This is a genomic window from Saccharothrix australiensis (genome assembly GCF_003634935.1).
Classification (GTDB): domain Bacteria; phylum Actinomycetota; class Actinomycetes; order Mycobacteriales; family Pseudonocardiaceae; genus Actinosynnema; species Actinosynnema australiense.
Map to the genome: position 1 here is coordinate 4,251,761 of NZ_RBXO01000001.1, position 57,671 is coordinate 4,309,431.

47 protein-coding genes and 1 riboswitch (1 of these 48 cut by a window edge) are annotated in these 57,671 nt (G+C 75.1%); of the genes, 24 read left to right on the forward strand and 23 right to left on the reverse strand.

The window, feature by feature from the left end:
* Both C8E97_RS18325 and C8E97_RS18330 read left to right on the forward strand, forming a co-directional pair.
* Positions 1-131, forward strand: the 3' portion of a protein-coding gene (locus C8E97_RS18325; RefSeq protein WP_147455164.1) for a hypothetical protein. 844 nt of this gene lie to the left of the window's left edge; the window shows 131 of its 975 coding nt (coding positions 845-975); its start codon lies beyond the left edge, outside the window; the stop codon is at positions 129-131.
* Positions 128-850 carry an MBL fold metallo-hydrolase gene (locus tag C8E97_RS18330; protein WP_121006828.1) on the forward strand — a complete coding sequence of 241 codons (723 nt, stop codon included), beginning with the start codon at positions 128-130 and terminating at the stop codon, positions 848-850. Before C8E97_RS18325 ends, C8E97_RS18330 begins: the two co-directional genes overlap by 4 nt.
* 37 nt (positions 851-887) lie before the next feature.
* Here C8E97_RS18330 and C8E97_RS18335 read toward each other — a convergent pair whose 3' ends face one another.
* The 4 genes from C8E97_RS18335 to C8E97_RS18350 form a co-directional block, all read right to left on the reverse strand.
* On the reverse strand, positions 888-1,238 hold the full coding sequence (locus tag C8E97_RS18335; RefSeq protein ID WP_121006829.1) for an ArsR/SmtB family transcription factor: 351 nt from the start codon (positions 1,236-1,238) through the stop codon (positions 888-890).
* 484 nt (positions 1,239-1,722) lie between these two features.
* Positions 1,723-2,418 carry a histidine phosphatase family protein gene (locus C8E97_RS18340; RefSeq protein ID WP_121006830.1) on the reverse strand — a complete coding sequence of 232 codons (696 nt, stop codon included), beginning with the start codon at positions 2,416-2,418 and terminating at the stop codon, positions 1,723-1,725.
* Between the two features lie 10 nt (positions 2,419-2,428).
* Positions 2,429-3,253, reverse strand: a complete 825-nt coding sequence (locus C8E97_RS18345; RefSeq protein WP_121006831.1) for an undecaprenyl-diphosphate phosphatase — start codon at positions 3,251-3,253, stop codon at positions 2,429-2,431.
* The gene (locus tag C8E97_RS18350) at positions 3,250-4,299 is read right to left on the reverse strand and encodes an LLM class F420-dependent oxidoreductase (protein WP_121006832.1); all 1,050 of its coding nucleotides are present in this window, start codon (positions 4,297-4,299) and stop codon (positions 3,250-3,252) included. The genes C8E97_RS18345 and C8E97_RS18350 overlap by 4 nt, the downstream gene beginning before the upstream one ends.
* Positions 4,300-4,491: 192 nt before the next feature.
* Here C8E97_RS18350 and C8E97_RS18355 point away from each other — a divergent pair, with 192 nt between their 5' ends.
* Entirely contained in the window at positions 4,492-5,457 is a 966-nt protein-coding gene (locus tag C8E97_RS18355; protein WP_121006833.1) for an aldo/keto reductase, read from the forward strand.
* Positions 5,458-5,473: 16 nt separating this feature from the next.
* On the opposite strand, the gene C8E97_RS18360 is transcribed toward C8E97_RS18355, so the two are convergent.
* Positions 5,474-6,541 carry a M48 family metalloprotease gene (locus C8E97_RS18360; protein WP_121006834.1) on the reverse strand — a complete coding sequence of 356 codons (1,068 nt, stop codon included), beginning with the start codon at positions 6,539-6,541 and terminating at the stop codon, positions 5,474-5,476.
* A gap of 176 nt (positions 6,542-6,717) precedes the next feature.
* Between C8E97_RS18360 and C8E97_RS18365 the strand changes: the two genes are divergently transcribed.
* Both C8E97_RS18365 and C8E97_RS18370 read left to right on the forward strand, forming a co-directional pair.
* Positions 6,718-7,707, forward strand: a complete 990-nt coding sequence (locus tag C8E97_RS18365; RefSeq protein WP_211347063.1) for a YncE family protein — start codon at positions 6,718-6,720, stop codon at positions 7,705-7,707.
* Positions 7,704-7,916 carry a DUF5703 family protein gene (locus C8E97_RS18370; protein ID WP_121006836.1) on the forward strand — a complete coding sequence of 71 codons (213 nt, stop codon included), beginning with the start codon at positions 7,704-7,706 and terminating at the stop codon, positions 7,914-7,916. The genes C8E97_RS18365 and C8E97_RS18370 overlap by 4 nt, the downstream gene beginning before the upstream one ends.
* Positions 7,917-7,973: 57 nt before the next feature.
* Here the strand turns inward: C8E97_RS18370 and C8E97_RS18375 are convergent, their stop codons facing one another.
* Genes C8E97_RS18375 through C8E97_RS18385 form a run of 3 tightly spaced genes read right to left on the reverse strand, consistent with a single transcriptional unit; the run spans position 7,974 to position 12,386 of the window.
* Positions 7,974-9,071 (reverse strand): SWIM zinc finger family protein, encoded by a 1,098-nt coding sequence (locus C8E97_RS18375; protein ID WP_121006837.1) that lies wholly within the window; start codon positions 9,069-9,071, stop codon positions 7,974-7,976.
* Positions 9,068-11,812, reverse strand: a complete 2,745-nt coding sequence (locus C8E97_RS18380; RefSeq protein ID WP_425470545.1) for a DEAD/DEAH box helicase — start codon at positions 11,810-11,812, stop codon at positions 9,068-9,070. The genes C8E97_RS18375 and C8E97_RS18380 overlap by 4 nt, the downstream gene beginning before the upstream one ends.
* Positions 11,805-12,386 (reverse strand): PadR family transcriptional regulator, encoded by a 582-nt coding sequence (locus tag C8E97_RS18385; RefSeq protein WP_121011800.1) that lies wholly within the window; start codon positions 12,384-12,386, stop codon positions 11,805-11,807. Before C8E97_RS18385 ends, C8E97_RS18380 begins: the two co-directional genes overlap by 8 nt.
* 63 nt (positions 12,387-12,449) lie before the next feature.
* Between C8E97_RS18385 and C8E97_RS18390 the strand changes: the two genes are divergently transcribed.
* A complete protein-coding gene (locus C8E97_RS18390) occupies positions 12,450-13,595 on the forward strand; it encodes a winged helix DNA-binding domain-containing protein (protein WP_121006838.1) in 1,146 nt (381 codons plus the stop codon).
* Entirely contained in the window at positions 13,592-14,515 is a 924-nt protein-coding gene (locus tag C8E97_RS35375; protein WP_211347064.1) for a GNAT family N-acetyltransferase, read from the forward strand. Before C8E97_RS18390 ends, C8E97_RS35375 begins: the two co-directional genes overlap by 4 nt.
* Here C8E97_RS35375 and C8E97_RS18400 read toward each other — a convergent pair.
* Together C8E97_RS18400 and C8E97_RS18405 are read right to left on the reverse strand one after the other, a co-directional pair.
* Positions 14,502-15,290 carry a putative protein N(5)-glutamine methyltransferase gene (locus tag C8E97_RS18400; RefSeq protein ID WP_170211896.1) on the reverse strand — a complete coding sequence of 263 codons (789 nt, stop codon included), beginning with the start codon at positions 15,288-15,290 and terminating at the stop codon, positions 14,502-14,504. The two genes, C8E97_RS35375 and C8E97_RS18400, sit on opposite strands and share 14 nt — an antisense overlap.
* A gap of 129 nt (positions 15,291-15,419) precedes the next feature.
* Complete coding sequence (locus C8E97_RS18405) at positions 15,420-16,214, reverse strand: TetR/AcrR family transcriptional regulator (RefSeq protein ID WP_121006839.1); 795 nt, start codon at positions 16,212-16,214, stop codon at positions 15,420-15,422.
* 74 nt (positions 16,215-16,288) lie between these two features.
* On the opposite strand from C8E97_RS18405, the gene C8E97_RS18410 reads away from it, so the two are divergent.
* From C8E97_RS18410 to C8E97_RS18425, 4 genes are all read left to right on the forward strand, one after another.
* Positions 16,289-18,562 (forward strand): ATP-binding cassette domain-containing protein, encoded by a 2,274-nt coding sequence (locus C8E97_RS18410; protein WP_121006840.1) that lies wholly within the window; start codon positions 16,289-16,291, stop codon positions 18,560-18,562.
* Positions 18,563-18,593: 31 nt separating this feature from the next.
* Positions 18,594-19,421, forward strand: a complete 828-nt coding sequence (locus tag C8E97_RS18415; RefSeq protein ID WP_121006841.1) for a siderophore-interacting protein — start codon at positions 18,594-18,596, stop codon at positions 19,419-19,421.
* A gap of 275 nt (positions 19,422-19,696) precedes the next feature.
* Positions 19,697-20,455 carry an IclR family transcriptional regulator gene (locus C8E97_RS18420; RefSeq protein ID WP_121006842.1) on the forward strand — a complete coding sequence of 253 codons (759 nt, stop codon included), beginning with the start codon at positions 19,697-19,699 and terminating at the stop codon, positions 20,453-20,455.
* 192 nt (positions 20,456-20,647) lie between these two features.
* The gene (locus C8E97_RS18425) at positions 20,648-21,823 is read left to right on the forward strand and encodes a 4-hydroxybenzoate 3-monooxygenase (protein WP_121006843.1); all 1,176 of its coding nucleotides are present in this window, start codon (positions 20,648-20,650) and stop codon (positions 21,821-21,823) included.
* Between the two features lie 164 nt (positions 21,824-21,987).
* Here the strand turns inward: C8E97_RS18425 and C8E97_RS18430 are convergent, their stop codons facing one another.
* From C8E97_RS18430 to C8E97_RS18440, 3 genes are all read right to left on the reverse strand, one after another.
* The gene (locus C8E97_RS18430) at positions 21,988-24,348 is read right to left on the reverse strand and encodes a PEP/pyruvate-binding domain-containing protein (protein WP_121006844.1); all 2,361 of its coding nucleotides are present in this window, start codon (positions 24,346-24,348) and stop codon (positions 21,988-21,990) included.
* Between the two features lie 105 nt (positions 24,349-24,453).
* On the reverse strand, positions 24,454-25,380 hold the full coding sequence (locus tag C8E97_RS18435) for a DMT family transporter (RefSeq protein WP_121006845.1): 927 nt from the start codon (positions 25,378-25,380) through the stop codon (positions 24,454-24,456).
* Positions 25,381-25,626: 246 nt separating this feature from the next.
* Positions 25,627-26,892, reverse strand: a complete 1,266-nt coding sequence (locus tag C8E97_RS18440; protein WP_211347065.1) for a cytochrome P450 — start codon at positions 26,890-26,892, stop codon at positions 25,627-25,629.
* A gap of 77 nt (positions 26,893-26,969) precedes the next feature.
* Positions 26,970-27,108: riboswitch (cobalamin riboswitch) on the forward strand.
* Positions 27,109-27,198: 90 nt separating this feature from the next.
* On the opposite strand from C8E97_RS18440, the gene C8E97_RS18445 reads away from it, so the two are divergent.
* The 6 genes from C8E97_RS18445 (at position 27,199) to C8E97_RS18470 (ending at position 33,433) form a co-directional block, all read left to right on the forward strand.
* A complete protein-coding gene (locus tag C8E97_RS18445) occupies positions 27,199-28,488 on the forward strand; it encodes a prenyltransferase/squalene oxidase repeat-containing protein (RefSeq protein WP_211347066.1) in 1,290 nt (429 codons plus the stop codon).
* Positions 28,485-28,925 carry a hypothetical protein gene (locus tag C8E97_RS18450; protein ID WP_121006846.1) on the forward strand — a complete coding sequence of 147 codons (441 nt, stop codon included), beginning with the start codon at positions 28,485-28,487 and terminating at the stop codon, positions 28,923-28,925. Before C8E97_RS18445 ends, C8E97_RS18450 begins: the two co-directional genes overlap by 4 nt.
* Positions 28,926-28,993: 68 nt before the next feature.
* On the forward strand, positions 28,994-29,926 hold the full coding sequence (locus C8E97_RS35380; RefSeq protein WP_211347067.1) for a hypothetical protein: 933 nt from the start codon (positions 28,994-28,996) through the stop codon (positions 29,924-29,926).
* Positions 29,923-30,987 carry a CbiQ family ECF transporter T component gene (locus C8E97_RS18460; RefSeq protein WP_211347068.1) on the forward strand — a complete coding sequence of 355 codons (1,065 nt, stop codon included), beginning with the start codon at positions 29,923-29,925 and terminating at the stop codon, positions 30,985-30,987. The genes C8E97_RS35380 and C8E97_RS18460 overlap by 4 nt, the downstream gene beginning before the upstream one ends.
* Positions 30,984-32,621, forward strand: coding sequence for an ABC transporter ATP-binding protein (locus tag C8E97_RS18465; protein ID WP_121006847.1), 1,638 nt, complete (start codon positions 30,984-30,986; stop codon positions 32,619-32,621). Before C8E97_RS18460 ends, C8E97_RS18465 begins: the two co-directional genes overlap by 4 nt.
* The gene (locus C8E97_RS18470; protein WP_121006848.1) at positions 32,618-33,433 is read left to right on the forward strand and encodes an ECF transporter S component; all 816 of its coding nucleotides are present in this window, start codon (positions 32,618-32,620) and stop codon (positions 33,431-33,433) included. The genes C8E97_RS18465 and C8E97_RS18470 overlap by 4 nt, the downstream gene beginning before the upstream one ends.
* Positions 33,434-33,571: 138 nt before the next feature.
* Here the strand turns inward: C8E97_RS18470 and C8E97_RS18475 are convergent, their stop codons facing one another.
* From C8E97_RS18475 to C8E97_RS18480, 3 genes are all read right to left on the reverse strand, one after another.
* Complete coding sequence (locus C8E97_RS18475; protein WP_246018974.1) at positions 33,572-33,904, reverse strand: Rieske (2Fe-2S) protein; 333 nt, start codon at positions 33,902-33,904, stop codon at positions 33,572-33,574.
* Positions 33,901-34,041: a hypothetical protein gene (locus tag C8E97_RS34665; protein WP_170211897.1), complete on the reverse strand. Its 141-nt coding sequence runs from the start codon at positions 34,039-34,041 to the stop codon at positions 33,901-33,903. The genes C8E97_RS18475 and C8E97_RS34665 overlap by 4 nt, the downstream gene beginning before the upstream one ends.
* Before the next feature lie 280 nt (positions 34,042-34,321).
* Positions 34,322-35,434 (reverse strand): sugar efflux transporter, encoded by a 1,113-nt coding sequence (locus tag C8E97_RS18480; protein ID WP_246018976.1) that lies wholly within the window; start codon positions 35,432-35,434, stop codon positions 34,322-34,324.
* 189 nt (positions 35,435-35,623) lie between these two features.
* On the opposite strand from C8E97_RS18480, the gene C8E97_RS34670 reads away from it, so the two are divergent.
* Positions 35,624-35,791, forward strand: a complete 168-nt coding sequence (locus tag C8E97_RS34670) for a hypothetical protein (RefSeq protein WP_170211898.1) — start codon at positions 35,624-35,626, stop codon at positions 35,789-35,791.
* Positions 35,792-35,874: 83 nt separating this feature from the next.
* Here C8E97_RS34670 and C8E97_RS18485 read toward each other — a convergent pair whose 3' ends face one another.
* A complete protein-coding gene (locus tag C8E97_RS18485; RefSeq protein WP_121006850.1) occupies positions 35,875-37,470 on the reverse strand; it encodes a methyltransferase in 1,596 nt (531 codons plus the stop codon).
* Between the two features lie 505 nt (positions 37,471-37,975).
* Between C8E97_RS18485 and C8E97_RS18490 the strand changes: the two genes are divergently transcribed.
* Positions 37,976-38,926: an ATP-binding cassette domain-containing protein gene (locus tag C8E97_RS18490; RefSeq protein ID WP_121011818.1), complete on the forward strand. Its 951-nt coding sequence runs from the start codon at positions 37,976-37,978 to the stop codon at positions 38,924-38,926.
* Complete coding sequence (locus C8E97_RS18495) at positions 38,923-39,729, forward strand: ABC transporter permease (protein WP_121006851.1); 807 nt, start codon at positions 38,923-38,925, stop codon at positions 39,727-39,729. Before C8E97_RS18490 ends, C8E97_RS18495 begins: the two co-directional genes overlap by 4 nt.
* A gap of 225 nt (positions 39,730-39,954) precedes the next feature.
* Here C8E97_RS18495 and C8E97_RS18500 read toward each other — a convergent pair whose 3' ends face one another.
* Positions 39,955-43,053 (reverse strand): AfsR/SARP family transcriptional regulator, encoded by a 3,099-nt coding sequence (locus tag C8E97_RS18500; protein WP_121006852.1) that lies wholly within the window; start codon positions 43,051-43,053, stop codon positions 39,955-39,957.
* 504 nt (positions 43,054-43,557) lie between these two features.
* Between C8E97_RS18500 and C8E97_RS36100 the strand changes: the two genes are divergently transcribed.
* Complete coding sequence (locus C8E97_RS36100) at positions 43,558-45,471, forward strand: cyclic nucleotide-binding domain-containing protein (protein WP_246018978.1); 1,914 nt, start codon at positions 43,558-43,560, stop codon at positions 45,469-45,471.
* 76 nt (positions 45,472-45,547) lie between these two features.
* Here the strand turns inward: C8E97_RS36100 and C8E97_RS35385 are convergent, their stop codons facing one another.
* Both C8E97_RS35385 and C8E97_RS18515 read right to left on the reverse strand, forming a co-directional pair.
* On the reverse strand, positions 45,548-47,287 hold the full coding sequence (locus C8E97_RS35385) for a hypothetical protein (RefSeq protein ID WP_211347069.1): 1,740 nt from the start codon (positions 47,285-47,287) through the stop codon (positions 45,548-45,550).
* A 9-nt stretch (positions 47,288-47,296) separates the two neighbouring features.
* The gene (locus C8E97_RS18515) at positions 47,297-48,766 is read right to left on the reverse strand and encodes a cytochrome P450 (protein WP_246018980.1); all 1,470 of its coding nucleotides are present in this window, start codon (positions 48,764-48,766) and stop codon (positions 47,297-47,299) included.
* 284 nt (positions 48,767-49,050) lie between these two features.
* On the opposite strand from C8E97_RS18515, the gene C8E97_RS18520 reads away from it, so the two are divergent.
* A complete protein-coding gene (locus tag C8E97_RS18520) occupies positions 49,051-50,241 on the forward strand; it encodes an MFS transporter (RefSeq protein WP_121006854.1) in 1,191 nt (396 codons plus the stop codon).
* A gap of 124 nt (positions 50,242-50,365) precedes the next feature.
* Positions 50,366-50,791, forward strand: coding sequence for an Hsp20/alpha crystallin family protein (locus C8E97_RS18525; protein WP_121011824.1), 426 nt, complete (start codon positions 50,366-50,368; stop codon positions 50,789-50,791).
* Between the two features lie 554 nt (positions 50,792-51,345).
* Here C8E97_RS18525 and C8E97_RS18530 read toward each other — a convergent pair.
* Both C8E97_RS18530 and C8E97_RS18535 read right to left on the reverse strand, forming a co-directional pair.
* Entirely contained in the window at positions 51,346-52,221 is an 876-nt protein-coding gene (locus C8E97_RS18530) for an LLM class flavin-dependent oxidoreductase (RefSeq protein WP_121006855.1), read from the reverse strand.
* A 32-nt stretch (positions 52,222-52,253) separates the two neighbouring features.
* Positions 52,254-53,273 carry an aldo/keto reductase gene (locus C8E97_RS18535; RefSeq protein WP_121006856.1) on the reverse strand — a complete coding sequence of 340 codons (1,020 nt, stop codon included), beginning with the start codon at positions 53,271-53,273 and terminating at the stop codon, positions 52,254-52,256.
* A gap of 160 nt (positions 53,274-53,433) precedes the next feature.
* Between C8E97_RS18535 and C8E97_RS18540 the strand changes: the two genes are divergently transcribed.
* On the forward strand, positions 53,434-54,024 hold the full coding sequence (locus tag C8E97_RS18540) for a TetR/AcrR family transcriptional regulator (RefSeq protein ID WP_121006857.1): 591 nt from the start codon (positions 53,434-53,436) through the stop codon (positions 54,022-54,024).
* A gap of 193 nt (positions 54,025-54,217) precedes the next feature.
* Here C8E97_RS18540 and C8E97_RS18545 read toward each other — a convergent pair whose 3' ends face one another.
* Entirely contained in the window at positions 54,218-57,484 is a 3,267-nt protein-coding gene (locus tag C8E97_RS18545) for a DUF4082 domain-containing protein (RefSeq protein ID WP_246018981.1), read from the reverse strand.
* Positions 57,485-57,671 lie beyond the last annotated feature (187 nt).

A 57,671-nucleotide genomic window follows, 5' to 3' on the forward strand; every position in this document is an offset into this window, starting at 1 on the left:
CCGTGCCCCTGCCCGACGACGTCGCCCGCGCCTCCGCCTCCCACGTCGGCCTCGCCACCGACGGCCGCACCACCTGGGCCTACCTCAAGACCGCGACCGGCGTGCGCGTCCTGCGCCATACTGCGTCGTGACCTTCCGCCTCACCGTCCTCGGCACCGCCACCCCCTACCCGCGCCCCGACCAGCCCTGCTCCGGCTACCTGCTGCGCACCGCCACCACCACCGTCTGGGTCGACGCGGGCCCCGGCACCCTCGCCGCCCTCCAGCGCCACACCCGCCCCGACCGCCTCGACGCCGTGTGGATCTCCCACACCCACGCCGACCACACCGCCGACCTGACGGCCGCCTACTACGCCCTGCTGTTCGCCGACCAGCACCCGACCCGGCCCCTGCCGCTGCTCGGACCGCCCGGCCTCGCCGACCGCCTGGAGGCGTTCCTCGCGAGTGCCGGGCCCAACCCGGCCTCCGCCGCGTTCGACGTCCGCGAACTCCACGACGGCCACCGCACCGGGATCGGCGACATCACCCTGACCAGCCGGGCCGTCGACCACGGCCTGCCCGCGTTCGGCCTGCGCGCCACCCACGGCGACGCCACCTTCGCTTACTCCGGCGACACCGGGCCCTGCCCGGCGCTGGACGACCTCGCCGCCGACGCCGACCTCTTCCTCTGCGAGGCCGACGGCGCCACGCCCACCCCGCACCACTGCACACCCGAGGACGCCGCCTCGGCGGGCCGCGCCGCCCGCCGGCTCCTGCTGACCCACATCGGCCACACCCTCACCCCGGAACAGGCGGCGGAACGCGCCGGCGCGCCCGCCGCCCACCCGCACGAAACCCACCTCATCGGGTGACACCCGCGCCACGACGCCCCGCCGGATGCGGCGGGGCTCACCGCGCCTCGTGGACCGCTCCCCCGTGGACCCCGCCGGGGTCGGCGACCCCGATGGCCCGCGTGATGGAGCCGAGCACGCCGGGGAACCGGCGCTCCATGTCCTCCACCCGCAGCTCGTGGGTGCGGTAGCTGCCCTGCGGCGTCACGCGCAGCACGCCCGCCTCGCGCAGCACCTTCAGGTGGTGCGACAGCGTCGACATGCTCACCGGCACGTCGAACTGCCCGCACACGATCCCGCCGGACCTGGCCAGCTCGGCCACGATGCGCAGCCGCACCGGGTCGGCGAGCGCGCTCAGCACGCTGGACAGCCGGAGGTCCGCCACGTCCGGGTGGTGTAGGGCCCGCATGTCCGGGATCGTAGCGGCCACCGTCAATCATGGATTCTGGTATTCACTGAAATGATTAATCAGATCGACGGTCGTGACGCGGGCCGCCACTGGCGCGGGACGACGTCGTCGGACTGTGACGCGCAACGCACGACCGGTGGTTAACTGTAAACACACCGCGTCCGCACGGACGCACCCGGACAGCCCTGCGGCGTACGCCGTCCGTCGGGTGGCCGCAGAGTGTTTCCGTGGTGTTTCCACGTGGTTTGAGCTGCGGTTTTGCCCGATTTGCCGCCCTCGTGCAGTCGGCTGACCTGCACTGCTGGCCTAAACCCGAAAACCTCTCGGCCCCAAAGAGGGCATTTACGCGTCCGTTCACGCCCATACGATCGGTTCACCTGGTCGACCGCCCCGGCCGATGGCGTTCCGCCGCCCGACCGGTGGCCCCCGGACTACCCTGCACTGTCCGGGGGCCACACGTGAGCCCCGCGGACGCCGGGCGCCGTCACACCGCCCCGGTGCTGCCCCCGACGACCGCGTCCGACGACGGCTCGTCGGTCTTGTCCGGCGGCGGCACGAGGCCGGACAGGTCGCCGCCGTTGTCGTTGACCCGCAGCACGAACGGCCGCGTGTGCGTGTACTGCACCACCGACAGCGACGCCGGGTCGACCACGATCCGCTGGAACCCGTCCAGGTGCACGCCCAGCGCGTCGGCCAGCACCGCCTTGATCACGTCGCCGTGGCTGCACGCCACCCACACCGCGCGCGGCCCGCGCTCCGCGGTGATCCGCGCGTCGTGCGCCCGGATCGCCGCCACCGCCCGCGCCTGGACGCCCGCCAGGCCCTCGCCGCCGGGGAACACCGCCGCCGACGGGTGCTGCTGCACGACCTGCCACAGCGGCTCGCCCAGCAGGTCCTTGATCGCCTTGCCGGTCCAGTCGCCGTACTCGACCTCGGCCAGCTCCGGTTCGACCGCGGCCGTCAGGCCGCGCTCGGCCAGCAGCGGCGCGAGGGTCTGCCGGCAGCGCTCCAGCGGCGAGGTGACCACGGCGTCCACCGGCACGCCCGCCAGCCGCCGCACCAGCCCGTCCGCCTGCTCGACACCCCGTTCCGACAGCCCGACGCCGGGCCGGCGACCCGCCAGGACGCCGGCGCCGTTGGCGGTGGAACGGGCGTGTCGGAGCAAGATCACGGTAGCCACGGAGCCCAGCCTATGTCGGGTTGATGAGTCCCATCGACAGCAGGCCCATCAGCATGATGCCCAGCAGCAGCCGGTACCACACGAACGCCGAGTAGCTGTGCTTGGACACGTACCGCAGCAGCCAGGCGATCGTGGCGTACCCGACGGCGAACGCCACGACCGTCGCGACGATCATCTGCGGCACCGACGCGGCGTTGGGCTCGGACCGGTCGAGCACGTCCGGGATGGAGAAGATGCCCGCGCCGAACACCGCGGGCAGCGCCAGCAGGAACGAGTAGCGCGCGGCGGCGGCCCGGTCCAGGCCGAGGAACAGGCCGGCGGTGAGCGTGCCGCCCGACCGCGAGACGCCGGGGATCAGCGCCAGCGCCTGCGCCAGGCCCATGCCGACGGCGTCCTTGAGCTGGAGCCGGTCCCGCGCGTGCTTGGCGATCTGGTCGGCCAGGCCCAGCAGCAGGCCGAACAGCACCAGCACCGTCGCGGTGATCCACAGGTTGCGCAGCGAGCTGCGGATCTCGTCCTTGAACGCGTAGCCGAGCACGCTGATCGGGATCGACCCGATGATCACGTACCAGGCCATCCGGTAGTCCTCGGTCTTCCGCGCCGCGGCGCTGAACAGCCCCTTGAACCACGCGGCGATGAAGTTGCCGATGTCGCGCGCGAAGTAGATCAGGACGGCGAGCTCGGTGCCCAGCTGGATCACGGCGGTGAACGACGCGCCCGCGTCGTTGCCGAAGAACAGCGTCGAGACGATCCGCACGTGCGCCGACGAGGATATGGGCAGGAATTCCGTCAAGCCTTGGACGAGTCCGAGGACCAGGGCCTGCAACCAGCTCAACTACCCACTCCTGCCAGATCGAGTGCTTCGGTCGCGGTGCGTAGCGCCGCGATCCCTCGATCCAGATCTTGCAGCATCGGCGAAAGGGTGAGTGTGGTGACCCCTGCTTCGGCGTAGGCGCGCATCCGTTCGGCGATGCGCTCCTTCGGGCCGAGCAGGGACGTCGAGTCCAGGAAGTCGACCGGCAGCGCGGCCATCGCGCCTTCGTAGTCCCTCGCCAGGTACCTGTCCTGCACCTCGGCGGCCTCGGCGGCGAAGCCCATGCGCACCGCCAGGTCGTTGTAGAAGTTCTTCTCCCGGCTGCCCATGCCGCCCACGTACAGCGCGGCGTAGGGGCGCACGTGGTCGGCGCAGGCCCGCCAGTCGTCGCCCACGACCAGCGGGACGGTGGGCACGACGTCGAACCCGTCGAGCGTGCGACCGGCCTTCTCCCGGCCGCGGCGCAGCGCGTCGAGCGAGGCGGCCGAGTGCTCCGGCGAGAAGAACACCCCGAGCCAGCCGTCGGCGATCTCGCCGGTCAGCTCGACGTTGCGCGGCCCGACCGACGCCAGGTAGACCGGGATGTGCTCGCGCACCGGGTGGACGGTGAGGGTCAGCGCCTTGCCGGGGCCGTCGGGCAGCGGCAGCCGGTAGTGCTCGCCGTCGTAGCGCAGCCGTTCGCGGCGCAGCGCCGCCCGCACCACGTCGACGTACTCGCGGGTGCGCGCGAGCGGCTTGTCGAACCGCACGCCGTGCCAGCCCTCGGACACCTGCGGCCCGGACACGCCGAGGCCCAGGCGGAACCGGCCGCCGGACAGCGTGTCGAGGGTCGCGGCGGTCATCGCCGCCATCGCCGGGGTGCGGGCCGGGATCTGCAGGATCGCGCTGCCGACGTCGACGCGCTCGGTCTGCGCGGCCACCCAGGCCAGCACCGTCGGCGCGTCGGAGCCGTACGCCTCGGCGGCCCACACCACCGAGTAGCCCAGCCGGTCGGCTTCCCTGGCCAGTTCGAGGTTCGCGGCGTCGTTGCCCGCGCCCCAGTACCCGAGGTTCAGTCCCAGTCGCACGGAACGCGACCCTACCGGCGGGTAACCCGATGCGCCAGGGCAGGGGCGCGCCCACCGCCGACCGTGCCACCCCGACCGTGCCACCCCGGACGGGCCGCCGTTCTCGGCCGTCCTACCCGTGCGGGTGAACCCCGCCGGGCTGCGGGCGACCGCGCGCCACCGCCGAGTGGATCACCCTTTAGGCTCCACCGCGTGGAACAGCGATACCTCGGCCACAGCGGACTGCGGGTGTCCCGGATGGGCCTGGGCACGATGACCTGGGGCCGGGACACCGACGCGGACGAGGCCGCGGCGCAACTGCTGGCGTTCACCGAGGCGGGCGGCACGTTCGTCGACACCGCCGACGTGTACGTGGAGGGCGAGAGCGAGCGCATCCTGGGCGGCCTGCTGGGCGAGGTGGTGCCGCGCGACCAGGTCGTGGTCGCGACGAAGGCGGTGGCGCGGCGCAACGACGGCCCGTTCGGCGGCGGCGCGTCGCGGGGCGCGCTGCTGTCCGCGCTGGACGGCTCGCTGCGGCGGCTGGGCGTGGAGCACATCGACCTGTGGCAGCTGCACGCGTGGGACGCGGCGGTGCCGCTGGAGGAGACGCTGTCCGCGCTGGACGCCGCCGTGGCGTCGGGCAAGGTCCGCTACGTCGGGGTGTCGAACTACTCGGGCTGGCAGCTCGGCACGGCCGCCGCGCTGCCCGGCCACGTCCGGATCGTGTCGACGCAGGTGGAGTACTCGCTGCTGGAGCGCGGCGTGGAGCGGGAGGTCGCGCCCGCCGCGGCGCACCACGGGATCGGGCTGCTGTCGTGGGCGCCGCTGGGTCGCGGCGTGCTGACCGGCAAGTACCGCAACGGCACGCCGTCGGACTCGCGGGGCGCGTCGGCGCACTTCGCGGGCTACGTGGAGCAGCACCGCACGGAGCGGGCGGCGCGGATCGTGCAGGCCGTGGCGACGGCGGCGGACGGGCTGGGCACGTCGCCGCTGTCGGTGGCGCTGGCGTGGGTGCGCGACCGGCCGGGCGTGGTCGCGCCGATCGTGGGCGCGCGGGACACCGGTCAGCTGCTGGGCTCGCTGGCCGCCGAGGCCCTGACCCTGCCGCCGGCGATCAGGGCCGCGCTGGACGACGTGAGCGCGGTCGAGTTCGGCTACCCCGAGCGCCGGCTGGGCTGACCCGCCCGCGGGTCGCTCAGATCAGCACCTCGTCCACCATGCGGAACCACTCGCGCACGCCGGCGAGCTGGTCCTCCAGCCAGGTCGCGACGTCGGCGGCGAGGTCGAGCGCGCGGGGCGTGCGCAGCCGGTCGGCCAGGTGCTCGACGAGGCTCTGGATGCGCCGCACGGGCGGCGGGTGGCTCCCCGCGAACGGCACGGCGAGGCCCAGCTCGTCGGCGAGCCGGTCGGTGACCTCGTGCAGGAACAGCACCAGCAGCAGCGCGCCGACCAGGCACGGTTCGTGCGCGTCCAGCTCGCGCGGGTTCAGCTCGTCCAGGCTGCGCAGCAGCACCGTGGCCGCGATGCGGTCGGCCTCGTGCTCGCGGGGCCAGCCGACGGACCGGGCGTCCAGCGCGCCGACCGGGGTGCGGGTGTCGGTCCAGCGGCGCGAGCCGACCAGGTGGCCCGCGAGGACGTGCCCGAGCTCGTGGGCGATGACGAACTGGATGGCGCGGCGCAGCATGAGCCCGACCAGGGCGGTGCGCCGGCCGGACAGCTCGGGCAGTCGGGTGGCCCCGACCGCGCCGTTGCCGTAGAGGTAGGCGTTGACGGCCTCGGCCAGCGCGTAGGACGCCTGGTCGGGGTCGAGCAGCGGCGGTGCGCCGTACTGGGGCAGCGCCCCGGTCATGATCTTCAGCACGGCGGCGAGCAGGTCCGGCAGGGCGCTGTTGACCAGCACCAGCACGCCCCGGCCCGGCACGGGCACGCACACCCCGTCCAGCGTGCCGGTGGGGAACACGCCGGCCAGCACGGGCGTGGTGACCGGCAGGCCGGCCACGCGCGCCAGGTGCAGCACCTCCGGTTGCAGGGCGTCCAGGGTGCGCTGGAGGTCGTGCAGGTGCCCGGCGTGGTAGGCGGCGGGCCGCAGCCGGACCTCGGCGAGGCGTTCCAGCCGGGTGCGCAGGGGTTCGGCGGCGACCCTGGTCCACGTGTGGTAGCGCCGGGTGGTGTCGGGTGCGCACGGCGCGGCGGCCAGGTGGTCCACGACGCGCCGGGACCGCAGCAGCTCGACGTGCCGCGCGCGCAACTCCTCGACCGTCATCCGCGTCGCCTCCCCTTCACCTGGGATGGTCGCGAAAAGACCGGACGCGGTACCGGTGGCGGCCGACTACCACCCTCCCAGACCAACGACAACACCCTCCCCCCTGCGTGACGATGGTGGTTTCGTGATGGATGCTGGGAGGACGTCTCGCAATCGGGTTAGCTGGAGGTTCGACGTTGCGCCGACTGGCCGCGGCAGTGCTCACCGGTACCGCGTTGCTCTCGGGGTCGCTCTCGGGCTGCTCGGCCGGGGAGGACTCCGGTGACCCGCTCCAGATAGCCACGACGCTGGAGCCGGCCCGGCCGGCGGTGTCGCCGCCGCAGTCCGGTTCACCCGCCGGCGTGGTCGTGCCGCTGGGCGCGGCCACCGCGGTGGCCGTGGCGGGCGACCGGGTCGCGGTCGCGGTCGCCGAGCCGCCGTCGGTGCTGCTCTACCCGCTGGACGCGCAGGGCCCGCCGCTGGTGGCGCCGCTGCCGGGGGTGGCGGAGCGGCTGACGGCGGTGGGCGACGCGCTGGAGGCCCCGGTGCCGGGCAGCGGGGTCGTGGTGACCGTGCGGCCGGACGGGTCGACCGCCGAGCGGAAGGTCGACGGCGGCCCGGTGGACGTGGCCGTGGCGGCCGGGCGGACGCTGGTGGCGCGCCGCGACGCGCGGCTGGTGGACGTGGGCGACCGGGCCGTGACCGGGGTGTCCAGCCCGGACCGGGTGGTGGTGGCGGACGGGCACGCGGTGGTGCTGGACCGGCCGCGCAGCGCGGTGTTCGACGTGGTGGCGGACGACCCGGAGGGGCCTCGGCTGGGCGCGGGCCTGCGGGCGGGCGACGGCGCGACCTCGATCGTGGCCGACCGGTTCGGGCGCGTGCTGGCGGTGGACACGCGCGGCGGCGAGCTGATGGCGTTCTCGGTGGCCCCGCTGATCATGCGGCAGCGCTACCCGGTGCCGGGCGCGCCCTACGGGCTGGCCTACGACGAGCGGCGCGACCTGGTGTGGGTCACGCTCACGGAGCTGAACCAGGTGGTGGCGTTCGACGTGGCGGGCGGGGAGCCCGTGGAGCGGCACCGGTTCGCCACGGTCGGCCAGCCGGACTCGGTGGCGGTTGATCCAGGCAGCGGGCGCGTGTTCGTCGCGTCCGGGAACGGCCAAGGGATGCAGGTGATCGGGACATGAGCGATGGGGTGGTCGACGGGGATTGGGAGTACCGGCCGCTGCGGCTGCCGGCCGGTGTCTCCCGTCGCACGGCGACGACGCAGCTGACCCTCCACGCCGAGTTCGCGGGCTGGGAGCTGTCGCGGACGCTGCTGTTCGGCGACGGCTCGCGGAAGGTGTGGTTGCGCCGCAGGCGGACGGCCGCTGCGCTGCCCGGTGTGATCACCTAGTTCCGGCTGGTCACACCCCTTGCCACCACGCCTGTGGTACCACAGGCGTGGTGGTGCTCAGGCGAGTTCCGCGAACGCGGCCGCGGGGTCGCGGTCGGCGGTGCCCGCGGGCCGCCACCGCCCCGCGCGGTACCGGTAGGGGTACCAGCGGCCGTCCCGGCCGTAACGCAGCTGCCGGTCGCGCACGGTCCACCGGTTGCGCCAGACCTTCGCGGCGGGCAGTTCGCCGCCCGCCCAGGCGGCGCGGGCGCGGGCGGCGTCGGCGCCCGCCGGTGTCCAGGCGTCGTCGAGCACCGCCAGCCCGGCCGGTCCGCCCTGCCGCCACGCGGCGATCTCGTGGTCGCCCGCGCCGAGCCGGTCGGCGAGCGCGGGGTGCGCGGCGGCCAGCCGGACGCGGTCGGCCCGCTCGTCCAGCGCGGGCAGCTCGCCGGTGCGCAGCAGCTCCCGCGCCTTGTCCGCCGCGTCGGCGACCAGCAGCGCCAGCACGGCCACGTCCAGGCCGGGCGCGGGGTCGAACTCCGGCGGCGGCCCCGGTTCGGCGGGCGGCGGGTCCTCGGGCAGCTCGACGGGCGGCCGGGCGTGGGCGTCGGCGGCGAGGACGCCGGTCCTCGGGCGCGCGCCGGCGACGACCTCGGCCTGCGCCCGCCCGCGCAGCAGGAGCAGCACCCACGGGTCGGCGTCGAGCAGCCAGGACGCCTGGTGGCACAGCGCGGCGGCGTGCCGGCAGGGCAGTTCCCAGCCGGGGCAGGTGCAGTCCGGGTCGAGGTCGCCGATGCCGGGCAGCAGCCGCACGCCCGCGTCGTCGGCGGCCTCGGCCAGCTCGCGCGGCACCTCGCCGTCGAACAGGGCGGCGAGGTGGCCGGTCTTGGCGGCGACCTGGTCGAGCAGCCGCCGCCACTCGGCGTCGGTGAACGGCGTGAGCCGCACGGTCGTCCGGTGGATGTCGTCGGTGTCGTGGACGGCGGCGGACAGCAGCCCCGGGCTGACCGTGATGGTGCCGACCAGCCCGGCGTGGGCGTACTTGCGGCCCTGCCGCAGCGGCGCCTGGTCCAGGGAGGTGTCCTCCACGGCCTGCAACCAGGCGCGGCCCCACCAGCTGCGGGCGTGGCGGACGCCCTTGCCGAAGGCCGGGAAGCCCTTGACGCGCTCGGTCACGTGCCGCTCCTCAGCTCGACCAGGTCGGCCAGTTCGTCGTCGGTCAGCTCGGTGAGCGCGGCCTCGCCGCGGGTGAGGACGGCGTCGGCGAGGTCGCGCTTGGCGCGCAGCATCCGCGCGATGCGGTCCTCGACGGTCCCCTCGGCGATGAGCCGGTGCACCTGCACCGGCCGGGTCTGGCCGATGCGGTGGGCGCGGTCGGTGGCCTGGTCCTCCACGGCCGGGTTCCACCAGCGGTCGTAGTGCACGACGTGGTCGGCGCGGGTGAGGTTGAGGCCGGTGCCGGCGGCCTTGAGGGAGAGCAGGAACACCGGCGCGCCGCCGTCCTGGAAGCGCCGCACCATCTCCTCGCGGGCCGCGACCGGCGTGCCGCCGTGCAGGAGCTGGGTGGCGACGCCGCGGGCGGACAGGTGCCGGGCGATCAGCCGGGCCATCGCGACGTACTGGGTGAACACCAGCACCGCGCCGCCCTCGGCGAGGATCGCGTCGAGCAGCTCGTCGAGCAGCTCCAGCTTGCCGGAGCGGCCGGCGAGGACCGGGCCCGCCGCGGTGCCCGATTCGCGGCCCGCCGCTCCGCCCGATTCGCGGCCCACCGCGGCGAGGTACTGGGCCGGGTGGTTGCACACCTGCTTGAGGGCGGTGAGCAGCTTGACGATCCGGCCGCGACGGGCCATGCCGTCGGCCTCGGCGACCTCGGCCATGAGTTCGCGGACGACCGCCTCGTACAGGGCGGCCTGCTCGTGGGTGAGCGCCACGGGCCGGTCGGTCTCGGTCTTGGGCGGCAGCTCGGGCGCGACGCCGGGGTCGGACTTGCGGCGGCGCAGCAGGAACGGCCTGATCAGCGCGGCGAACCGGGCGGCGGCGGCGTGGTCGCGGTCGACCTCGACGGCCTTGACCCAGCGCGCCTTGAACCGGGGCAGGTCGCCCAGCAGGCCGGGTGTGGTCCAGTCGAGCACGGCCCACAGCTCGGTGAGGGTGTTCTCCACCGGGGTGCCGGTGAGGGCGACGCGGGCGGTGGCGGGGATGCGGCGCAGCGCCTTGGCGGTGTCGGACGCGGGGTTCTTGACGTGCTGGGCCTCGTCGGCGACCACCAGGTCCCAGTCGACCTCGGCGAGCCGGTCGGCGTCCAGCCGCATGGTGCCGTAGGTGGTGAGCACGAAGCCCTCGTGGGCGACCTCGCGGCCGGGGCCGTGGTAGCGGCGGACGGGGACGCCGGGCGCGAACCGCTCGATCTCGCGCTGCCAGTTGCCCAGCAGCGACGCCGGGCACACCACCAGGGTGGGTCCGGCGGCGCGGTGCAGGTGCAGGGCGATCAGGGTGACGGTCTTGCCCAGGCCCATGTCGTCGGCGAGGCAGCCGCCGAGGCCGAGCGAGGTCATCCGGTCGAGCCAGCGCAGGCCGCGCAGCTGGTAGTCGCGCAGGGTGGCGCGCAGGGCGGGCGGCTGCGCGACGGGTTCGGTGTCGAGCAGGGCGAGCCTGGCGCGCAGGTCGTCGAGCCAGCCGGTGGCGGCGACCTCGACCTGTTCGCCGTCGACCTCGGTGACGCCGGTCAGGGCCGCGCCGAGGGCGTCGATGGCGGTGACGGGCTTGAGGTCGCGTTCGCGCGCCTTGCGGGCGAGTTCGGGGTCGACCAGGACCCACCGGTCGCGCAGCCGCACGACCGGGCGGTGCGCCTCGGCGAGCCGGTCCAGCTCCTCGGGGGTGAGCGGGTCACCGCCCAGCGCGAGCTGCCAGTTCACCGCGGTGAGCGAGCCGGGGCCGAAGAACGCGGGCCGGTCGCCGGTGTCGCCGAGGACGGCCTTGGCCGACAGGTCGCGCACCAGGTCCTTGGGCCAGTGGACGTCGACGCCCGCCGCGGCGAGCCGCACCGCGCCGTCGCGCAGCAGGTGCGCCACGTCGGAGTCCAGCAGCGCCACCTCGTCGGGCACGGGCAGGTCGAGCAGCCGCTCCAGCGGCGGGAACGCGCGGGCGGCGCGGCGGATGCCGACCACGGTGTCGGCCCGTGCCCGGCGGTCGGCGCCCGCCCACAGGTCCGCGGCGTCGACGACGGCGGCCGGGTCGGCGAGGCTGTGCACCTGGACGACGGCGCGCAGCGACTCCGCGCCCTCGATCCGCAGCGAGATCCGCACGCCCTGGTCGGCCCAGTCGCGCAGGTGCGGCACCCGCTGCGGCTCGGGCGAGGCGAACGCGGGCGCGCCGGCGGCGTGCACGGCCGCCGCGCCGCGCGGCATGGTGTCGGCGACGGCGTCGAGGAAGGCCCGCAGGTGGGGTTCGGCGTCCACCAGTTCCAGCGGGTCGCGGCCGGGCAGCGGCACGGCGCGGGCGGTGGCGGGCATGGCGTCGGCCAGCGCGCGGACGCGCCGGGCGTCGTCGGCGTCCAGCGGCCCGAGCCGCCAGGCGTCGAAGTCGCCGTCGGTGACGGCGGGCCGCACCCGGCCGCGCGCGACCAGGTGCAGGGCCAGCACGACGGCCGCGCCCCAGAACGCGGCGGCCGGGTCGGCGTGCGCGGCGCGGCGCGCCCTGGACAGCAGCGGCACGGCGTCGCCGATCGGCAGCCGCAGCGCGGCGACCTCGTGCGCCGTGCCGTCGGGCCGGGTGACGACGAGCCGGTGCGGTGACCGCTCCGCCGGCAGTTCCGCGCCGTGGAAGGCCACGGTCGACAGCCGCGGCGGGTCGGCCGGTTCGAAGACGACCGCGCACCGTTCGAGACCTGTGTTCAGCGCTCCCCCTAGGTTACTCAAGTTTGAGTATAACCCAGCTTCCGGGGTCGCCGGGCGAACCGGGCTCGCCCGCCATCGCGTACGCGCCCGCCTCCAACCGGTCCAGCAGCCCGCGCGTCCACGCCACGCCGCTGTCCGCCGAGTGCTCCCACAGCCCGAACAGCTCCCGCACGTGCGACGGGTCGTCCCACTCGGCGGCCTGCTTCCGGGCGGCCTCGCGCCTGCCCTCCAGGGCGGCCAGCCGCTCGCGCAGCAGCGCCACGGCGTCGGCGCGGGCCAGCGACGGCAGCATGGCCAGCCCGGCGGCGAGCGCGTCCGGCCGGGTCTCGGGGCGGCGCAGCGCGTCGCGCAGCAGCCGCTGGAACTCCCGCTCGCCCTTGGCGGTGAGCGCGTAGTCGGTGCGGGCCGGCGGCACGACCTCGTCGACGAGGCAGCCGTCCCTGGTGAGCTGCTTGAGCGCGTGGTAGATCGAGCCCCACTTGACGTTGGCCCACTCCCCCGCGCCCCAGGACATCAGGTCGTTGCCGATCAGGTAGCCGTGCGCCCGGCCGTAGCCGCGCACCATGCCGAGGACCAGCAGCCTCGTCGCCGACATCGTGTTCCTGTCCTGCCGAGAACCGGTTTCCGCGATCAGGGTAGGCCGCGCGAGGATGGGCCGGTGACCCCCGCCGTGATCACCGACGACCAGCGCCGCGCCCGGCTGGGCGCGCGGCACCTCCTCGCCGCGCCCGCCGCGACCCCGGAGGAGGTCGCCGACGCCGTGGTCGCCCTGCACGCCACGGACCCGGCCACGGTGTTCCTCTCCGCGTTCGCCCGCCTGGCCGAGCCGTCGGTGGCGGCGGTCGAGACCGCGCTCTACGAGGACCGGTCGCTGGTGCGGCTGCTGGCCATGCGCCGCACCATGTTCGTCGTCACCGCGAAGTCCGCGCCCGTGGTGGACGCCGCGGCGGCCCGGCCGATCGCCGTGCGGGAACGCGCCAGGCTGCTGGAGCACCTCGCCGACGGCGTGGGCTGGGACGAGGCGCGGCTGGCCGAGGTCGAGCGGGCGGTCCTGGCGGCGGTGCGGGCCCGCGGCGAGGCGACGGCGGTCGAGCTGGGCCGGGAGGTCCCGGCGCTGCTGGAGCGGGTCGCGGTGGCCGGCGGCACCGCGCAGAACGTCGCGAGCCGCGTCCTGCGGGTGCTGGCGGCCGACGGGTGGATCAGCCGGTCCCGGCCGCGCGGCACCTGGACCAGCAGCCAGTACCGGTGGGCGCCGTCGACGCCGTGGCCGGAGCTGGACGCCGCGCGGGCGCGGGCCGAGCTGGTGCGGCGGTGGCTCGCGGCCTGCGGCCCCGGCACGGAGGCCGACCTGAAGTGGTGGACCGGCTGGTCGCTCGGCGCGGTGCGCGCGGCGCTGGCCGCCGTCGACGCCGTCGCCGTCCCGCTGGAGGGCGGCGTCGGCCACGTGCTGCCCGACGACCTGGCCGACGTGCCCGCGCCCGCGCCGTGGGTGGCGCTGCTGCCCGCCCTGGACCCGACGCCGATGGGTTGGCGCGACCGCGACTGGTACCTGCCCGCCGCGCTGCGCCCGGCGCTGTTCGACCGCTCGGGCAACGTCGGCCCCACCGTGTGGGCCGACGGCGCGGTGGTCGGCGGGTGGGCGCAGCGCGCCGACGGCCGCATCGCGTGGCGACCGCTGGTGGACCTCGGCGCGGGGACGAGGGCCGCGGTCGACCGCGCGGCGGAACGGCTGGGCGACCTGCTCGCCGGCGCACGGGTGGTCCCGAGGTTCCGCACCCCGCTGGAGAAGGAGCTGGTGAAGTGATCGCATTGCGCCCGCTGGACGACGCCGGCCTGGAACGGCTGCTGGCGCTGGCGGTGTCCGACGCGGACCCGTCGGACGTGATGCCGCCCGGCTGGACGCCCGACCGGCCCGACGAGTTCCGCGCCTTCTACCGGGGGCTGGCCGGCGACGCCTTCGAGATCGTCGACGGCGACCGCGTGGTCGGCATGACCCGCCTCACCCCGGCCGGCGAGACCGGCCTGTGGGTGGCCCGCTCGGCGCGCGGCGCGGGCGTCGCCACGCAGGCCGTGTCCCGCGTCGTGGAGCAGGCCCTGTGGCGCGGCCTGTCCACCGTGACCGCCGAGACCACCGCGGGCAACGCGCCCGCGCTGGCCGTGCTCCGGCGGCTGGGCGCGGTGTTCGAGACCGACGGCGACCGGGTGCGCGCGCGGATCGAGGTGCCCGCCGAACCGTCGACCGAGCACGCCGACCCGGCCCGGCTGGTGCACGAGTACCTCGACTTCTACCGCGACAAGCTGCTGCGCAAGGTCGCCGGCCTGTCCGACGGTGAGCTGCGCGCCTCCCGCGTGCCGTCCGGCTGGACACCGCTGACCCTGGTCAAGCACCTGGCCTACGTGGAGCTGCGCTGGTTCCGGTACACCTTCGCGGGCGAGGACGTCGAGCACCCGCGCGGCAACCCGGCGGTCGAGCGCGCCGAGTGGACCGTCGAGGAGGGCGACACCATCGAGCGCGTCCGCGCGTTCTACCTGGAGCAGTGCGCGCGGGCGCGGGAGATCGCCGCCGCCGCCGACCTCGCCGACCGCGTGGCGCGGTGGCAGCACGAGACGGTGCCGCCGCCCACCCTGGCGTGGGTGCTGTTCCACATGGTGCAGGAGTACGCCCGGCACGTGGGCCAGCTCGACGTGGTCCGCGAGCTGACCGACGGCGTCACCGGCCCGTAGCGCCGGGCAGGACCCCGACGACCACGGTCCCGTCCACCTCGGCCGAGCGCGCCACCGCCGCGGTGAACCCGACGCGCTCGAACGCGGCGAGGGTGTGCGGCGCCTGGCGCTCGCCGGTCTCCACCAGCAGCGCGCCGCCGGGCGCCAGCCACGCGGGCGCGCCGTCGATCACCCGGCGCTGGACGTCGAGCCCGTCCCGGCCGCCGTCCAGGGCCACCAGCGGCTCGTGGTCGCGCGCCTCGGGCGGCATCGTGGCGATCGCCGCGGTCGGCACGTAGGGCGCGTTGGCCACCACCACGTCCACCCGCCCGCGCAACGACGCGGGCAGCGCGGCGTACAGGTCGCCCTCGAACACCCGAGCCGGGTCCAGGTTGCGCCGCGCGCACCGCACGGCCGCCGGGTCCACGTCCGCCGCGTACGGCTCGACGCCCGCCGCCGCGGCCAGCGCCGCGCCCACCGCGCCCGTGCCGCAGCACAGGTCCACCACCACCGCGCCCGCGCGCACCAGCGGCAACGCCCGCTCCACCAGGAACCCGGTGCGCAGGCGCGGCACGAACACACCGGGGTCGACCGCGATCCGCAGCCCCCGGAACTCCGCCCACCCCAGCACCTGCTCCAGCGGCAGCCCCGCCACCCGGCGCTCGACCAGCGCGCCCAGCGCCTCGGGCGTGGCCGCCGCCTCGACCAGCAGCGCGGCCTCCTCCTCGGCGAACACGCAGCCCGCGGCCCTCAGGCGCGCGACGACACCGGGCGACAACGACACATCGACAGCCAAGGGAACGCCTTCCACATCACCGACGCGGGCGCCCCGACGCTCAGCCGGACACCGGCCCGACGGGGGACGGCCCGACGACCACCACCACGGGAACGGGTCCCACCTCCCCCGTTCGACCGAACGAGCAACCTACCCCACCGTCCGGGCGATCGTGGCCTCGACGCCGTCCAGCAGCACCCCCAGGCCCACCGCGAAGTTCCACGCGGCGTCGCGCTCCAGGTAGGGCACGCACTCGTCGTCGACCGGCGGCGGACCCTCCTCCCCCAACCACGTCGACAGCGGGAACCGCTCCGCGAACCGCTCGGAGTACTCCTCCAGCAGCGGCGACCGGGTGAACCACCACTCCTCGTCGGACATCCCGGTCTCGCGCGCGGCCTGCCGCGCGTCCGCGATCACCGCCGCCATGCCGCGCACGAACTGCGACACCGCGCCGACCACGCCCCGCAGCACCGACCGCTCCAGGCCCGTGTCGCGCACGATCCGCAGCAGCGTCTCCAGCATGGTGAACTCGTTGGGCCCCAGCACCGGCCGCGCCTGCGACACCTGCAACACCCACGGGTGCCGCAGGTAGAACGCGCGCAGGTCGTGCGCCCACGCCGTGAGCGCCGACCGCCAGCCGCCCTCCGCCGGGTAGTCGCCGGGCAGCTCGCCCAGCACCTCGTCGTACATCAGGTCGATCAGCTCGGCCTTGCTCGGCACGTAGGTGTAGAGCGCCATCGCGGTGCGGCCCAGGCGCTCGCCCACCGCCCGCATCGACAGCGCCGCCATGCCGTGCTCGTCGGCCACCGCGACCGCCGCGGCCACGATCGCGTCGACCGTGAGGCCGGGCCGGGGTCCCGGCCTGGGCTCCGGCCCCGTCTCGGCGGTGCGCCACAGCAGCGACATGGACCGGCGCGCGTCGCCCTGCCCGGCGTACACCACCACTTGCTTCTCCTTACGCCATAAACTAACCTCATCGCGTACTTTACGCCATAAACAAAGCAGGGGGAAGCAACACCATGGCAACCGCGGCCGACAGCCACGACGTCATCCAGGTGCGGGGAGCACGCGAGAACAACCTCAAGGACGTCGACGTCGACATCCCCAAGCGCCGCCTCACCGTGTTCACCGGCGTCTCCGGCTCGGGCAAGTCGTCGCTCGTCTTCGGCACCATCGCCGCCGAGTCCCAGCGGCTGATCAACGAGACCTACACCGCGTTCATCCAGTCCTTCATGCCCAGCCTCGGCCGCCCCGACGTCGACGCCCTGCGCAACCTCAGCGCCGCCATCGTCGTCGACCAGGAGCGCATGGGCGCCAACTCCCGCTCCACCGTCGGCACCGCCACCGACGCGCACACCATGCTGCGCATCCTGTTCAGCCGCCTCGGCACGCCCCACGTCGGCACCTCCGGCGCGTTCAGCTTCAACCTCCCCGAGGGCATGTGCCCCGAGTGCGAGGGCCTCGGCCGGGTCTCCACCATCGACATCGACGAACTCGTCGACAAGACCAAGTCCCTCAACGAGGGCGCGATCAAGGTGCCCGGCTTCACCCCCGACAACTGGTACGTCCAGACCTACGCCGCCTCCGGCTTCCTCGACCCCGACGCCAAGCTCCGCGACTACACCGAGCAGCAGTGGGCCGACTTCCTCCACAAGGAGACCACCAAGATCAAGGTCGGCAAGAACAACCTCAGCTACGAGGGCCTCGTGCCCAAGGTGCAGCGGCTCTACCTGTCCAAGGACCGCGAGTCCATGCAGCCCCACATCCGCGCCTTCGTCGACCGCGCCGTCACCTTCACCACCTGCCCCTCCTGCGGCGGGGCCCGCCTCAACCAGGCCGCCCTGTCCTGCACCATCGACGGCGTCAACATCGCCGACTGCTCCGCCATGCAGATCAGCGACCTCGCCGACTGGGTCGCCAAGATCCACGACGACTCCGTCGCGCCCATGATCGCCACCCTCAAGGAGACCCTCGACTCCCTGGTCGAGATCGGCCTGGGCTACCTCAGCCTCGACCGCCAGTCCGCCACCCTGTCCGGCGGCGAGGCCCAGCGCGTCAAGATGGTCCGCCACCTCGGCTCCGCGCTCACCGACGTCACCTACGTCTTCGACGAACCCACCGTCGGCCTGCACCCGCACGACATCCAGCGCATGAACGACCTCCTGCTGCGCCTGCGCGACAAGGGCAACACCGTCCTGGTCGTCGAGCACAAACCCGAGACCATCGAGATCGCCGACCACGTGGTCGACCTCGGCCCCGGCGCGGGCGCCGCGGGCGGCGAGATCCGCTTCACCGGCACCGTCGCCGAACTCCGCGCCTCCGACACCCTCACCGGACGCCACCTCGACCACCGCGCCCGCCTGCGCGCCGAGACCCGCACCCCCACCGGGCACCTGTCCATCACCGGCGCGAACCTCCACAACCTCCGCGACGTCAGCGTCGACATCCCCCTCGGCGTGCTCACCGTCGTCACCGGCGTCGCCGGCTCCGGCAAGAGCTCCCTCATCCACGGCTCCCTGGGCACCCGCGACGACGTCGTCACCGTCGACCAGTCGCCCATCCGCGGCTCCCGCCGCAGCAACCCCGCCACCTACACCGGCCTGCTCGACCCCATCCGCACCGCCTTCGCCAAGGCCAACGGCGTCAAGCCCGCCCTGTTCAGCGCCAACTCCGAAGGCGCCTGCCCCAAGTGCAAGGGCATCGGCCTCGTCTACACCGACCTCGCCATGATGGCCGGCGTCGCCTCCGTCTGCGAGGAGTGCGACGGCAAGCGGTTCACCCCCGAGGTCCTCACCCACCGCCTGCGCGGCAAGGACATCAGCGAAGTCCTCGGCATGTCCGTCGACCAGGCCCGCGACTTCTTCACCGAGAAGCAGGCCAAGGCCGTCCTCGACCGCCTCGTCGACGTCGGCCTCGGCTACCTGTCCCTCGGCCAGCCCCTGACCACCCTGTCCGGCGGCGAACGCCAACGCCTCAAGCTCGCCATCCACATGGCCGAGAAGTCGTCCACCTACATCCTCGACGAACCCACCACCGGCCTGCACCTCGCCGACGTCGACCAGCTGCTGTCGCTGCTGGACCGCCTCGTCGACGACGGCAACACCGTCATCGTCATCGAGCACCACCAGGCCGTCATGGCCCACGCCGACTGGATCATCGACCTCGGACCCGGCGCGGGCCACGACGGCGGGCGCGTCGTCTTCACCGGCACCCCCGCCGACCTCGTCGCCCACGGCGACACCCTCACCGCACACCACCTGCGCGACTACGTCGCCGCCGACCGCGACCGCTGACACCCGCCGACCCCGACACCGAGGACCCACCGTGCCCCTCCTGCACGTCACCGCCGTCCACCACGTCACACCCGGCGTGGTGCGCGTCCGCTTCACCGGCGACGGCCTCGACGACTTCCCCACCTGGCCCGACCAGCAGCTCAAACTGCTGTTCCCGCGCGACGGCCACCCCGTGCCCGACCTGCGCGCCACCCCCGACGACCGGTACGGCATGAGCTGGTACCAGGCGTACCAGGCCATCCCCGAACCCGAACGCCCCTGGATGCGCAGCTATACCGTCCGCGCGCACCACCCCGACCGGCAGGAGATCGACGTCGACTTCGTGCTGCACCCCGACGCCGGCCCCGCCACCCGCTGGGCCGCGTCCGCCCGACCCGGCGACACCCTCGGCCGCTACGGGCCGTCCGCCGCCTACCACAAGCCGCTCGGCGACTTCGACTGGCTGCTCCTCGCCGGCGACGAGACCGCCGTGCCCGCCATCGCCAGCCACCTCGCCGCACTGCCGCGCGGCGCGCGGGCCGTCGTCCGCGTCGAGGTCCGCGACGCTGCGGAGGAGCAGCCGCTCGACACCGACGCCGAGGTCGACCTGCGCTGGGTGCACCGGGGCGGCACACCGGCCGGCCGGGGGACGGCCCTGCTCGACGCCGTCCGCGCGACGGAGTTCCCCGCCGGCTCCCCGGTCGCCTGGCTCGCCGGCGAGGCGGGTGTCGTCCGGTCGCTGCGCAGGCACCTCGTCGACGACCGCGGCCTGGACAAGCGGCGGATCGACTTCACCGGCTACTGGCGGCTCGCCCTCACCCAGGACGACGCGCCGACCGACGAAGACCTCGCGGAAGCGCAGGAACGCGTCGCGGAGTGACCGGCCGGTCCGGTGGCGGGCACGGGCGACCGCGCCCGCCACCGGACCGGCGCGGCCGAGCGGGGTCGGACATGCTCTCCTTCCGGGAGCACCGGCGCGACCCGAGTCCCTTGATCAGCAGATCACGCGGCGGGTCGGAGGGGTCTCCCGGCGTTTTTCCTGGTCGGAGGCTGTCGTCGTTCCTGACGTCGACAGGGGTTTATTCCAGTCTGCACTGAAGCTATGGAATTCATTGATCAGCCGGGTGGAGTAGGTTGGCCGGTCGGGAGGGAGCGATGGCGGGACGATCGACGCAGCCCGGCCGCGGTGTCGTGGCGAAGGCCCTCGACGTGCTCGACGCGTTCGACGGCGCGAGGGACGGCCTCGCGCTCACCGAGCTGTCCCGGCGCGCCGGCCTGCCGCTGTCCACGACCCGCCGGCTCGCCGCCGACCTGGTCGAGCACCGGGTGCTCGAACGCCTGCCCGACCGCCGGTACGCCGTCGGGCGGCGGCTGTGGCGGCTCGGGCTGCTGGCCCGCGTGCAGGGCGACCTGCGCGACGTCGCGCTGCCCTTCCTCCAGGACCTGTACGACGCGACCCGCGAGAACGTGCACCTGGCGGTGCGCGACGGCGACGCCGCGCTGTACGTCGAGCGCCTGCACGGCCGCACCTCCGTACCGCTGGTCAGCCGGGCGGGCGGCCGGCTGCCGCTGCACGCGACCGGGGTCGGCAAGGTGCTCCTCGCCCACGCGCCGCAGGACGTGGTGTCGGCGGCCGTGGCCCACGCGACGAAGGCGACGCCCTACACCATCACCGAGCCGGGCCGGCTGCTGCGGGAGCTGGCCGAGGTGCGGCGGCGCGGGTACGCCCGGACGGTGCAGGAGATGACCCTCGGCACCTGCTCGGTGGCCGTGCCGGTGGTGGACGGCGACGGCGCGGTCGTGGCGTCCATCGGCGTGGTGACGGCGACCCGCCGGGAGCCGACGCGCCACCTCGCGCCGCTGCGGGTGGCGGCGGGCGGCATCTCCCGCGCGCTGCACCACCCCCTGGCCTGACCCCCACGCGACCGCGTGGGTCCGGGGCCGCCGGCGGCGGCGTCCGCGACCTCCCCGCGCCACCGGTCCGCTCGGGGGCGCCCCCGGATCACCGCACACCCCGAAGGCGCGTGATCACCGAATCCGCCCGTGGCTGCCACTGAGTGGCAGCGTCCGCTATTCCAGCCCGCCCCGCTCCCCCAGGCTGCTGCCATGCGCACACAGGTCGCCATCGTCGGTGCCGGTCCCGCCGGTTTGCTGCTGTCCCACCTGCTCGCCCTGCGCGGCATCGAGTCCGTCGTCGTGGAGAGCCGGTCCCGCGCGTACGTCGAGGCCCGCATCCGGGCCGGCGTGCTGGAGCAGGACACGGTGGACCTGCTGGTCGCCGCCGGCCTCGGCGACCGGCTCGCCGAGCAGGGGCTCCGGCACGACGGCATCCACCTCCAGTGGCCCGGCGAGCGGCACCGCGTCGACTTCCGGGCGCTCACCGGCCGGTCGGTGTGGATCTACGGCCAGACCGAGGTCGTGAAGGACCTGCTCGCCGCGCGGGCCGACGCCGTGCACTTCGAGGTGTCGCGGACGGCGCTGCACGACGTCGACACCACACGGCCGAAGCTGTCCTTCGTCGCCGCTGACGGCGTCGCGCACGTGGTGGAGGCCGACGTCGTGGTCGGCGCGGACGGGTTCCACGGCGTCAGCCGGCCCACCGTCCCCGCGCCGCTGCGCCGCACCTGGGAGCGCGACTACCCCTACGGCTGGCTGGGCGTGCTCGCCGAGGTACCGCCGTCCACCGACGAGCTGATCTACGCCTGGCACCCGAACGGGTTCGCCATGCACAGCATGAGGTCGCCCAGCCTGAGCCGGCTCTACCTCCAGGTGGACCGCGGCGAACGCGTCGAGGACTGGTCGGACGACCGGGTCTGGGACGAGCTGCGCACCCGCCTGGGCCTGGACGGGTGGGCGCTCGCCGACGGGCCGATCCTGGACAAGGGCATCACGCCGATGCGGAGCTTCGTCAGCACGCCCATGAGGCACGGCCGGCTGTTCCTGGTCGGCGACGCCGCGCACATCGTGCCGCCGACGGGCGCGAAGGGCCTCAACCTCGCCGTGGCGGACGTCGCCGTGCTCACCGAGGCGTTGGGCGCGTTCTTCGCCGAGGGGCGGGCCGACCTGCTCGACAGCTACGAGGAGCGGGCGTTGCGGCGGGTCTGGCGGTGCACGCACTTCTCGTGGTGGATGACGTCCATGCTGCACACCTCCGGCGACGACCTGGACCGGCAGTTGCAGCTGGCCCAGCTCCGCTACGTGTGCTCGTCGGAGGCCGCCGCGACCAGCCTGGCGGAGAACTACGTCGGCCTGCCGCACGAACTCGCCGCGCGCGCGGGCTGACCGCTCGGCGGAACCGCGCCGGGTCCCGCGCGGGACCCGGCGCGGTTCCGCCGAGCGGGGTTCCGGCATGCGGTGGCTACGACATGCGGGTTCCCGGCGGGGCGAAGACGTGCCGAGCCCGCCCGCCCCCGCCGCGTCCGATCGGCGACGCCGGGCGGGCGGTCCTACTCCCCCGCGGCGCGCCCGCCGGGGTCGAGCCGTGTCACCGTGCCGCGCCCGCCGTCCACCCGGACGCGGTCGCCGGTGCGGATGCGGGTGGTGGCGTTGCCGCAGCCCACGACGGCCGGGATGCCCAGCTCGCGGGCCACGATCGCCGCGTGGGACAGCGGCGCGCCGACATCGGTCACCACCGCCGCCGCGCGCGGGAACAGCGGGGTCCAGCCGATGTTCGTCACGGTCGTCACCAGGACCTCCCCCTCCCGCAGGGCCGCGCCGTCCTCGACGGAGAGGAGCACCCGCGCCACGCCCTCGACGACGCCCGCCGCGCCGGGGAAGCCCGCGACCGCGGCGGGCGGCGGCGCGGCCGAGGCGTCGTGGACGTCCGTCCGCCGGTCCGGGTCCGCCGCCCACGCCTCCGGGTCGAAGCGGCCCCTGATCACCGTCGGGTACGGCGGCAGCGACCGGTAGCGCTCGTAGGCGCGGCGGCGGGCCGGTATCGCCGCGACCGGCCGCCGGTCGCCGTCGAGCACGGCGAGGGTTTCGGTCAGCGAGAGGAAGAACACGTCGTGGCCGGTGAGGTCGGCCGCCCGCACGAGGAAGGACCGCAGCACGCCGAACCCGCGCACCATCTCCGACCGGGCGCGCTCCCGGCCCCTGGTCGACTCGGCGAACGCCGCCAGCCGGCGACCGATCCGCGCCGCCCTCCGGGGGTGCGCGGCCACCAGCCGCCGCCACGCCGCGTCGCGGGCCGCCGCCTGCCGGGCCAGCAGGTCCTCCGGGTCGGGCCCGTCGGCGGCCGGCAGCCGGTCCAGCCACGCCGGGTCCTCGGCGGGCCTCGGCGCGGACAGCTCGTACTCGTCGGCGAACCGGTGGCCCCAGTCGCGCAGGTAGGTCTCGCGGTCGAGTTCGCCGCGCCGCAGCCGGGCCAGCGCGAGCACCGGCCCGAGGCTGGCCAGGTCGCCCGCCGCGCCGTGCGCGCCGGTCAGCAGCGCGGTCGCGTCCTGCTCGCCCACCAGCCGCACCAGCGTCCGCCGCAGCCGGGCGTCCGCGCCGACGACGCTGCGCGCGCCCGCGTCGTACACGCGGATGTCGTCGCGCAGCAGGGCGTCCAAGTCCGACTCCCACAGGGCGCGCAGCTCCGCCGGTGTGGTGGCGGCGGCGATGCGCGCCCGCAGGTGCGCGGCCCGCGCGGGCGCGGCGTCGATCAGGCCGCCGATGCGCTTGGCGTACTCGCGGTTCTGCCGGGCGAACGACGCCAGCGCGGCGACGGACGCGCGCACGACGGCGAGCCGGGGCATCGGCAGGCCCGGCACCACGACGCCCTCCGGGAGGCGGCCGAACACCCGCTCGGCGAGCCGCCGCGTCACACCGCCCAGCCCGACGGCCGTGCCGACGGCGAGCGCCGCGCTGAGGTTGAGGTAGAACCGGCCGCCGATGTTGCCCGTCGTGGGGTGCCCGCCGATCGCGGGCTGCGCGAGCACCTGCGCCGCCGACCAGGTGGCGGGCGTCATCACGCTGGGCACGGCTTCGCCGAGGTTCGCGCACGTCCACAGGTAGTCGCCGCGCAGGCTGTCGTTCCACACCTCCGCCAGCGCGGTGATCGGGCGGGCCTGGAGGATCGCGAACCGGCCGTCGTGCCGGGCCCACTCGACGTCCACCGGCACGCCGTACAGGTCCTGGACGCGGGCGCCCAGCGCGGCGAGTTCGAGCACCTGCCGCTCGTCGAGGACACCGCCACCGGACCGCACGTCGCCGTCGGACCGCACGACACCGCTGGACACCACGTAGGTGTCGGGTGTGACCTCGCCGGCGACCAGCGCCTCGCCGAGCCCCGGCGCGGCGTTGACCACGATCTCGTCGCGCGCGCCGGTCACGGGGTCGGCGGTGAACAGCACGCCCGCCGCGTCGGCGGGCACGAGTTCCTGCACCACCACGGCCATCGCCGCGTCGGTGACGCCGTTGCGGGCGCGGTAGGCCACGGCCCGCTCGGTCCACAGCGACGCCCAGCAGCGCTTCACCGCGTCCAGCACGTCCTCGCCGCGCACGTCCAGGACCGTGTCGTGCTGGCCCGCGAACGACAGGTCGGGCAGGTCCTCCGCGGTGGCCGAGGAGCGGACCGCCACCGGGCCGTCGGGCAGGGCGGCGAGGATCGCGGAGGCGATCACCGGCGGCACCGGTCGGGCCGCGAACCCCTCCGGGGTCAGGCCGTCGGCGAAGACCCGGTAGGCGTGCGTGGTGACGTGGAAGCCGCCGGGCACGGGCAGCCCCGCGCGCACGAGCGCCGCCAGCGACGCGCCCTTCCCGCCGACCGCGTCGAGGTCGGCCCCGGGGTCGTCCAGCGGCAGCACGAACGCGTCGGTCCCCATGTCGCGATCATGGCACGCCGTCCGGTCCGCCGTGGCGGATTCCGTTGTCCCGCACCGGTGCGGCGCGTGACCGCAGCCGACTGGGCTCGGCCGGGGCCGGCGGGCTCAGTCGCGGGCGGGACGGCTGTCGACGCGCTCGGGGACGGCCGGCCGCCGGTTCGCGGGCGTCGGCGTGCGCACGGCCCGCCCGGTCATCGCCACGCCGAGCAGGACGACCGCCATGCCAACGACGACGCGGGGCGTCAGCGGCTCGTCGAGCACGAGCGCGCCGAGCGCCACCGACACCACCGGCAGCAGGTAGCCGACCGTGGCGGCGCTCGTCGGCCCTTCGTCCTCGATGATCCGGTAGTTGAGGTAGAACGTGACGCCGGTCCCGAGGGTGCCGAGGACCACCACGGCGACCAGCGCGGTGGCGTTCGGGTGGGCGGGCTGCGACGCGGGCAGCGCGAGCGCGCCCAGACCGGTGGCGGTCAGCAGCTGCGCGGCGGAGATCGCGATCGGACCGCCGCGGCCGACGAGCGCGCGGCCCATGTAGGCGAACGCGACCGCGTAGCTGGCCGCGGCGGCCAGCAGCGCGACCGCGCCCCAGCTCAGGAGGCCGTGTTGCCGCCACGGCGCGAAGATCACCAGCACGCCGACGAACCCGAGGACGAGCCCGCCGACCCGGACGGGGGTCAGGCCGCGCTCGGCGCCCAGCAGCAGGCCGATCAGCAGCGCCCACAGCGGGGTGGTGGCGTTGAGGACGCCGGCGACCCCGGAGTCCACGGTCTGCTCGCCGATGCCGAACAGCAGGAACGGGAGCGCGTTGCAGAACAGCGCCGCGACGACGAGGCGCGCCCAGGTCGCCCGGTCGCGCGGCAGCCGCTGGCGGTGGACGGCCGCCAGGCCCAGCAGGACGGCCGCGCCCAGGGCGCAGCGGACCACCGCGATCTGGGCGGGCGTCAGCCCCGTCAGCGCGAGCTTGATCCACAGGAAGCCCGAGCCCCACAGGAGCGCCAGCACTCCCATCCGCGCCGCTGATCGGGTCGTCATGGTGTCCACGGTGCCGCAGGACGGGCTTCAAGAAAAGTTAAGACCGGTGGGACCGCGTTAAGCGCTACTTAATGATCGGAAGCCGGCGACTCCGCTTCCCCGCCGGGCGCACCGGGGCCGCGCCCTGACGACCCGGTGCCCACCGGGCGCACCGGGGACGCTCCGCTCCCCCGCCCACGCGCCGGGGAGGCGCGCCGAGTCGTGTCGGCGGGCCTCCCCGGCGGGCGGGCCGGCGTCGCGCGCCGGTCAGCGCGTGTGCACCATCAGCGAGTCCACGCCGTGCACGATCGACGCCGTCCGGAACGTCGGCCGTTCGTCGGCGAGCCGCAGGTTCGGGAACCGCCGCAGCAGCGCCGGGTAGGCGGCCCGCAGCTCCATCCGCGCCAGTTCCGCGCCGACGCACCGGTGCGCGCCGTACCCGAACGCCAGGTGCTGCGAGACCTTGCGCGCCGCGTCGAAGTCGAGCCGGTCCAGGCCCTCCCGGTTCGCGGCGCTCAGCGACACCACGACCACGTCGCCCTCGGCGATCCGCGCGCCGCCGATCTCCAGGTCGTGCTTGGCGAACCGGGGGAACGCCACCTGCACGACGCTGAGGTGGCGCAGCAGCTCCTCGACCAGCGGCGCGACGGCCTGGTCGTCGTCGCGCATCGCCGACCGCGCCGCCGGGTCGGTGATCAGGACGATCGCGCCCAGCGCCAGCATGCTCGCGGTGGTGTCGAACCCCCCGGTCAGGACACCGTCGGCCAGGCCGGCCAGCTCCTCGTCGCCGACCGCGTCGCCGTGCTCGCGGATGATCATGCCGAGCAGGCCGTCACCGGGCGAGCGGCGCTCCTTGCGGACGATCTTCTCCATGTACTTCAGCGACTCGGAGATCGCGCCCAGCGCCGAGTTCGCGCCGCCGAACAGGTCGAACCGCGCCGCCGCCAGCTCCTGGAACCGGGCGCGGTCCTCGTAGGGCACGCCGAGCAGCTCGCAGATCGTCAGCGAGGGGATCGGCAGCGCGAACTCCTTCACCAGGTCCACCGGTCCGTCGACGGCGGCCATCGCGTCCAGGCGCTCGGTGACGATCTCGTCGATGCGCGGCACCAGGCGCGACATCCGGCGCATGGTGAACTCCGGCGTCAGCAGCTTGCGCAGGCGCGTGTGGTCCGGCGGGTCGGCGAACCCGAGACCACCGGGGGTCTGCTCGATCCGCCCGACCGCCGCGCCGAGCCGCGCGTAATCATTACTGAACGCTTCTGTGTCGGAAAGCACTTTCCTCGCCTCGGCCTGGCCCGTGACCAACCACACGCGCACGCCGAACGGCACCGGCAACCGGTGCACCGGGCCGGCCTCGCTCATCCGCCCCAACTCGGCGGCCGGCACGACCCCATCCCGCTTCAACGGGACCAGCGCACGGTCCGGGAGCAGCGACAACGCCCTCGAACCGATCCTGCCCATGACCCACCGCGTCACCGAACGCCGTGCGACCCACGCCACCAATCCGTCGCGCACAGACGCCAGAGTCGCCATCCCAACACCCCTCTTCCCCAGGTTGATTCGAACGACGGTAACCGTACGTACGAGCGAACAGCATCGCGCCACAGGCGGATTGACAGCGCGTGGCCGGTGACAGACGATCGGCAATCGCGCATGAAACGGGGGAAGCCGGTCGGAATCCGGCGCTGACCCGCAACGGTAGGTCCCACGTGGACGAGCCCGAACACCCGCCGTGCGTGCACAGCTCCTGACACCGTCGAGGTCCACGGTGCGGAGTCCGGGGGAGGTCGGCGACGGCTGTCCGGGGTCCGCGCCCCTCGCGCCCGGAAAGGCCGCACCATGCCGTTGAGACGGACCGCAGCACTCGCACTGTCCGCCCTCGTCGCAGCGCCGGTCCTCGCCGCCGCGCCCGCCGCCGCCGAGCCCGTCACCACCGAGCCCGTCACCACTCGGGAGCCCGTGGCGGCCGCCGCCGGCTGGCTGGCCCGGCAACTGGTCGACGGCGAGCGGTTCGAGACCGTCATCGGGACGGACACCTACCCCGACCAGGGCCTGACCATCGACGCGCTGCTCGCGTTCGACGCGGCGGGCGTCGCGCAGGACAACGCGCGCAAGGCGCTCGCGTGGCTCGGGAAGCCCGAGGTCATCGGCGGCTACGTCACCGACGACCAGGGCTCCCGGTACGCCGGCGCGCACGCCAAGCTCGCGCTCGCCGTCCTGGCCCAGGGCGGGGACCCGACGGACTTCGGCGGCGTCGACCTGATCGCCGGGCTGACCGCCCTGCAGGCACCGTCCGGCCGGTTCACCGACCGGACGACGCCCCCGACCGACTACACCAACAGCTTCACGCAGTCCATCGCGGTGATCGCCCTGGAGCGGCACGACGCCGCGCCGGGCGTGGCCGTGGACTTCCTGGCGAACAGCGCCTGCCCGGACGGCGGGTTCCCGCTGAAGTTCGAGCAGCCGACCTGCACGTCGCAGGTCGACGCCACCGCGATGGCCGTGCAGGCGCTGCTCGCCGCGGGCCGCACCGCCACCGCCACCGAGGGCCTGGACTGGCTGGTGACCCAGCAGGCGGACGACGGCGGGTTCCGCGACAACGGGCTGCCCGGCGACCAGGGGACCACGAGCAACGCCAACAGCACCGGGCTGGCCGCGCAGGCGCTGCGCGTGGGCGGGCGCACCGCCGCCGCGGACCGGGCCGTCGCCCACCTCACCGGCCTCCAGGTCGGGTGCGGCGACGACCGGACGGCGGGCGCGATCGCCTACGACGGCGCCGGCTTCAAGCCGGGCAACGCCGTCCGCGCCACCACGCAGGCCGTCCTGGGCCTGTCCGGGGTGGGCCTCGCGGAGATCTCCTCGGCGGGCGACAAGCCCGCCGCGCCCGTGCTCGACTGCACGACCACCACCACGACGACCACGACGACCACCACGACGACGGAAGAGCCCGCTCCGTCCACTTCGGACACCACGCCCGCCGCGCCGGCCGCCGGCTCCGCCGGTGAGCTGGCCCGCACCGGCGTCGCCACCGGTCCGGCGCTGCTGCTCGGCGTGCTGCTGGTGCTGGCCGGTGCGCTGGCGATGGCGTTGGGGCGCAAGCGGTACACGACGGTGAAGGAGGAGCAGTGACGATCCGCAAGCTCTGGTCGGCCCTGGCGGTGCTGGCCGCCACCGGTGGCGCGCTGGTGGCGGTGTCGCCCGCCGCGCAGGCCGCGCCGTGCCCCGGCACGAGCGGCGTGACCGTGGTGGTCGACTTCACCGCCCTGGGCGGTGCGGTGCAGACCGCGTGCGCGCCCGGCGACCCCGCGACCGGTCTCGCGGCGCTGACCGGCGCCGGGTTCAGCTACGCCTTCCTGCCCCGGCAGCCCGGATTCGTGTGCCGGATCAACGCGCTGCCCAACCCGTGCAACGGCGCCCCGGTGACGGCGTACTGGTCGTACTGGCACGCCCAGCCGGGCGGCACCTGGGCCTACAGCACGTCCGGCGCGTCCGCCCACGACCCCGCGCCGGGCAGCGTCGAGGGCTGGGCGTTCGGCGCGGGGCAAGCGCCTTCCACCGCACCGTGACGGCACGTGCGGGATCGGCCGCAGCCAGTGGTGCGGCGCCGCCGACCGCAGCCAGTGGTGCGCCGGGGGTGCCTCCCGTCACGAGCGGACCGCCTCGCGCCGCCGGTGTCGGGGGCGGGCACCGCCGACCGGCCACGACCGGCGGCGAACCGCGCAGGGCGCTCGGCGTCCGGTCGCGCGCCCTGCTGCTGGTGGTTGGGCTGCTGGTGGTTGGGCTGCTCGCGGCCGGGCCGCTGGTGGCGGGTGCTCCCCTGCCCGCCGCGGCGGCCGCCGAGTGCGCGGGCGTCACCGTGGTGGTGGACTTCGGCGCGGCCGGCGGCGGCGTGCGGACCGGCTGCGCGCCCGGCGACCCCGCCAGCGGCCTGGCCGCGCTGAGCGCCGCGGGTTTCGGCTACCGGATGGCGCAGCGGTTCGCGGGCTTCGTGTGCCGCATCGACAACCGGCCCGAGAGCGACCCGTGCGTCAACGCCTCCCCCACCGACGCCTACTGGTCCTACTGGCACGCCCAGCCGGGCGGGTCCTGGACCTACAGCGACGTGGGCGCGGCGGCCCGCGACCCCGCGCCGGGCAGCGTCGAGGGCTGGGCGTTCGGCGCCGGCGCGCAACCCGCCGCCGCACCGCCGGCACCACCGCACCGCCCGGAACCACCCCGCGACGAGCCGCCCCGGCAGCCGGGCGGGCCCGCCGATCCCCCGCCACCCGTGCCCACCGGGCGAGCCGACCCGAACGGACCGCCCACACCACCCACGACGACGACCACGAACTCGGAACCCACCACGACCACCACGACGACGACCGCGACCACGAGCGCCATCACCGAGGCGTCCTCGACGGCCGGCACACCCACCACCACTTCCGGTGTCACGCCGTTGGCCGCCGAGCAGCGACCCGACGACACCGGCGGCGGCGCCGTCGGTCTCCTGGTCGGGCTCGCGCTGATCACCGCGATCGGCGCGCTGGGCTGGTGGACGGTGCGCAAGCGCCGCCAGGCGGGTACGTGAGCCGCGCGCCGCACCCCGGCGCGTGGTGGCTGTGGGCGCTGGCCCTGGCGGCGGTCGCGAGCCGCACCACCAACCCGCTGGTGCTCGGCCTGGTGATCGCCGTCGCCGGGTTCGTCGCCGTGTCCTGCCGAGCGGACACCCCGTGGGCCGACTCCTACGGGGTGTTCCTCAAGTTCGGGCTCGCGGTGATCGGCATCCGGGTCCTGTTCCACGTCGTGCTGGGCGGGGTCGGCGGCCCCACCGTGCTGTTCACGCTGCCCGAGGTGCCGCTGCCGGCGTGGGCGCGCGGCATCCGGCTCGGCGGACCGGTCACCGCCGAGGGCGTCGTCTTCGCGCTCTACCAGGGCCTCCAGCTCGCGACCCTGCTGTGCTGCGTGGGCGCGGCGAACGCGCTGGCCAACGCGAAGCGGCTGCTCAGGTCGCTGCCCGCCGCGCTCTACGAGGTCAGCGTCGCGGTGGTGGTGGCCATGACCGTCGCGCCGCAGCTCGTGGCGGGCGCGCGGTCGGTGCGCCGGGCGCGGGCGCTGCGCGGCGAGTCCGTGCGCGGGGTGCGGGCGGTGAAGGTGCTGCTGGTGCCGGTGCTGGAGGACGCGTTCGAGCGGTCGCTGGTGCTGGCCGCCGCGATGGACTCGCGCGGCTACGGCCGCAACGCCGGCCTGCCCACAGGGACCCGCGTCCTCACCGGCGCGCTCGTCCTGGGCGGCCTGGTCGGCCTGTGCGTCGGCGCGTACGGGCTGCTCGACGGCAGCGCGCCGCCCGTCGTGGGCACCCCGGTGCTCCTGCTCGGCGCGGCGCTCGCGATCACCGGCCTGTGGACCGGGTCGCGGCGCGTGCGGCGCAGCCGCTACCGGCCGGACACCTGGGGTGCCCGCGAGGCGCTGATCGTCGGGTCCGGGCTCGTCGCGGCGCTGGCGACCTACCTCGCGCCGGCCGCGCTGGGCGGCGCGGCGCTCGTGACCTCCACCGTGCCGCTGGAGGCGCCCGCGCTGCCGCCGCTGCCCGTGCTGGGCCTGCTGTGCGCGCTCGCGCCCGTGCTGACCGCCGAACGGAAGACACCATGATCCGGTTCGAGAACGTCGCCGTCACCTACCCCGGCGCGCCCGGCCCGGCGCTGTCCGGGGTGGACCTGCACGTGCCCGAGGGCGAGCTGTGCCTGCTCGTCGGCCGCACCGGCGCGGGCAAGTCCACCCTGCTGCGCGCCGTCAACGGGCTGGTGCCGCACTTCACGGGCGGCACGCTCACCGGCCGCGTCCTCGTCGACGGGCGCGACACCCGCACCCACCCGCCGCGCGAGCTGGCCGACGTGGTCGGCCTCGTCGCGCAGGACCCGCAGGCCGGGTTCGTCACCGACTCGGTCGAGGACGAGCTGGCCTACTCGATGGAGTCGCTGGGCCTGCCGAACCCGGTGATGCGCAAGCGCGTCGAGGAGACCCTCGACCTGCTCGGCCTCGCCGACCTGCGCCACCGGCCCCTCGCCACGCTGTCCGGCGGCCAGCAGCAGCGCGTGGCCGTCGGCGCGGCGCTCACCGCGCACCCCCGCGCGCTGGTGCTGGACGAGCCGACCTCCGCGCTCGACCCCGGCGCGGCGGAGGACGTGCTGGCCGCCCTGCACCGCCTCGTGCACGACCTGGGCATGACCGTGTTGATCGCCGAGCACCGCCTGGAACGGGTCGCGCAGTACGCCGACCGCGTCGTCTGGCTGCCCGACGGCGGCCGGCCCGTCGCGGGCGAACCCGGCGAGGTGCTGGCCGAAGCGCCCGTCGCGCCGCCCGTCGTGCGCCTGGGGCGGCTCGCGGGCTGGCGACCCGTCCCGGTGTCCATCCGCGACGCCCGCCGCCTCGCCGGTCCCCTGCGCGACCGGCTCGGCCCGCCGCCGACCGCCGACCCGACGGCGCGCCACACCCCCGACGGCGCGGCGACCCACGGCGCGCGCGCACCGGAACTGCTGCGCGCCAAGGGCGTCCGCGTCCGGTACGGCGCGGTCGACGCCCTGCGCGGCGTCGACCTCACCGCGCACGCGGGCGAGCGGATCGCCGTCATGGGCCGCAACGGCTCCGGCAAGTCCAGCCTGCTGTGGGCGTTGCAGGGCACCGGGAAGCGCTCCGGCGGCGAGGTCGCCGTCGACGGCGTCGACCCCGCCGCCCTCAAACCCGGACCGCGCCGCCACGCCGTCGGCCTCGTCCCGCAGCAACCCGCCGACCTGCTCTACCTGCACACCGTCGGCGGCGAGTGCGCCCAGGCCGACCGCGAGTCCGCCGCACCGCCCGGCACCTGCCGCGCCCTGCTGGACCACCTCGCGCCCGGCGTACCCGACCCGCGGCACCCCCGCGACCTCTCCGAGGGCCAACGCCTCGCCCTCGCGCTCGCCGTCGCCCTCACCCCGCGCCCCCGCGTCGTCCTGCTCGACGAACCCACCCGCGGCCTCGACTACCCCGCCAAGACCCGCCTCGCCGCGGCGCTGCGGGACCTCGCCGACGACGGGCACGCGATCCTGCTCGCCACCCACGACGTCGAGTTCGTCGCCGAGTACGCCACCCGCGTCGTCGTGCTCGCCGACGGCGAGACCGTGGCCGACGGGCCCACCGGCGAGGTCGTCACCGCGTCGCCGACGTTCTCGCCGCAGGTCGCCAAGGTGCTCGCGCCGCTGCCGTGGCTCACCGTCGCCGACGTCACCACCGCCCTGGCCACCCGATGACCGCGCCCGCCCGCACCGCGCCCGCCCGGACCGCGCCCATCCGCATCCGGCCCCGCGCCACCGCCGCCCTCGTCGTCTCCGGCGCGATCGGCCTCGCCGCGTTCACCTGGCCCCTGCTCGTCACCCCCGACGCCGACCTCGCGCAGGGCACCTCCGCGCCCTGGACGTTCGCGCTGCTCCTGCCGCTCGTGCTGGCCGTGGTGCTCGCCGAGATCAGCGACCGCGGCATGGACGCCAAGGCCGTCGCGATGCTCGGCGTGCTGTCCGCCCTCGGCGCGGCGATCCGCCCGCTCGGCGCGGGCACCGCGGGCATCGAGACGGTCTTCTTCCTCCTCGTGCTCGGCGGCCGGGTGTTCGGACCGGGCTTCGGGTTCGTGCTCGGCAACACCATGCTGTTCGCCTCCGCGCTGCTCACCGGCGGCGTCGGGCCGTGGCTGCCCTACCAGATGCTCGGCGCGGCGTGGGTCGCGCTCGGCGCGGGGCTGCTGCCCCCGCTCAAGGGCAAGGCGGAACTCGCCCTGCTCGCCGCCTACAGCGCGGCGGCGGCACTGGTGTACGGGCTGCTGCTGAACCTGTCGTTCTGGCCGTTCGCGCTCGGCGCGGGCAGCACCGGGCTGTCGTTCCAACCCGGCGGCCCGCTCGCCGACAACCTCGTCCGGCTGGTGGCGTTCAGCCTCGCCACCTCCCTGGGCTGGGACGTCGGCCGCGCCGTCACCACCACCGTCCTGGTGCTGGTCACCGGGCCCGTCCTGCTGCGGACCCTGCGCCGCGCCGCCCGCAAGGCCGCCTTCGACCCCGGCCGGGGCGGGTGACGACGAGGCTCAGAGCGTGTTTGAACTGGGGTGGTCGGTGGTGGTGCGGGGCCGTGATGCGTCGAGGCGCGGCAGGACGCTGCCGGCTCTCGTGGGCGCCTGCGGCCGCCACGCCACCGCCGACCACGGCCGGCCCGCTCACCGGGGCAGCTCCACCCAGACCACGTCGTCGGCCACCCGCACCGGGTAGGGCCGCAGCGCGCAGCCGGCCGGGTTGATGCCCTGCCCGCTGCGCACGTCGAACTCCCACAGGTGCCCGCCGCAGGTGAGGGTGTCCCCGTCCAGGTCGCCTTCGTCCAACGGCGTGCCCTGGTGCGGGCACCGGTTGCGATAGGCGCACACCCGTCCGTCGAGGTTGAGCAGCAACACCTCGTGCCCGGCCAGCTCCAGACCGACCATCTCGCCCTCCCACAACTCGTCCAGGCGCAGCGCGCTGACCCACTCGCCTCCGGTCTGCCCCCGGGCGCTCACGAGCCCACCCCCGCTCGCCGCCACAGCGCGGTGCGGGCGCGCAGGCACTGCTCGGCATTCCCCTCCCCGGGCACCGCGGCCGAGGCGTGGACGACCACGCGGTCGTCCACCGCCTCGATGGACAGGGACAGAGTCATGGATGATCCTCGCCAACGTCCTGCGGGCCGCACTGGGCGGGCGGCACCACCGCGGCGACCGCCCCTCATGGCTACTGGCTCCGCGACACCGCAACCACCTCCGCGCCGGGACGCCACCCGTCCGTTGATCCAGTACCAACCCACCGGCCCAGTCCGACAACACGCTGTCACCGGATCTCCCTCCGCGCCGCTCACCACCGGGTCCTGCGGACTGTGGGGAAGGGGCCGTCAAGGTGTCGCTGATCGTGATCGGTCCTGAATCGAATATCCAGACAGGTACTCAGCGACGGCGCGCCAGCAGCAGCAACGCCAGGCCCAGCGCCGACAGCACCAGCCCGATCGCGTACGCGCCGCGGTAGCCGATCACCTGCGCCAACCCCAGCAGCGGCCCCGACAGCATCGCGCTGACCTTCGCCGTGTTCGTGTACAGCGTGGTCGCGTAACCCGGCCGGTCCGGGGCCAGGTCCTGGAAGTAGGAGATGCCCACGCCCATCACCGCCGAGATCACCACCGCGTGCAGCGCCTGCGCCGCCGCGACCTGCCACGTGGTCTGCGTCACGAGCATCACCCCGTAGTACGCCAACGCCACCACGCCGCCCGCCAGCACCAGCCGACGGTGGTCGACCCGCATCGCCAACGCGCCGAAACCCAGCATCAGCGGGATCTCCAGCGCGGCGCACACACCCAGCACCAACCCGGCGTCCGCGGTCGTGCCGTGCAGCACGTCCGTCACGTACAGCGGCATCGCGAGCACGCCCACCGCCGTCGCGCCCTGCAACAGCACGAACGCGCACGCCGCCAGCAGCATCTCCCGGCGCGGACCCGCCCGGTCCACCGCCGGCCGCGCCTGCTCCGCGTCCCCGCCCAACTCCGGCAGCAGCGCCACCGTCACCACCGCGCCCGCCAGGTACACCACGGCCGACACCCCGAACAGCCCGGTGAACCCGCTGAAGTCGATCAGCAGCGCCGCCAGCGGCGGACCGCCCACCCACGACACCGACACCATCGTGCGCAGCGTGCTGATCACCAGCGGGGCGCGCGGCGAGCCCGTGCGCTCCAGCGACTGCCGCGCGTAGGCGAACATCTGGGGCATCAGCGACGACGCCACCGCCGTCAGCGACAGCGACACCACCAGCAGCAGCCAGTAGTCGCGCAGCACCGCGAACAGCCCGTACGACACCGCGCCCGCCACCGCGCCGAGCACCATCAGGTTGCGCCGCACGGCACGGGCGTCGGACAGCCGGCCGACCAGCGTGCCGACGACCAGCGCCGCCACCCCGCTCGCGAGCAGGAACGCGCTGACCGCGACCGGACCGGCGTCCAGCTCCTTGATCAGGAACAGCGACAGGAAGGGACCCACCAGGGCGTAACCCACACCGGTCAACAGGCTCACCGCGAGCAACGGGAGGAATGGCCGGGGAGGTGCGGGGCAGGGGTCTCGCTCACGATGGCCACGCCGTCAATCCTGCTCACCGGGGCTGAGGCGGAGTAAGGAATTTCCAGCCGGTGGACGGTGAGAGCGATCACAGCCCCCACACCCGCCACTCGTTTGGTTGATCACCCGGTCGGGTAAGGCAGACGGGTGAACGACAGGCACCCCGAGCACGAGATCGACCCGGCGCAGGTGAAGTGGAACGTCCGGCTGGTGGTGGCGCGCCTGCGCGAGCACCTCAACGCCGCGTGCAACCACGGACTCGTGGAGTCCCTGCGCCGCGATGTCCCCGAGCGGCGGACCGCCGAGGAGAGATAGCTCTTTTTATTCCACACTGAAGTCATTATTCCGATCAAAGATCGGAGGCGCCGGTCCGCCCGCTCGCGCCGACGCCGACGCCGTCAGCCGGTCGCGGTGGCCACCAGCACCGCCATGTCCAGTGGCAACGGGCGGACCTCGTCGAGTCGGAACCCGTTGGCGCACAACAGCTTCCGGTACTCCGACGGGGTCCGCTCCCGCCCGTGGACGTTGTTGACCATCATGTGCACGTCCCACGCCAGCGGAAGCTGCCCGCCGCGCGACTCCGGGATCGGCCGCTCCACGATCGCCAGCGTCGCGCCCGGCGCGGCGGCCGACCGGACGTTGCGCAGGATCGTCCCGCAGCGCTCGTCGTCCCAGTCGTGCAGGATCCGCGACAGCAGGTACACCGCGCCGCCGGGCGGCACCGGGTCGCGGAAGAAGTCGCCCGCCACCAGCTCCACCCGCCCGGCGAGGCCGTGCCCGGCCAGCACCGCCCGCGCCGCGCCGATCACGTGCGGCCGGTCGAACAGCGCGCCGCGCAGCCGGGGCGCGGCCCGCAACACGTACGCGAGCAGGTGCCCGTCGCCGCCCGCCACGTCCACCACCGCGCCCTCCGCGGGCAGGTCCAGCGCGCCGGGCACGGCCCGGAGGAACGACGCGCCGGAGGCCATCGCGCTCTCGAACAGCCGCGCGTCGGCCGGGTGCGCGGCGAAGTGGTCGAACGGGTCCGCGCCGAACACGTGCGTGAACGCCGACTCCCCGGTGCGCACGGTGTGCTCCAGCGCGCCGAACGACCGGTAGAACAACCCGCCGTACAGCCGGGCCAGGTCCCGCTGCGAGCCGTCCACGTCGCTGCGCAGCAGCGCGCCCAGGTCGGTCGACGACCACGTGTCGCCGTCGACGGCGAACACGCCGAGGCTGGCCAGGTACCGCAGGACCCGCCGCAGGTTGTCCTCCCGGACACCGGTCGCGGCGGCCAGCTCGGCGGTCGACTTCGGCCCGTCCGCGAGCAGGTCCGCGACGCCCAGCTCGGCGACCACCGCCAGCGACCGCGTCCGCCACGCGCCGCTCATCAGGTGCAGCATGTCCCGCCCGGCCTGGTCCGGGCGGCCGAGGTGGCGCAGCAGCAGGGCGTCCCGCCGACCCGGCGCGGCGAGCGCCAGCCGCCGCCCGCCGCGGAAGTGCAGGACGGTCGCGTCCTCGGACCGGTCGTAGCCGCCGCCGTCGGGCGCGGGGCCCGCCTCGGCCACCGCCTCGTAGACCCCGCGCAGCACCACGTCGTCGTCGCTGGTCGCGCGGAACACCAGGCGCGGCTCGTCCTCGCACGCCGGCACTACCCCGCGACCGCCGCACACCACCAGCACCACCCCGCGCGGCCCGTCGCCCACCACGCCGCGCACCACCCGCACGTCCGGGTCGTCCGGGCCCAACCGCCACGCCGGCCGCTCGCGGGCCACCGGGTCGCGCGGCGTCACGCCCAGCCGCGCCAGGTCCGCCGCGGCCTGCTCCGCCGACACGCCCGCGACCAGCAGCGCGCCGTGCGCGAACTCCAGGTGCCGCGCCAGGTCCGTGCCCGGCAGCACCGCGTCCAACGCCTCCCGCGTGCCGGTGGCGCGGATGAAGTCGACGGCGTCCGCGACGCGGCGCACGTCCCGCTCTCCCAGCGCGAACCGCGGGCCGATCCCCCCTGTGGACACGGCTGCCCTTCTTCCCCGGTGGTCGGCGCGGGTACCCGTCCGCAGCGGACCGGTGCCCGCGCGGCCAGCGTACGACCTGCTTCCGCGCCCCAGGGGGCCAATCTCCGGGGCGTCCGCGACACGACCGCGCCGGGCCCGGTGGACGGCCGGCCACGACGCGGCACGGTCGCGTCACACCCGGGTGGCGGCGCGGCACCGTCGTGACGCGCCCGAGCACAGCCGGCGATGTCCCGTCGTGGCCGCACCGGCGCGCGGCCCGGCCGAACCGCCACGGCACGCCCCGCACGCGGACCGCCGCGCCGCGCCCGTCGAGGGCCGTCGACCCGCATGACACGCGCGTGCCACCGGGCGGACGGCACCGGACCGCCGTCCTGTGCCCGTCGACCCGCATGACACGCGCGTGTCATCCGGCGGACAGCGCCGTGCCGGCGCTGACACGCGCCTGCCCGCCCGCTGACACCTCCCCCGCCGACCCTGGCACCCGACAGCACGAGTGGAGGACACGATGAACTACGCCTTCGAAGCCGAGGGCCTGGTCAAGCGGTACGGCAGGACCACCGCCCTGGCGGGGGTCGACCTCGCCGCCCGCACGGGCACGGTGCTCGGGGTGCTCGGACCCAACGGAGCCGGCAAGACGACGGCGGTCCGCATCCTCGCCACGCTGCTGCGCCCCGACGGCGGCCGGGCCGCCGTCGGCGGGCTCGACGTGGTCGAGCACGCCGCCAGGGTGCGCGGCCTGATCGGCTTGACCGGCCAGTACGCGTCGGTGGACGAGGACCTCACCGGCACGCAGAACCTGGTGCTGATCGGCAGGCTGCTGGACCTGCGCGCCGCCGAGGCCAGGGCGCGGGCGGCCGAGCTGCTGGCCGACTTCGACCTCACCGAGGCGGCGGGGCGGCCCGCCAAGACCTACTCGGGCGGGATGCGGCGGCGGCTCGACCTCGCCGCGAGCCTCGTCGGGCGGCCGGACGTGATCTTCCTGGACGAGCCGACCACCGGCCTGGACCCGGCCAAGCGGGACGACATCTGGAACATCGTCCGCTCCCTGGTCGCCGACGGCGTCACGGTCCTGCTGACCACGCAGTACCTGGAGGAGGCCGACGCGCTGGCCGACGAGATCTCGGTGATCGACCACGGCCGGGTCATCGCCCACGGCACGCCCGCGTCGCTCAAGGCGGTGGTCGGCGGGCAGACGATCCTGGTCCGGCCCGCCGACCCCGGCCGGCTGGCCGACGCCGCCGCGGTGCTCGCGGCCGTGTCGGGGCACCAGCCCGAGTCGCCCGGCCGGGGCGTGGTGACCGCGCCGGTGGACGGCGACGCCGCGTTCACCGAGGTGGTGCGGCGGCTGGACGTGCTGGGCATCGGGGTGACCGAGCTGTCGCTGCGGCTGCCCAGCCTGGACGAGGTGTTCTTCGCGCTCACCGGGCGCCACACGGGAACGGAGGCCGCGGCATGACGCTCACCGCGGAGCGGGCGCTGCCCGCGCGGACCACCCGGCGGCCCTTCGGGTTGGCCCGGCACAGCCTGGCGCTGGCCCGGCGCAGCCTGATCAAGACCATGCGGTCGCCCGAGCAGCTGCTCGACGTGACGCTGCAACCGGTCATCTTCGTGGTGCTGTTCGTGTACCTGCTGGGCGGCGCGGTCGCCGGCTCCACCCACGCGTACCTGCAGCAGCTGCTGCCCGCGATCATGGTGCAGACCACCATGTTCGGCGGCATGGCGACCGGCGTGAACCTCAACACCGACATCGGCAAGGGGGTGTTCGACCGGTTCCGGAGCCTGCCGATCGGGCGGTCCGCGCCCCTGGTCGGGTCGGTCCTGGGCGACCTCATCCGGTACGTGGTGGCGGTGGTGTCGCTGCTGGTGTTCGGCTCCCTGATGGGGTTCCGGGTGGAGACCGGCGCGCTGCCCGCGCTGGCGGGCTGCCTGCTGGCGATCCTGTTCGCGTTCTGCGTGAGCTGGGCGTTCGTCCTGGTCGGGATGCTGGTGCGGGAACCGGGGGCGGTGCAGGGCATCGCGTTCCTGGCGCTGTTCCCCCTGACCTTCGGCACGAGCATGATCGCGCCCGCCGACACGCTGCCGTCGTGGCTGCGGGCGTGGGTGGAGGTCAACCCGGTGACGCACGTGATGGACGCGGTGCGCGGGCTGATGGTCGGCGGGCCGGTCGCCGGTCCCGTGCTGTGGACGCTGGCGTGGTCGGCGCTGTTCGTCGCCGTGTTCGCCCCGCTGGCGGTCCGCGCCTACCGCCGGCGCGCCTGAGCGGCGCGCCTCGCCGGTCGCGCGGCCGGGCAGGGGGAGCCCGGCCGCGCGACACCTCCGCCGTCGGCGATCGGCACCGCCCGCCACGGCACGCCCGCCCGCACCACCGGTCACGGCCCGCCCCGCGCGGTCGGCGCCACCGCCGACCACGGCCCCGCTTCCGCCCGACCGCCCGCGACGCGACCGCGTGCCGACCCGACCACCGGCCGCCTCGGCCCCGAACGCCTACACCGCTTCCACGGCCGCGAGCGCCTCGTCGCGGCCCAGCGCCACCCCGGAGGCGTAGGCCAGGTCGAAGGCCGCCGCCCCCAGGTCGGCTCGGAGGCGTCCGACCAGCCGCACGACGTCCGGTTGCCGGGCGTCCGGCACGCCGCGCAGCCGTTCGGCCGCGCCCAGCAGCCGCGCCGCCCCCACCGCGTCGCCCTCCCGCGCCCGCGCCGCCGCCGCAGCCACCGCCACCCTGGCCACGACCGGCATGTCCTTGGACGACAGGGCTTCGGCCACGGCCCGCCGCAGGTGCTCCCCCGCGGGGTCGCCGCGGTCGACCGCCAGGTGGACCAGCGCGCACCGGGTGAGCGCCGCGAACTGCGGCACCAGGAACGGCGAGTCCTCCAGCACCACCACCGCCGTCGCGTACTGCCGGTCCGCTTCCGCGAGGTCGCCCTCGTGCCGGGCGAGGTCCCCGAGCAGCACCCTGGCGAGCGCGACGCCCCGCGCGGACCACGGCTGGGGCACCCGCGCCGGCCGGGTCAGCGCCAGGCAGTCCGCCTTCGCCCGCGCCACGTCGCCCTGCTGCACGAGCGCGTTGACCAGCAGGAGGCGTTCCTGCACGGCCTCCTCGTCCGGGTCGATCTCGCGCAGCAGGCGGATCGACTCGGTCAACGCCTCGACGGCCGGGTCCGGCTCGCCGAACAGCAAGTGCACCTCCCCCAGGCCGGTCAGCGCCTGGGACAGGCCGAACCGGTCGCCCACCTCGCGGAAGCCCTCGACGGCGGTCAGCAGGTCGGCGCGCGCGCCCGCCATCTCGCCGGAGTTCTCGCGCATCGAGCCGCGCACCGTCCACAGCATCGCCCGCGCCCACGGGTCGGGGTGGCCCAGGGCCTCGTCGACGGCCCGCACCGCCGCGTCGCCCTCGCCCAGGAACAGGCTGACCAGCGGTTGCAGCAGCACCAGCACCGGGTGGTCGCGCGGCGCGGTCGCGGCCAGCGCCCGCAGCCGACCCACCTGGTCGTCGAGGTTGCGGAAACCGCTCGAAATACCGTCGTTGACCAGCAGGAACGCCGACACCACGTGCCACGCCACGGCGGGTGACTCCCCCGGCACGCCCAGCGCCAGCCGCAGCCGGTCGACGGACTCGGACCGGTTGCCGCGCAGCGTCCAGAAGAACGACATCGCGGCGGCGATCCGGACCGCCGTGTCGGCGTCGCCGCGGTCGGCCGCGAAGTGCAGCGCCGCCAGCACGTTGTCGCGCTCGGCCGCCAGCCGCGCGAGCCACCCGAGCTGGTCGGCGCCGCGCAGCCGGGGTTCGGCGGTCTCGGCCAGGTCGCGGAAGTACTCGGCGTGGCGGGCCCGTTCGCCGGCGATGCGGCCGGTCTCGGCGAGGCGTTCCAGCCCGTACTCGCGGATGGTCTCCAGCATCCGGTAGCGACCGCCGTCCACGACGTGCAGCAGCGACTTGTCGACCAGGGCGGTGAGCAGGTCGAGCGCGTCCGCGCCGACGAGGTGCTCGGCCGCCTCCGGGTCGACGCCCCCGACGAACACGGCGAGGCGTTCGGCGAAGTCGCGCTCGGCCTCGTCCAGCAGGTCCCAGCTCCACGCCACCACGGCGCGCAGCGTGCGGTGGCGGGGCAGCGCGGTCCGGCTGCCGCCGGTGAGCAGGCGGAACCGGTCGTCCAGGCGGGCCGCCAACTGCTCGGGCGACAGCGAGCGCAGGCGGGCGGCGGCCAGTTCGATGGCCAGCGGCAGGCCGTCGAGGCGGCGGCAGATCTCGGCCAGCACGGGCGCGTCGTCGTCGGTGACCGCGAAGTCGGGGCGCACCGCGGTGGCGCGCTCGGCCAGCAGCCGGACGGCCGTGTCGTCGTCCAGCGGCGGCACCGGCACGATCGCCTCGCCGAACACGCCGAGCGGCTCGCGGCTGGTGGCGAGCACGCGCAGGCGCGGGCACCGGCCCAGCAGGTCGTCGGCCAGCCGGGCGGCGGCGTCGAGCACGTGCTCGCAGTTGTCCAGCACCACCACGGCGTCCGTGCGGGACAGCGCCTCGACCAGGCGGTCCACGGTGTCCATCCGCGGTGTCGCGTGGTCCGCGGGGCGCTGCACGCGCACGCCGAGCACACTGAGCGCGCCCAGCACGGCCGTCGCGACGTCGGCCGGGTCGGTGACCGCGGCCAGCTCCACCAGCCACGCGCCGTGCGGCAGCCGGGCCGCCGCGGTGGTCGCGAGCCTCGTCTTGCCCGCGCCGCCCGGACCGACCAGGGTGACGAGGCGGTGCCTGCCCAGCAGGTCGGCGACCCGGTCGAGGTCGGCGGCGCGGCCGACGAAGCTGGTCAGCGGCAGCCGCAGGTTGCCCGCGCGCGGCGGTCCGGCCGGTTCGGGCGGCTCGGCGCGCAGGACCAGCCGGTGTGCCTCGCGCAGTTCCGGTCCGGGGTCCGCGCCCAGCTCGTCGGCCAGCCGGCGGCGGATCTCCTCGTAGGCGGCCAGCGCCTCGGCGGGGCGGCCGGCCGCGAACAGCGCCCGCAGCAGCAGCGCCTGGAGCCGTTCGCGCAGCGGGTGGCGGGCGGCGAGGTCGGTGAGGTCCGCGACGAGGTGCCGCGCCGCGCCGCGGGCCAGCTCGGCCTCCGCGGTGTCCTCGAACGCGGACAGCCGGGCCTCGTCCAGGCCCGCGACGTGGCCGACGGCGAACGGGGCGCCCGCCACGTCGGCCAGCGCGGGACCGCGCCACAGGTCGAGCGCCTCCCGGCCGAGCCGGGAGGCGGTCGCGGCGTCGCCCGCGGCCAGGGCGCGCCGCGCGGCGCGGGCGAGGTGGTCGAACCGGTGCGCGTCCACGGCGTCGGCGGGCAGGTCGAGCCGGTAGCCGCCGTGCGCGGAGCGGAGCACGGCCGGGTCGGGCAGGGCGCGCCGCAACCGCGACACCAGCGACCGGACCGCGCCGACCTCGTCGGCGGGCCGGTCGTCGGGCCACAGCGCGTCGGCGAGCTGGTCCACCGTGACGACGCGGCCCGCGCCCAGCGCGAGCCGGATGAGCAACGCGCGCACGCGCGTGCCGCCGATCTCGACCGGTGATCCGCCGGCGGTCACCGCCAGCGGTCCCAACACCCCCACCCGCATGGCGCAACTCTGCCACGCGGTCGAGCGCCCGCCGACGGGCGGGACCGGACGGGGAGCGCGGCGCGGTATGCGACTCGCGGAATCCGCGAGTACCAATCAGTAAGTCTCCTTATACATACACCCACCCACCCGATAGCGGCACAGCCGCTTCACCTACAGTGACAACGTGACGGATATCCATCTTTCCCGACAGTCGCCCGGACTGCGCCGATGACGCGGGGCGGCGAACTGGCGCGGAATGCCTGGGAGCGCTCCCAATGCGGGCGGTAGCATTCGCCCCGGCGGGCGCAAAAGGTCCACGACGAGGGAAAAGCACCCTCGGCGACCCGCATTATTGCGGTTTGCGGCGGACATCCGACCATTCTGCCCGTAACGATGTAACCGACCGGGCTAACGAAGCGCCATAGAGCACGATATCCGCGCTATGGGGACCGATTCCACGCCGGCAGTACGACTCGCCCCCATGCCCCCCTCACGCACACCACCAGCCCCCTGGAGTGCCGGATGAACAGCCGAGTGGTCGAGCTCGAATCCGTCCTGTCCCGCCCGGCCCCGGACCGGAGGGAGGCGCGGCACCTGGCGATCGAGCTCGCCGACACGCTCGACCCCACCACGGTGCGCAGGCACGTCGACCGCCTGCTGCGCTGTGTCACCGCCCTGACCCGGATCGACTCCGCCGACGCGGGCGAGGAACTGCTCGACGCGATGCTCGACGTCGTCGAGCCGGGCAGCCCCGAGGCGGTCAAGGTGCGCGACCAGCGGGCGCTGATCGCGGTCGCGCGCGGCCGGTCCGACCTCGTCGGCAGGCACATCGCCACGCCGTGGACGGGCGGGACGGCCGGCCCGATGGCCACCACGCGGGTCGTGCCCGAGGGCGGGAAGTGGTCGGTCGACGGCCACGTGCCCACCCTCGCCGCCGCGATCGGCGTGGGCGTCGCGCGGGCCCGCGCCGAGCGGCTGCCCGCCGCCGTCGGCGACCGCCCGCCCGCCGCGCCCGACCTCCTCACCGACCCGGCCGCCGACCCCGACGCGCTGGAGAGCGACCTCAGCCGCAGTGCCGCGGCGCTCGGCGCCGACCACCCGCACACCCTCGCGCTGCTGATCAGCCTCCGGTCGGCGCGCTTCCAGATCGCCCGCGACCAGGGCGGGGCCGACCGCGTCGGCGAGGCGCTGGCCGACCTGCGGGAGGCCACCGACCGCGCGGTCACCGCGCTCGGGCCGCACCACCCGCAGTCCCTCGTCGCCCGCGCGAACCTGGCGTCGGCGGAGTTCGAGCTGGCGCGCGTGCGGCGGTCCGCCGACCAGGCGCAGCTGGTGCTGCCGAGCCTGCGCGGCGCGGCCGACCTCGCCGTGGCCAAGCTCGGCCCCGACCACCCGCACTCGCTGGTGGCCCAGTCCAACCTGGCCGCCGCCGAACTGGAGGTCGCCCGTGTCGAGGGCGCGCACGCCCAGGCCAGGCGGGCGCTGGACACCGTGCGCACCGCCGCGAGCCGCGCCGTCGCCCTGCACGGGACGTCCCACCCGGCCGCCCGGCTGCTCGCCCGGCAGTTGCGGGCCTGCGAGGCGCACGTCGGCGAACCGGGCACCCGGCGCGCGCTGGAGGACGTGCACGTGCCCGTGGAGGAGGCGGCCCGCCTGCTCGCCCGCTCGCGGCCCGCCATCCCCCTGACCCGCGGCGCCGTGCCCGGCCGGCCGCCCGTCCGGGTCACCGCGTCGACGCCCGGCGCGCTGGCGACCGACCCGCAGTGGCCCGACCACAGCCTCCTCGGGAGGCTGCGCGACCACACCCGGCAGGAGCTGCTCACCGTCGGGACGGTGGTGCGCTACGCCGCCGACCGGGAGCTGATCGAGCAGGACGCGCGCGACACGCACGCGTTCCTGCTGCTCGACGGCATGGTCAAGGTGCAGGTCACCGACGAGGCAGGCGACACCGCCGTGCTCGCCATCCGGGCCGCGGGCGACCTGGTCGGCGAGATGGCCGCGCTGGACCACCGGCCGCGCTCGGCCACCGTCGTCACCTGCGGCGACGTCGTCGCCAAGCTGATCACCAGCGCGGAGCTGACGGCGTTCCTGCACCGGCGCAACGACATGTTCGTCGAGCTGATCAGCGTGGTCGACGACCAGCTCCGCTGGGCGAACAAGCGCCGCCGCGACTTCCTGTCGCACACCGCCGCCGAGCGCGTGGCGCGGGTGCTGGCCGAACTGGTCGGCTCCTACGGCCGCGAGGAGCGCGGCGGCTGGACCCTCGGCATCCCGCTGACCAAGGTCGAGCTGGCGTCGATGGCCGGGATGAAGCCGCGCACGGCGGAGAAGGCGTTCAGCGACCTGCGCAAGGCGGGCGTGGTGGTCAGCCACTACCGGCGGGACGTGCTGGTGCCGGACCTGGAGCACCTGCGGAGGTTCGCCCGGATGGAGTGATCCGGGGCGACGTCCGGCCGGTCGGACGGGCGGTGCGCCCCGGTGGGGCGCGGCGGCCGGTCCGACCGGCACGTGGTCACCGGCCGCGCACCAGCCCCGGAATCGGCCCGAAGGTCAGGCACAGGTGCAGCGGGTGCACGCCCCACCGGTCCATCGCGTACATGGCGAGGATGCCGCCGGTGGCGATCGACTCGGGTGTGGCGGGCCCGTTCATCGACCGCCGTCCCTCCCACAGGGGCAGGTCGGCGGGCGGTGTCGGCGCGGTCTGGACCACCGACAGCCGCTCGCCCTCGTACTCCTGCACCACCATCAGCACGTACGGCTCCTCCAACTCGCCCGCGTGCGTGCCGGGTTCGACGGTGACGCACTCGCCCCGCTCGGCCGCCGCGCCGCTGACCCGGCCGACCCACCGGAACGCTTCGAGCAGCGTGTCCTCGTTCATGCCCGCGCTCGCCTCCTGACCGCTCACGCGGGTCAGCCCGGCGATGCCGGCGGCGACCCCGCCGTCGGCGGAGCGGTAGCGGTTGAGCAGGACGACCGAGGACGAGTCCGGGTCGAGCGCGACGAGGTCGCGGAACCTGGTCTCCGCCAACGGGGTGCGGGCGAGCGTGCCGAGGCCGAGCAGGGCGAGGACCTCGGCGGGGTCGTCCATGCGCCAGAAGGTGCACTCGTCGCCGACCCACAGCGGGAGGTAGCCGCCGATGGGGATGCCGGGCACGACGGTGGTCAGCGTGGAGCCGACCTGCGGGCCGGGCGGTGGTGCGGCGTGCGCCGGCGCGTCGGCGGGCGCGTCCGACGCCGTCGGTGCCGCGGGTGTCGTGGTGTGGGCCGGTGGAGCGGCGTGTCCTGGTGCTTCGGCCGGCGGCCCGGCGGGGTCGGGCGCGGCGTGCGCGGGCGGCCCGGCTTCCGGTGCGGCGTGCGCGGGGGGTGGGGGTTCGGGCGCGGCGTGCGCGGGTGCGGCGTGGGCCGGTGGAGCGGAGGGCTGCGGCGCGGCGTGGGCGGGTGGCGGGGTGGCCGGCGCCTGCGCGGTGTCGCCGTGCGGAGCGGAGGGCTGCGGCGCGATCCCTTGGTGGGGAACGGAACCCGGCGGCACGGGGCCGTGGGGAGCGGGGTTCTGGTGGGCGGGGTTCTGGTGGGCGGGGTTCTGGTGGGCGGGCGCGTGGGTACCGGGGTTGTGGGGACCGAGGTTGTGGGAACCGGGGCCCGGTGGGGCGGGTTGCCGCGGCGCCGGACCGCCGAAGGGCGGCAGGGCCGCGAACCTCGGGTCCACGGTCGCCGTCCGGATCACGTGGTGGGCCCAGGCGCGCACCCTGGTCAGCGGGTGGTCGGCGAACTCCGCGTCGTAGCGCGGGTCGTCGCCCGCGTGGAACGGCAGGCGACCCTTCACCTGCGGCGCGTACGGGTGGGGCAGCACCCACTTGTCGAAGCCGACGCGGGCCGCCAGGACGGCCTCCCGCACACCCGTGACGCCGCGTTCCGGGGCCTGGGCCATGAGCACGGCGCTGGAAGCCGCCCTCGGCACCGTGAACGACGCGACGAACACCTGCCCGGTCGGCTGGTTCGGCAGCGGCAGCTTCAGCACCTGGAACAGCGCGGGCACCCCGCCGAGCAGCAGGGCGTGCGCCTCGATCAGGCAACCGGCCTCGCCGTAGATCACCGCCAGGTCGTGCCGGAGTCTCGGCAGGTCCTCCAACGGCGCGGGCAGGTCCGGCACCAGGTCGAAGTACTGGAGGCTGACCACGTCCCCGGTGGCGGGGTGCAGCCAGGTGGACTGGTCCTGTTGCCGGAGGCCGGTGGTGTCGAATGCGATGGGCACGGAACGACCCTATTGGTGCGCCGGCCCGATGTCCGGTCGGTTCACGCGCATCCGCAGCCGGCGGGGCCGGACCACCGCCGCGACGGCGGGCTGGACGTCGCGTTCGCCGGGCAGGTGCGTGAACCGCCAGCGCGCGACGACGGACGCCAGCGCCAACGTCGCCTCCACGAGGCTGAACCGGTCGCCGATGCACTTGCGGGCGCCGCTCGCGAACGGCAGGAACGCGCCGCGGGGCGGTGGCGTCCGCAGCGACTCGTCCCAGCGGTCGGGGTCGAACCGCTCCGGGTCCTCGAAGAGGTCGGCGCGGTGGTGGATGAGGTAGGGGCTGCAGGCCAGGACGGTGCCCGCCGGGAGGGGGTGCGGCCCCAGCGTCGTGTCGGCGGTGACCTTGCGGGTCAGCAGCCACGCCGGCGAGTACAGGCGCAGCGTCTCGGTGACGACCCGACCGGTGAGGCCCAGGCGCGGCAGGTCGTCGTAGGTCGCGGTGCGCCCGCCCAGGACGGTGTCCAGCTCGGCGCGCAGGCGGCGTTCGACGTCCGGGTGCGTGGCGATCAGGTGCAGCGCCCACGCCAGGGTCGTCGCGGTGGTCTCGCTGCCCGCGAGGTGGAAGGTCATGACCTGGTTGACGACCTCGACGTCGGACAGGGTCCGGTCGGCTCCGGTGGACTCGCCGTCGTAGGCGGCCAGCAACGCGGACAGCAGGTCGCCCCGGTCACCACCGGCCCCGTCGACGCCGGCCCCGTCGACACCCTCACCGGTGCTGCCCCCGACGCCGTCGGCGACTCCCCTGCCACGCGCTTCCGCCCGGCGTTCCCCTTCCGCCCGGCGCGCGGCGACGATCGACTCGATCGTCGCCCGCATCCGCTCGCTCGCCCGCCGGAACCGGCGGTTGGGCGGGAGCGGCAGCCGGGCGAGGGCGTCCGGCATGAGCATCCTGGGCAGGATGTCGGTGGCCAGCGTGTCCGCGTCCTGCTGGGACTGCCGCAACCGCGCCGGCGTCAACTGGTCGGAGAACAGCGTGGCGGTCAGCACGTTCGTGGTCAGCATGGTCATCTGCGCGGGCACGTCGATGACCTCGCCGTCGTGCCACGCGTCGACCCGCTCGGCGATCTGCTCGGACATGATCCGCCCGTAGGCCGGTAACCGGGCGGGGTGGAACGCGGGCTGGAGCAGCCGCCGCTGCCTGCGGTGGTCGGCGTGCGGGCAGAACGCCAGGTTGTTGCCCACGATCTCGCGGGCGCGGTCGGTGAACGGGCCGCCCTTGTCGAACGTCCGGTCGTCCACGAACATCCGGTGCACCAGGTCCGGGTCGCACACCATGATCGCCTTCACCGGGCCGAGCGCGATCCGGACGAGGTCGCCCTGCCCGGCCAACGAGGAGAGGAAGCCGACCGGGCCGCGCAGCATCGCCAACGCGTGCCCGACCAGGGGCAGCGCACCACGTGCGACGGGGATCGGCGATGCGACCGCATGGACCACGAGCGCTCCTCGGCGAGTGTGCGGGTGTCCCGGTGCCCATGCGGCCCCCGGATGTCGACCGCCGAACCCCGTGCACAGCCTCGCAGCACCGCGCCACCGCCCACGACGGCCGTTGGGGTGCGCCGCATCCGCGAAACGAGTGAACGACTTCCACGCCGCGCACCACGCGCCCTGTGAGCGCCGGCACGCCAGAAGAGCCTGGAATGGCCGGTAAAATCGGTTCAGTCGAACTTCCATCGGTCGCGGTCACTGTCGACACGGGACATGTGACAGGAGCCCCTCCCTTGACGACGACCACCGCCACCGCACCGACCACGCCCACCCACCGGGGCGGCGCCGCCGCGATGAGCGCGCTGGCCCTGGGCGGGTTCGCGATCGGCACCACCGAGTTCGCGACGATGGGCTTGCTGCCGCAGGTGGCGGGCACGTTCGACATCTCCATCCCGACCGCGGGCCACGCGATCAGCCTGTACGCGCTGGGCGTCGTGGTCGGCGCGCCGCTGATCGCGTGCCTGGGCGCGCGGCTGCCGCGCAAGGGCCTGTTGATCGGTCTCACCGTCGCCCTGGCGGTGGGGAACGGGCTGTCCGCCGCGGCGCCGGACGAGGGCCTGCTGATGATCGCCCGGTTCGTGGCGGGCCTGCCGCACGGCGCGTATTTCGGCATCGCCGCCGTGGTGGCCGCGGGCCTCGTGCCGCCGGAGCGGCGCGGCACCGCCGTGGCCAGGGTCATGATCGGGCTGACGCTGGCGAACCTCGTCGGCGTGCCGGTCGCGACCGCGGCCGGGCAGCGGGTCGGGTGGCGCGCGGCGTACGTCGCGGTGGCGCTGATCGCGGTCGCGACGGCGCTGGCGGTGGCGCGGTGGCTGCCGCGCCGGCCCGCGCCGGGTGACGCGGGCATGACCGCCGAACTCCGGGCGTTCCGCCGGCCGCAGGTGTGGTTCGCCCTGGTCACCGGCATGGTCGGGTTCGGCGGGATGTTCGCCGTCTACTCCTACGTCTCCCCGCTCACCACCGAGGTCGCCGGCCTGCCCGGTGGCGCGGTGCCGTGGGTGCTGGCGGTGTTCGGCCTCGGGATGACCCTCGGCGCGGCGGTCGGCGGCCGGTTCGTGGACCGCTCGGTCATGGGCACGGTGTTCGGGGCGCTGGTCTCGGTGACCGTCGTGCTGGCCGTGTTCGGCCTGACGGCCCGGCTGCCCGCGGCGGCGGTCGGCTCGGTGTTCCTGATCGGGTTCGCGTCGCAGGTCCTGGCGTCCGCGCTCCAGGTGCGGCTGATGGACGCGTCGCCGGACGCGCCGTCGCTGGCCTCCTCGTCCAACCACTCGGCGCTCAACGTCGCGAACGGCGCGGGCGCGTGGCTGGGCGGCCTGGCGATCGCCGCCGGGTGGGGTTACGCCGCGACGGCCTGGGTCGGGGTGGGGCTCAGCCTGGCCGGCTTGGCCGTGGCGGGCCTGTCCGTGCTGGTAGAGCGTCGGTGAGGGGAGCCGGGAAAAAATCTTGCCCGGCCGGGAACAGGAAACTTGAGTCGACCGTTGTCAAGGGTGAGCGGCGGGCGACACCGCCGAACCACCTGACCGATTGGTGTGGAAGGAGCCTGTGACGATGTTGATGCGCACCGACCCGTTCCGCGAGCTGGACCGACTCACCCAGCAGTTCTTCGGCGCCAACGGGACGGCGGCCCGTCCCGCCACCATGCCGATGGACGCGTACCGGAGCGGCGAGGAGTTCGTCGTGCAGTTCGACCTGCCCGGCGTGCCCGCGGAGTCCATCGACCTCGACGTGGAGCGCAACGTCCTGACCGTGCGCGCCGAACGTGCCGCCAACGGCGACCACGAGTACCAGGTCGCCGAGCGCCCGCGCGGGCGGTTCAGCAGGCAGCTGTTCCTGGGTGACGCGCTCGACGCCGACAACATCAAGGCGAGCTACGAGGCGGGCGTGCTGACGCTGCGGATCCCGGTCGCGGAGCGCGCCAAGCCGCGCAAGATCGCGATCAGCGCCGAGTCCGAGCCCAAGCAGCTCGACGCCTGACGCGCCACGGGGTTGGTCGAGCCCCGACGGGTTCGACCAACCCCGTGGCGGCGGGGCGGACCAAGCTCACCGATACCACCCGACAAGCCGCCCGGCCGGGCCGCCGCCTCGCCGGGCGGCTTGTCGGGCAGCGTCGTGGGCCGCCGCCTCGCCGAGCCGCCCATGGAGTGACCGCCTCGCCGAGCCGCCCATGGAGTGACCGCCTCGCCGAGCCGCCCATGGAGTGACCGCCTCGCCGAGCCGCCCATGGAGTGACCGCCTCGCCGAGCCGCCCATGGAGTGACCGCCTCGCCGACCCGGCGTTCGCCGGCCCGGCATCCGCCAGCGACCGACGGACCTCCGCCTCGACTCTCAGCTAGGCCGGGCAAAACTGTCCGTACCTCGTGGGAGAATGGTGTCGGGGGCCGGAGGCCACCCACCCTGCAACGCTGACCCTCTGCGGCGCCCACCTCCCGCAGCGCTCACCGGCCTGCGGCGCTGCCGGGCACGCGAAGTCCGTGGCCACCCCGCTGTGCTCCCCGTTGCCCCAAGAACCCACAGCGAGCCGGGAACCCCTAGGACCACGTGTTGATCAGCACGTCGGCCACCCACTCCCCCACCCCCGCCGGATAAGGCGCCGGCAGCCCGAGCACGACGTGCCGGAACCCCGCGTCGACCGCCTCACCGATCGCGTCCCGCGTGAGCCGGGGCCGGTCGTAGGAGACCGGTAGCTGGATCGAACGGGTCACCGCGGTCGGGTCGCGGCCGACGTCGGCGCAGTACCGGTCCAGCAGCGCGCTCCGCCGGGCGGCGTCCGCCACGTCGCCGCCGGGGATGTTCCACAGGTCGGCGTGCTCGGCGGCCACCCGCAGCGTCGCCGACGAGCGCCCGCCGACCAGGATCGGCGGGTGCGGGCGCTGGACCGGCTTGGGGTTGCCGAACGCCCCGCGGAGCCGCACGTGCTCGCCGTGGAAGTCGAACGGCTCGTCCTCGGTCCACAGCCGCCGGATCACCGTGCACGCCTCGGCCAGGCGCGCCACCGCCTCGGCGGTGTCGTGGAAGGGCAGGCCGTGCGCCTCGTACTCGCGCCGCGCCGACGGGTGGCCCGGCCGCGAACCCACGCCGATGCCGAAGTCCAGCCGTCCGCCGGAGACGACGTCGACCGTCGCGGCGATCTTGGCCAGCACCGCGGGCGGTCGGAAGCGGTTGCTGGTCACGAGCAGGCCGAGGCGCAGTCGCCCGGTCCGCGCCGCGAGGGCCGACAGCAGCGTCCACCCCTCGTAGGCCGGCCCGTTCGGGTCGCCGCCGATCGGCATCAGGTGGTCGAACAGCCACGCGTGCTCGATCTCCGGGATCGCGTCCGCCTCGCGCCAGACCCGCAGGACGTCCTCGTAGTGGACCTGCGCGGGCGCGGTCATGATCCCGAAGCCGGGCCGGGTCGGGTGTGGCATGGGGTCTGTCGTCCTTTCCAGCGCGGGGCGGGTCAGCGACGGCGCAGCGCCGGGTCGAGCAGCGCGGGCGGGGTGTCGTGCTTCTCGTCCGGGGCCAGGTCGACGCCGGGTGCGACGATCCCGTCGATCGCGTCGAGCACGTCGGGCGTGAGCACCGTGTCCGCGGCGGCGAGCTGCGAGCGCAGGTGCTCCGGCGTGCGGGGGCCGATGATCGCGCTCGTCACGGCCGGGTGCGCGGTCACGAACCCGAGCGCGAGCTGGATCAGGGTCAGGCCGGCCTCGGCGGCGACGCCGACCAGCCGCTCGACGGCGTCGAGCTTGGCCCGGTTGGCGGGCGCGGAGAGGTCGAACCGCCCCGGCATGAACGTCGAGCGGTTGGTGGCGACCTCCCGGCCCCTGCGGACCGCGCCGGACAGCCAGCCGCCCGCCAACGGGCTCCACACCAGGACGCCGAGCCCGTACTGCTCGGTCACGGGCAGCACGTGGGACTCGACACCGCGCTGGAGGACCGAGTAGCCGGGCTGCTCGGTGGCGTACCGGCCCAGGTGGTGCTCGCGGGCGGCCCACTGGGCCTGCACGATGCGGTACGCGGGGTACGTCGAGGTGCCGAAGTAGCGGATCTTCCCCGCGTTCCGCAGGTCGGTCAACGCCGACAGCGTCTCCTCGTCGTCGGTGGCCGGGTCCCACCGGTGCACCTGGTAGAGGTCGATGTGGTCGACGCCGAGCCGGCGCAGGCTGTCCTCCACGGCGGTGAACAGCCAGCGGCGCGAACCGCCCTGGTGGTGGCCGCCGTCCCGCATGGGCAGGCCGGCCTTGGTGGCGAGCACGACGTCGTCCCGACGGCCGGCGATGGCCTTGCCGACCATCACCTCCGAGTCGCCCGCGCTGTAGTGGTCGGCGGTGTCGACGACGTTGACGCCGGCTTCGAGCGCGCTGTCGACCAGGGCGGTGACCACGCCCTGGTCGGTCTGCCCGATCCGGCCGAAGTTCATCGCGCCGAGCGAGAGCGCGCCGACCTGCACTCCGGTCCGACCGAGGGTGCGGTGTCGCATGACCGTGTTCCTCTCCTTGGCGATCGCGGCGCGGGCGCGCCGCGTGGCCCACCGGTCCGCGCTCTGCCATGATGAGCAAACGGAACCGTGTCCCGATTCCGACGATACGGAACCATGTCCCGTTTAGCAAGGCGGTGTCGAGCAGTGGAGGTACGACGCGGTGAGTGAGGAAGACCGGGGCGCGCGGCAGGTGGCGCGCCCCAAGCGGGCCGACGCCCGGCGCAACGAGAAGACCCTGCTCGACGCCGCCGCCGCGATCTTCGTGACGTCGGGAGTGGAGGCGCCGGTGCGCGACATCGCGGCCAAGGCCGGTGTCGGGACGGCCACGATCTACCGGCACTTCCCCACCCGGGCGGACCTGATCATCGCCGTCTACCGGCACCAGGTCGACGCGTGCGCCGAAGCGGGCCCGGACCTGCTGGCGGCAGGCCCCACCCCGCACGCCGCGCTGGGGCGGTGGATCGACCTCTTCGTGGACTTCCTGGTCACCAAGCACGGCCTGGCCGCCGTGCTCCAGCCCGACCACGCCGGGTTCGACGCGCTGCACGCGTACTTCCTCGACCGCCTCGTGCCCGTCTGCGCCCGCCTGCTGGACGCGGCGGCCGAGTCCGGCGAGATCCGGCCGGACGTGCAGGCGTACGAGCTGATGCGCGGTGTCGGCAACCTCTGCATCGGCGCGGACAGCGATCCCCGCTACGACGCGCGCCGCCTGGTCGCGCTCCTCATCGCGGGTCTCCGCCGACCCGACTGACCGCCGACCGGACTGACCGCCGACCGGACTGACCGCCGACCGGACTGGCCGCCGACCGGACTGACGCAACCGCGCCGCGCCGCACGCCATCGGCAGCCGGGGAGCGACCGCGCCACCGCACGAGCCGGGGGCCGGGGACGAGTCGTCCTCCGGCCCCCGGCACCTCCGACGCGAGGAACCCAGCGACCGAACCTCAGCCCGACGCGGCCTCGAACACCACGTCCACCCAGAAGTTCGTCCCACCGGCCGCCACCGTCGACGGCATCCCCTCACCCGACCCGAAGACCCCGGCCGGCCCCTCGGGCGTGGCCAACGGCGGTGAGTCGACCCGGTACCCCGCGAAGTACCCCTCGCTCAACGCCGGGTACCCGCCGGGCACCGTGTAGCTGCCGACGTAGACCTCGCCGGCCGCCACCGGCACCGGCGAGGCGAAGGTCAAGGTCTGCCACCCCTCCCCCGTCACGCCCGTGAACGGCCCGGTCGCCAGCCGCGTCCCGTCCGACGCCCACAGGTTCCCGGTGTGCGGACCGGGGTTCGCCCCGGTCTGGTAGAACCGCACGCCGGTGACGACCCCGTCGACGGTCGGCGTGAACCGCACACCCACGTGCTGGAAGGACGTGAAGGGCTTCCACCGGATGTCCGGCAACGCCGCGCCGCTGAACAGGGAGCACGGGCACACCTGCGTCGCCGTCGTGGTGAACCGCCAGGTGACCGGGGTCGGCATCGCGTTCGCGGCCTCGTCCACCGCCCGCACGCTCACCGCGTGCCGGGTGTTCGCCGACAGCCGCGCCTTGGGCGTCCAGACCACCGTGCGGCCGTCCTCGGTCCTGCTCAGCGTCCCGTCGACCCGCGAACCGCCCCCGTCGGTGACGGTGACGGTGGTGTCCGCCAGGTCGACCGGCTCGTCGAACGACGCCGTGACCGGCCCGTCCAGGTCGACCTCCGTCGCGTCGTCCAACGGCGTGTGCCCGCCGCCGACCGGCGGCACGGTGTCGCCGCTGAACGTGTAGACGACGTCCACCCAGTAGTTGTTGCCCTGGTGGGTGTTGGTCGGGAACCCGCTGCCCGCGACGTAGACGCCGTTGGGGCTGTCCCAGGCGTTGCGCGGCGCGCTCAACGGCGGCGAGTCGACCCCGCGGCCCTGGTAGTAGCCGTAGTCGACCGCGAACCGGCCGCGCGGCGCGGTGTAGGACGCCACGTAGGTCGTCCCCGCGCGGACGTCGACCGGTGTCGCGAAGGTCAGCGTCTGCCAGCCCGTCGCCGTCTCCCCGGTGAAGGTCCCCGTCGCCAGCCGGTCGCCGGTCGCGGACCACAGCGAGCCGGTGTGGGTGCCGGTGTTGCCTTCGCCCTTGTAGAACCGCACGCCGGTCACCCGGCCGTGGTGCGCGGCCTTGAACCGGACGCCGAGTTCGTGGGCGGCGCCGTCGCCCGCCGACGGGACGGTGGGCACGGTGGCGGCGCTGAACAGCGAGCACGGGCAGGCGGTCGACGCCTCGGTGGTGATCTTCCAGGTCGTCGTGGGCGTCGCGTTGCCGTGGACGTCCGCGACGACCGCGTGCGCGGTGTAGGCGGTGTTCGGCGCGAGCACCGCGCCCGGCCGCCACGTGACGGTCCTGCCGTCGTCGGACAGCTCGGCCGTGCCGGTCAGCCGGACGCCGCCCGGATCGGTCAGCCACACCCTCGGCGACGCCGGGTCGACCGCCTCGTCGTAGGTCAGGGTCAGCGGACCGCCCACCGGCACGCCGGTCCCGTCCGGCGCGGGGGTGCGCGCGAGGACGGTCGGCGGTGTGCGGTCGCCGTCGACGCCGTTGCGGTACACGACGTCCACCCAGTAGTTGTTCCGGTTGTGGCTGGCCGAGGGGAAACCGCCGCCGTAGCGGAAGACGCCGTTGCCGCCGTCCTCGCCGTGGGCGAGCGCCCGTATCCCGCCGTAGGACGCCTGGTTGCCGAAGAAGCCGGGGTCCACGGCGTAGCGGCCGTTCGGCGCGTGGTACGACACGACGTAGGTCGTGTTGGCCTGCACGCTGACCGGGGACAGGAAGGTCAGCGTCTGCCAGCCGGTGGTCGTCTCGTCGGTGAACGTACCGGTGGCCAGCAGCAGCCCGGTGGCCGACCAGAACGAGCCGGTGTGCGTGCCGGTGTTGCCGGGCCCCTTGTAGAACCGGACGCCCAGCACCTCGCCCCGGCCGTCGAACCGGACCTTCGCGCCGACCTCCACGGCGGCGGTGTCCGCGACGGCCGGCTCGACCGGCGTGGTGAAGTCGTCCCACACCGTGCACGGGCAGGCCGCCGGGCGCGGTGAGCCCGTGGTGAACGCCCAGGTGTGCGCGGCGCTCCGGTTGCCGGCCGGGTCGCGCACCCGCGCCGACGCCGTGTACGGGGTGCCGGGCGCGAGAGCGGCGGACGGGACGAACCGCGCCGCCGTGCCGTCGACCGACGTCGTGCCGGCGACCGCGCCGCCCGGTCCGGTGAGGGTGAACTCGACCGAGCCGGGGTCGACGACCTCGTCGTAGGTGACGTGCACGGCGGTGGTCGGCGGCACGCTGCCCGCGCCGGGACCGGGGCGCAGGTCGGCGACGCCGGGCGCACGCGTGTCGGGCCCGGCTTCCGGCGCCCACACCACGTCGACCCAGTAGTTGCTGCCGCGGGTGCTCGCGTTCGGGAAGCCGCCGCCGGCGCGGAACACGCCGTTCGCGCCCTCGCCCGCGCCGCTCTGGAGCGCGGTCAGCGGCTCTAGGTGCCGGGCCGACGTGGTGAAGTAGTCGGTGTCGACCGAGAAGTGGCCGGTCGGCGAGAGGTAGGACGCCACGTAGACCTGGTTGCCGTCGACCGCGACGGGGCTCGGGAACAGCAGCGTCTGCCAGCCGCCCGCGGTCTCGTCGGTGAACGTGCCGGTCGCCAGCCGCACCCCGGTGGCGCTCCACAGGCTGCCGGTGTGGGTCCCGGTGTTGCCGGGTCCCTTGTAGAACCGCACGCCGCGCACGAAACCGGTAGACGCCGCGCGCCACCGGACGCCCAGCTCCATCGCGGAGGGGTCGGCGAGGTCGGGTGTGGCGGGTGTGTCGTGGTCGGTCCACAGGCCGCACGGGCAGACCCGCGCGGCGACCGCGGTCGTGGCGGACGCCGTGCCCAGTGGGTTGCGCCCGGCGTCCAGGGCGCGGGCGAGCAGCGTGGCCTGGCCCGAGGCGGTCGGCGTGTAGGTGTGGCGCCACGTCGAGCCGCCCGCCTGCCACGTGGCCGCGCCCCACCGGGAGCCGCCGTCGGTGGACACCTCGACGGCCGCGACGGCGTCGGGCTCGGTCAGCGTGCCGGAGAACGCGTAGGGCGTGCCGACGGTGGCCCCGGCGGGCACGTCGGTGAACTCGACGGCCGGCGTCGCGGCGGGCTCCGCGACGGCCCGCGACTGGGTGGGCCCCAGCGGGACGAGCAGGGCCACCGCGAGCGCGGCGACCGCGAACAACCGCGTCCGCGCACCGGGTCCGCGCCGAGGGACACCAGGTCCGCGCCGAGGGACATCGGGGCCGCGCTCCGGGGTATCGGGTGTGCGCCGTGGGGTATCGGGTCTGTGCCGCGGGACCGCGGACACTCGTAAGGCGTCGGGTAACGACATCGGCTTCCCGCCTCTCCGCCAAGGCCGGACGGCCCCG

Bases quoted from the DNA above. Each gene is read 5' to 3' on its own strand.
- C8E97_RS18335 (WP_121006829.1), bottom strand. From the start codon at position 1,238: ATGCGGGCCCTACACCACCCGGACGTGGCGGACCTCCGGCTGTCCAGC.
- C8E97_RS18360 (WP_121006834.1), bottom strand. From the start codon at position 6,541: ATGACGGTCGAGGAGTTGCGCGCGCGGCACGTCGAGCTGCTGCGGTCC.
- C8E97_RS18370 (WP_121006836.1), top strand. From the start codon at position 7,704: ATGAGCGATGGGGTGGTCGACGGGGATTGGGAGTACCGGCCGCTGCGG.
- C8E97_RS18385 (WP_121011800.1), bottom strand. From the start codon at position 12,386: ATGTCGGCGACGAGGCTGCTGGTCCTCGGCATGGTGCGCGGCTACGGC.
- C8E97_RS18410 (WP_121006840.1), top strand. From the start codon at position 16,289: ATGGCAACCGCGGCCGACAGCCACGACGTCATCCAGGTGCGGGGAGCA.
- C8E97_RS18420 (WP_121006842.1), top strand. From the start codon at position 19,697: ATGGCGGGACGATCGACGCAGCCCGGCCGCGGTGTCGTGGCGAAGGCC.
- C8E97_RS18425 (WP_121006843.1), top strand. From the start codon at position 20,648: ATGCGCACACAGGTCGCCATCGTCGGTGCCGGTCCCGCCGGTTTGCTG.
- C8E97_RS18430 (WP_121006844.1), bottom strand. From the start codon at position 24,348: ATGGGGACCGACGCGTTCGTGCTGCCGCTGGACGACCCCGGGGCCGAC.
- C8E97_RS18435 (WP_121006845.1), bottom strand. From the start codon at position 25,380: ATGACGACCCGATCAGCGGCGCGGATGGGAGTGCTGGCGCTCCTGTGG.
- C8E97_RS18440 (WP_211347065.1), bottom strand. From the start codon at position 26,892: ATGGCGACTCTGGCGTCTGTGCGCGACGGATTGGTGGCGTGGGTCGCA.
- C8E97_RS18445 (WP_211347066.1), top strand. From the start codon at position 27,199: ATGCCGTTGAGACGGACCGCAGCACTCGCACTGTCCGCCCTCGTCGCA.
- C8E97_RS18465 (WP_121006847.1), top strand. From the start codon at position 30,984: ATGATCCGGTTCGAGAACGTCGCCGTCACCTACCCCGGCGCGCCCGGC.
- C8E97_RS18470 (WP_121006848.1), top strand. From the start codon at position 32,618: ATGACCGCGCCCGCCCGCACCGCGCCCGCCCGGACCGCGCCCATCCGC.
- C8E97_RS34665 (WP_170211897.1), bottom strand. From the start codon at position 34,041: ATGACTCTGTCCCTGTCCATCGAGGCGGTGGACGACCGCGTGGTCGTC.
- C8E97_RS18490 (WP_121011818.1), top strand. From the start codon at position 37,976: ATGAACTACGCCTTCGAAGCCGAGGGCCTGGTCAAGCGGTACGGCAGG.
- C8E97_RS18495 (WP_121006851.1), top strand. From the start codon at position 38,923: ATGACGCTCACCGCGGAGCGGGCGCTGCCCGCGCGGACCACCCGGCGG.
- C8E97_RS18500 (WP_121006852.1), bottom strand. From the start codon at position 43,053: ATGCGGGTGGGGGTGTTGGGACCGCTGGCGGTGACCGCCGGCGGATCA.
- C8E97_RS36100 (WP_246018978.1), top strand. From the start codon at position 43,558: ATGAACAGCCGAGTGGTCGAGCTCGAATCCGTCCTGTCCCGCCCGGCC.
- C8E97_RS18525 (WP_121011824.1), top strand. From the start codon at position 50,366: ATGTTGATGCGCACCGACCCGTTCCGCGAGCTGGACCGACTCACCCAG.
- C8E97_RS18530 (WP_121006855.1), bottom strand. From the start codon at position 52,221: ATGCCACACCCGACCCGGCCCGGCTTCGGGATCATGACCGCGCCCGCG.
- C8E97_RS18535 (WP_121006856.1), bottom strand. From the start codon at position 53,273: ATGCGACACCGCACCCTCGGTCGGACCGGAGTGCAGGTCGGCGCGCTC.